This is a genomic window from Flavobacterium sp. MMLR14_040 (genome assembly GCF_033657265.1).
Classification (GTDB): Bacteria; Bacteroidota; Bacteroidia; order Flavobacteriales; family Flavobacteriaceae; genus Flavobacterium.
Genome location: NZ_JAWVWO010000023.1, coordinates 1 through 57671 on the forward strand (window position 1 = coordinate 1; position 57671 = coordinate 57671).

Sequence of the window (57671 nt, forward strand, 5' to 3'; positions counted from 1 at the left end):
CATTTTAAACGCTGTAAGAAATAAAATAATCCATCGGGTTTTTGCGGTAATAAAAAACCAAATCCCTTATCAAAAAGATTTGGTTTTATCATAGAAATCGAAATGACAAACTAAACGAAAACATTCTTACGAAATGATTGCCCTAGCCCCGATAGGAGTGGAAATCCTTTTATGTAATGAAATGGAGTAAAAGATTGAAACGGATAGCGGGATTAGCTCCTGAAAAAAAAGATTTGTTTTATTATAAAAATCGAAATGAACAAAATCTTTACGGCAGAAAATAATTGAATTAATTTACGAATTAAGCCAGTTCTTGAAATTATTAATTTCTTTTTTACTTAAAATAATCGGTTCAGTATCAGGAACTGCCAGATCAAGAAGCAATTCAATTTTTTGACTGGAATGTTTTACAATTTCCTGAATATGATGCCTGTTGATGATATATTTTCTATTTATTTTAAAAAATAATTTCTGATCAAGACTATTAATCAGGTCTTTAAGATTGCTATTGTATAAATAGCTGTTTCCAGAATTGGTATGAATAAAAAGATGTTTTCCGGTAGCAAAAAAATAGGGAATTGCAGTATCATTTATTGAAATGAGTTTATCTCTGTGATTTACTAAAAAATGATGCTGAATGCTGCTTTGATTTTCAATCTCTACCAAAGATTCAAGAATGGGGTTGGGATTGAAAGTTTCCTTAATGTTTTTGTATTTTGAAAGCGCTTCTAGTAATTCTTCTTCTTCATAAGGTTTTAGAAGATAATCGATTGTAAAATGTTTGAAAACTTTTACGGCATAAGAATCATAAGCGGTAATAAAAATAACTGGACATGAAATGGTTGCTTCTTCAAAAATATCAAGACTTTTTCCGTCTCCCAAATGAATATCCATAAACGCAAGATCGACTATTTTTTCTTTAAAAAAAGCTACAGCATCTTTTACAGATTTTAAAATTGTTACTTCACTTATGGTGATAATTTGTTGTTGTTCCAGAATTGATTTCAGATAATTTGAAGCCAGATGTTCATCTTCAATGATGGCAATTTTCATTTTCCTTTTTTTTTGCAAAGGTAAAAAAAAGCTCCGTTAAAAACGGAGCTTAATTTCAATCTACAAGTTTGGATTATTTAAACGTGCATTTTGGGGGAATGGCAACGTATAACGCGGATCATTTTGGATTAATGTGTAATCTTTATCAATTACTGTGTGCATGATTGATTTTTGAGTTGTTCTTCTCAAATCAAACCAGCGGTGTCCTTCTGCAGCAAACTCACGCTGTCTTTCCTGAGCTATAAATTCAAGAAGTTCTGTTTGAGTCATTGCATCAATTTCGATACTAAGTTGGTTGAAACCTGTTGCATTGTATCTGTTTTTGATGAAAGTGACCAAAGTAGTTTTTGCCGGAGTTAAATCATTTAACTGAGCTGACGCTTCTGCTTTTGTCAAATATAATTCAGATGCTCTGAAAGAACATTTTTGAGCAAGTTCTCCACCTTTTCTAAATACAAAATCGCCTCCCATTTTTTGGAAATATACTCCAAAACGTAAATCATTTGCCTGATCAAAAGCATCTAATAAATCTGAAGAAACATAACCAGACCCTTTTAAGTTATTGTTAAAAACATCTTCAAGTGCTAATATTGATTCTGCACCATCATAGCTTGTTGTTAAAACAGGAGTAGTATTTAAATTAACTAAAGCATTTTTGTATGTTAGCGCATTGTTTGCAGCTTCTAGAGCTTTTGCCCATTCTTTTTGGTATAAGAAAATACGAGATTCCAATGCATAAATAGCTGCTTTAGAAAAACGATAGTTCAAACCTTTAGTCTGAGTGTCTTTAGTAAGCAATCTTTTAGCTTCTTCCTTATCATCAAGAATTTGCTCGTACACTTTAGCAACACTTTCCGGAGTATAAGCTTGCTCTAAATCTACTTTTAAAGCTAATGGAACACCTTTGTCAGTGCCTGCAGTAGCAGCATTGTAAGGTTTAGCAAATAAGTTTAATAAGTCGAAATACGAATAAGCTCTTAAAGCATATGCTTCTCCAATTAATTGATCTTTATCTGCAGAGGCTTCAAGTTTACCTGTTGCATCATTAATAATAACATTTGCATAAAAAATGGTATTGTAAAGAGCATCGTATTGAAAACTTGTTGTAATCTTATCAGGGTTTGTGTCATTCCATGCATAAATGTCTCTGAAATAAGCGAAATCCTGACTATATTGGTCTAAAATCATTTCATCACCTCTTAATGTAGTAAGTGATTTATGTTTAGGAAAAGCTTCGTATCCTCTTGTAAGTACACTTCTGTAATCTGTTAATGTTTCCGGTATTACTCTGCCAACAGGCTGTACGTCCAGATAATCATCACAGCTTACTGTAGTAGCAGCTGCGATGAAAAAGAATGCATATTTTAATATATTTTTCATTTTAAATCAGTTTAAAAAGTTAAATTACATCCTATAGATAATGATCTAGGAATTGGTTGTGCATAGATATTTCCGTAAGTTTCAGGATCAAAGTATCCTTTGTAATCAGAACTTACAACAAATAAGTTTCTTCCCTCAATACTAAATCTGATGTCTTCCATGAAAACACTATTAGTAGCTTTCTTTGGTAAAGAATATCCTAAACGAATACTGCTTAATCTCATGTAACTCATCTCTTTTACCCATGTGTCAAGTAAAGCATATGAGTCTACTGTATTTGCAGTAGCATACCAGTCGTAAGCCATCCATGAATCACCTGTTCCAGAATTTTTACCCACTATACCAGGTAGGTTTGAGCTGGTATTTGTAGCTGAATGTGCATTTAAAATTTGAGTAGAATAGTTTTGTCCACGATCTACTTCAGTTCCACTATAAGGAGGTCTTTCTACTACAGTTTGTTTAATATTAAAAGTAGTAGCAATGGTTAGGTCAAAGTTATGTACTTTAAATGTGTTGATAAAACCTCCTGTAAATTTAGGGTCACGATCTCCTACGTAGGTAAATAGGTCACGTGTTTCTGTTGCTGTTAAGCGCGATTGCGATATTTCTCCAGGAAAAAGATCTACATAAGGGTCATAAAGGGCAAAAAAGGTGTTTGTATTTACGGTTTCTCCATTTTTATTAATAAATAATGGGTATCCATTTTCATCAATTCCTGCTGTTTTTAGGGCGAATACAGCATTCACAGGATGTCCTTCTCGTGAAGGCGTATACGTATTTTCTCTAATTTGAATACGGTCTACATTACTCTTGTTGTGAGAGAAATTAATGTTTGTAGTCCATGAGAAATTAGGACGTTCGATATTTTTTGTTGTTAATGCAATCTCATAACCTTTATTAGACACTTGTGCCCAGTTTAAATTAGAGAATTCAAAACCATTTTCGATAGGAAGAGATTGTAAACCAATCAAATCGCTACTTTTTCTTCCGTAAACATCAGTTACAACACTTACACGGTTGTTAAACAAACCAAGATCAAAACCAAAGTTGGTGTTGGTTGTTTTTTCCCATCTCAATTTATCATTTGGCGGAGACGAGATAAAAATAGTTGGCTCATTTTGTCCAGGTAATAACACTACATTTTTATATTCTCCAACTACATAAGGAGAGGTATTTTTGTCGATATTTCCTTGTAAACCATAAGAAGCACGTAATCTTAAAGTAGATAAAAGTGTACTTTCTTTTAAGAAATCTTCTTCAGATACTAACCAAGAACCAGAAATAGCCCATAATGGTAAGTATTTGTATTTAGGGTCTACACCAAATAAATCCGATCCGTCGTAACGTACACTACCAAAAGCAGTATATTTTCTGTTGTAAGTATAAGATGCTGTAGCAAAGAATGAAGCAAATGCATTTTCATTCTCTGTTTTTTGATATGTTCTGTAGTCAGCCTGGTTTGCAATACTTTCGTTAGGGAAAACGATTTGCTTAGTCGTTAAATTTGTTGGGTTATATCCAAAACCTTTAGTTGCTATAGAAGTATTGTAATTTCTTCTTAATTCGCTACCGGCCATTACTTCAACCTCGTGTTTTTGGTTGAAAACAGCACTGTAGTTTAACATTGTTTTCCAGTTGTACTGAAAAAAGTCAGTATTTGAATTTTGAATAATTCCACCTTCAGGAAGGAAATAAGTAGCTACTCCGCCACTAAATCTTCTTGTTTTTTCTCTTTCTTTTCTGGTGTAATACGTTTCTTTATCTGCAAATTTTTCAGAAGCATTATTGTCAAATTGAAGACCTACCTGAGTAGTTGCTTTGAAGTTTTTAGTAATGTTATAATCAATATCAAGTATCGCTTTTATAGCTCTGTTTTTTAATTCGTAAGATGTATTTTCTCTCTCTTCAAGGAAGTTAAAAGGAACATATACAGAATTATTTCCATATCCTGCAATATCCTTATCGTAGTTATAACTTCCATCAGCATTTCTAGGCGTTAAATAAGGGTTTACAGTTCTTGAATAATTTCCAGGATTTGTAAAACCATCTGTATCTGTTACATAAGATTTTGTGGTACTTTGTGAACCAAAAATACTAATACCAACACGTAATTTATCGCTTACTTCAAAATTGTTTTTTAAGGTAAGGTTATATCTGTTGAATCCAGTTCCAATTGTAGTTCCTTCTTCGTCATAAGCTCCAAGAGAGAAGTAGTAATCAGATTTTTCTCCACCACCAGATAAACTCAAACCGTATTGTGTATTTACTGCATCCTGATACAATAAGTTACCCCAATTTGTATTGTTGTTTCTTAATGCATTGATAGAATTTTGAGAATCTGTACTTAAAGCTGAAAAACCTCCTGCTCTGTAAGCTCCTAATTCATTAGCACCATTTAAAATACGGGAAACTTCTCCGCCAGTATCTCTGTAAGTTAAATTTGGATCAGCAGCCATTCCTAATTCAAAATCAACTTTTTGAGATGAGTTCATCAAGTTCAATTTAGAAAAATCCGGTCTTTGTGTAAGGAAAGTATTCGTAGTAAAGTTTACTCTCATATTTCCTTTTCTACCTTTTTTAGTAGTAACAACGATAACACCGTTTGCAGCTCTTGCTCCGTAAATAGCAGTTGCAGAAGCATCTTTTAAGATCGTGATATCTTTAATATCCTCAGGGTTTAATCCTGCGATAGAAAAGTTAGTCAACTGATCGATGTTGTCTTTATCGTAGTTTTGCGGAACATCATTTCCTTCTAAAGGCAAACCATCTAAAACCCATAATGGATCTTGTGGTCCTGAAAGCGAAGCTGTACCACGAATTCTCACTTTTGCGATAGTACCAGGAGCACCTGTATTTTGAGTAACGGCAACACCCGTAACCTGACCAATCAATAATTGATCAATACTGGCAACACCCGCTTGCTGGATGTCGATCATGTTAGCCTTACTAATAGCAGAAGTTAATTTTCTGGTTTCGATTTTTTGGTAACCTGTAACCACAACCTCTTTTAATTCGGCAGTTTCAGATTTCAAACTAACATTGTAGTTTTTTTGATTTGTAACTTCAAGTGATGTAGACTCATATCCAATATAAGTTACCCTTAAAAACTTTACGTTACCGTTTATTTGTAGTGAAAATGTACCATCAAAGTCAGTAACGGTACCAAGGCTTGAACTTTGAATTACACCTTTTTGTTGTGTGCTGTTTGAAATAGAAGCATTTTCTACAAAGACAGATACACCATATAGGGGCATACCATCTTTTGAATCAGTTACTTTTCCTTTAATAGTTCTGGTTTCCTGGGCATACCCGGACAGGGCAAGGAGAAAACTCAGCATGTAAAATAGATTTTTCATTCTGAAATTTGGGTTTGGTTAAAAATTTATAATGTGTTGTTTAATGCTCTTTCTATGCGTTGAATCAAATCGAAATAATGGTTTTTAGTTTCCTGATTTCCGATATTTCTTTTTGATTTTAATAATTGTAAAACCTGATTCAATTCTCCTTTTTTATCAGAAGTAACTTCCGAAACTCTTTTCATGGCAGACTGATTAATATTGCGTGCCATTTTAGAATTATCTAAATAATCACACAATTGCGGCATGTTTAGGCTTTCGTGAATTGCGATACTTTTTTTAGGTTCGGTTTTTTCAAAAAGTTTGTTTGTTGATACAATTAAAACATCAACATAATTTTTCTGAGTCAAACGCTCTAAAATCGTAAGTGATTTATTCTGAATTGTCGAAGCAAAAATATTCTGGCGTAATGTTTTAAATAATTGCGTTACCGTAAATACATTCTCTTTGGTTTCGTTACGCTGAAACAATTCGTTTTCAGTAATTCGAAGCAAACGATCGTCGCTCAACATGCTATACATAATTCCGTATTGAAGTTCTCTTGCCAAAGTATAAGGTGTATACTCATAAGGCCCAACCGGAGTATCTTTTAAAGGATTCGTTTTGTCTAAAATTGGATTAAAAAACAACCATTGAGGAAGCGTAATAGTGTTTTTTAATAAATAAGCCACAGCTCTTTTTTGTATGTCAGCCGGAACTGCAACATAACTCGCTTTATTATCACCGTGAACTGTAGTATTTAAATAAATTCCGCCAAGATTGCTTAAAACATGGTAGTTGTACAAATTCCACTGACCAATTGCGCCAATATATAGGTTACCTGTTCCAAAATAAGATTCGTCTTTATCATACGTCCAGTCCAGAATATTGCTTACCACTCTTTTCAAGTTTTTCAGTCCGTATTCTCCGGCTTTCATGGCATCATTTCCTAAATCTTCAGATTGAGAACGCGGATCAATTGTAGCGTCGGCGCTTTGCTGTTCTCCATAAAAATAAATAGGATCATTTTGATGTTTCGTAATCAAAGCGTTTAAAGCGGTATGTTCTTCATTTTCGTTAGCATACCATCTGTAGCCCCATTCGATAGCGTATTTATCATACTCACCAATTTTTGGCGTAATCGCTTCTACATGATCTTCTGGCTGCGCGATATAATTGTATCGGGCATAATCCATAATAGAAGGAGCAGTACCGCCCATTTTTGCCGTAAAATCTGGAGATCGAAGCGATTCTACATTATAAGCAAATGAAGCGCCCATGTTATGTCTCAAACCAAAAGTGTGTCCAACCTCATGAGACGAAACAAAACGAATTGCTTCTCCCATATGTTCATCACTAAATTTGTTTCCTCTCGCTTTTGGGTCAATTGCACCGGTTTGTATGCGCATCCAGCTATGAAGTGACGTCATCACATTATGCCACCAGATAATGTCTGATTCGATAATTTCGCCACTTCTTGGATCAACAACCGCTGGTCCCATTGCATTTGACTTTTGCGAAGCGACATACGTAATAACAGAATAACGAACATCGTCGATGTCAAAATCTGTATCTTCATCTGTAGGTTCTTTTGCGATAACGGCATTTTTAAATCCCGCTTTTTCAAACGCGATTTGCCAGTCACGAACCCCTTCGATGATATAGGAGCGCCATTGTTTAGGTGTCGATGGATCGATGTAGTAAACAATGGGTTTCTTAGGCTCTACTAATTCGCCATTTTTATATTTTTCAAGGTCTTCTTTTTTAGGTTCTAATCTCCAGCGTGTTATCAATTCTTTTTCACGCATTTCCTGCTGATCATCACTAAAATACCAGTGTTTTTCAGAGAAATAACCAACACGTTTGTCTGCAAAACGAGGGTGCATCGGAGTTTTATCTAATAATATAATATTACTCGTAACGCCCAGAGTAACCGAAATGGCAATGCCGTCTTCGAAAACCGAAGTGCTAAGCTGAGATTTAACAACTATATTTTTTGGAAAAGTTTTCACACTTTCTATATACGAAAGCTCCGATTTTAGAGATCCGCTAAGACCAATATTGCTTAAAACATCATTGAAACTCTTTTGTTTTCCGTCAAAAACTTTATTTGCTTTGATTACAATCGAAGTAGAGTCGTTGTTTTTTGTTTCAATATCAAAAACCTCTATAATTGATTCAGAAAAATTAGCATTCACAGAAGCCGTTATAGCGTCTCCCGTTGGTGATGAAACATTAGGCACAGATGATTTTACCCAAACCTTTTTTGCAACTAGATCTTTATGAAAAGTAATAATTTTGTTTTCGTAGTTCATTCCTCTGTTAAGCCCTCGCTCGTTAATCGTCATAGGAACGCTTGAAATTTTATTAACCACCAAAAATTCTCTTTGAAACAAAGAATCATTGATTTCTAAATATAAATCTGTTTTTACCTGAATGGTATTAAACAAACCTTTTTTGAATGTACCTTGTTTGATAAGATCATCGTATTTTTTCCCTTTTGAAGTTTTAAGAGAATCTGCAGCTTGTTCAGTTTTGTCTTTGTCTTTTTTATTCTTTTTTTGAGAAACCATTGTTCCTGTACTTAATAGCAAAGCTACCAAAGCAACGTTTTTTAGGTTCGTCAATAATGCCTTTTCCCTCATAATGAAAGTTAAGTTTAGGTTAATTTTTGCCGAAATTATTTTATAAATAATGTTAAAAAAAACAAAATGGAGTGAATGGCTTTTTTTTGGGAGTGAATGTTTTCTTTTTAGCCAATAAGCGGTAAAATGCAAGTAAATTTCCCGTCTTTTTTGTAGGCCTGAAAATCATTTTTAGAGTAATAATTATAGATGCTTTCTAAATATTTGTGACCAAATTTAGACTCTTGGCCAAAGCTTTGTTTCTCATTCACGTTATTAGTTATAATAACCTCGTTTGCTCTTATTTCAATAGTGATTTTTAGAGGACTTTCATCAGAAGCAATATTATGTTTTATGGCATTTTCAATTACAATCTGAAAAGCCAGATAAGGAACTTTTTTTGATAAAACGCTTTCATCATCAATAATGTCCACTTCAAAAACAAACTCATCTTTAAAGCGGGTTTGCTGTAAAAAAATGTATTTTTCTATGAAAAGAAGTTCTTCCTGCAGCGTTACAATATTCTGAACCGGAGGATTAATAAGGTAACGGTAAATTTTAGAAAGATTCAAAGTAAACTTACGTGCTACGGCCGTATCACCGTCAATTAGCATATAAAGTGAATTGAGCGAATTGAATAAAAAGTGTGGATTAATTTGTTCTTTCAGCTGTTGTAGCTGAATGAGTGCTTTTTCTTTATTTATTTTTTCATTTTCTAAAAGAAGCTTGTTTTTTTCTTTTGAAAGAATAGCTTTTTCCTTAAATGTTTTTTTATTGAAAATAGTAAAAAGATAGAAAAAAAGAATCAGTATCGAAGTTGTAATTACATATATCAGCGAAGCATATTTTTTTACAGCATCAACATCTTCGCTTCCAATATCTTTTGGAGAGTTAACGCTCACATACCAATTCGTGTTTTTTACATTAAGACGTTTAGTATATCGTACAATGTCTAATTTTAAATATTCTGAAAGTGCAATTTTTTTACCATAAAACTCATCATTAATAAAAGTAGTATCTGCCGGAGTCATATTAGTAATCCTAAAAACATTCTTTTCTAAAAGTTTTACTTCCGGATGATAAAGAACTGTTCCGTTTTTATCAAAAACAAAAGCATAATTAGGCAGGTTTTTATTGATATTAGCAAAATATGATTGCAGCGATTTTAGATCGACATCATAACCATATCGAACAATTGTGCCTTTATCTGAAATTGATTTAAAGTAAATTCTCCAAAAAAAGTTTTCATTATCCTTAACAATAGTATTTGATTGATTTTTGGAATTATTTTTACCAATAAAATCTTTTATAGCTGCATCAAGATTGGAACTGCTTTTAGAGGTAGTAAATTTGATTTTGGCATCGTTAATCTGAAACCAATTGTTTTTAATCAAACTGTCATTGGCATGAAGCGTACTTAAAACCTCCAAATGATCAGCAAGATTTTCAGAATTACTGATCTTAATAATATGGTCTAGCTCTTTTTGAGTATCCAGAAAACGTGAAAATTCCTGTTGTACAACTTCCTGTCTTTTCAAAAAGTTTCGTTTTGTACTTTCTGTATTTGTTTTTTCGGTGATTTGAGTAATTAAATTACTTAACACATAAAGAGAAAGTAGCGTAAGGGCAATAAAAATAATTCCTAAAATGAAAAAGTTTCGGCCTGAAGAGATATTTTTTAAAGTGAATTTCAAAGATGTTTTTAAATAAAGGAATACTAATTGTGGATTTTTTTGCCGGGCAAATATAGTATTTTCTTTTATATCGTTTTGATTTTTAATACGGATGTTGCTGATTATCAGTTTGACAGAATTTTACTCCTTATTTTTAAAATCAAACTTTAGATTTTAATCGGCTTAAAGTTTCCTGCGAAATATTAATATACGAAGCCACAATTTTATTTGGAAGTCGTTTTACAATAGTTGGGTTTACTTTTAATAATTGGCTGTATCTTTCCAATGCATCCATAGTGGTAAAAGACATCAGTCTGTTGGTATTGTTAACATAAGCTTTTTCGAGATAAACACAATAGAAAGTGCGCCATTGCGGAATAGTTTCCATCAAATAATTAAAATCTTCATGACTGATACATAAAAGCTCTGATTTTTCGACCACCTGAATATATTCTGCTGAAGGAGATTTTGTTATAAAACTAACCAAAGCCGTGGCCAGCTGATTTTCAAAAGCAATATATCGCGTAACATCTTTTCCTTCTTCATTAATAAAAAAAATCCTCAAACAGCCTTTGCCAACAAAAAAACTCTGCTGGCTGGTTTGTCCCTGAGAAAGTAAAAAATCATTCTTTTTATGTTTTAAAGGTTTAAAATAAGAAAGAATGATATTTAAATCTTCATCTGTAATCTCGATATTTTTTTTGATGTAATGACCAAGCTGTTCGTATATCATAAATTTAAATGTAGTCTCTAACAAATTTACGATAATAGGCAATATCCCCGATCGATAAAACTATTAAATCATGTTTTTCGGCAAAACTAATTATTTTGTCCAGTTTTGCCATGCTTCCGTCCTCATTCATCAATTCACACAAAACAGCCTGAGGTTTTAAACCCGCTAATTTCATTAAATCGACACTTCCTTCCGTATGTCCGTTTCTTTCCAGAACACCGTTATTCTTTGCACGAAGCGGAAATATATGTCCCGGTCTTGATAAATCTGCAGGTTTTGCATTTTCGTGACAGGCTGTTTTAATTGTAGTAACTCTGTCTGCTGCAGAAACTCCGGTTGTTACGCCTTTTACGGCTTCGATAGTAATTGTAAATGGAGTCTGAAAACTGCTCGTATTTTCTTTTACCATATAAGGTAAATCCAGTTCATCTGCTTTTTCATTTGTGAGACAAAGGCAAACAATTCCGCTGCATTCCCGAATCATCAAAGCCATATCAGAAACATTTATATGTTCTGCCGAAAAAATCAAATCTCCTTCATTTTCCCTGTCTTCATCATCTGTGAGTAAAATACCTTTTCCATTTTGAAGATATTTTAAAGCATTTTCTACACGTTCATGACTGGTTAAACCAAATTTTTCTAACGGACTTACTAATATATCTATCATCTTGAAGTATTAATTTATAATGGACTTTGAAATTTTACCCCGCAAATCTAAAGTTGTTTAAGATGGAAAAGTTTGATGTAAGTCAATAAAATTAATGTTTCTATGTGTTTATATAATCGCACTAAAAGTTTTTTTTCATAAAGAATAAAAAAATAATAAATAAAAGAATGTTCATTCATTTATTGTTTTAACTTTGCTAAAAATAGTTGTCATGAGAATAAGAGATATTGATAAAGAAAATTTGGTCATTGAAAATGCAATCGACCAAATTGTACGAGATGGATTTCAGGGTTTTAGCATGAATAAATTAGCAAAAGCCTGTTCTATTTCTGTCGCCACTTTATATATCTATTACAAAGACAAAGATGATTTAATTCAGAAAATAGGCGGAAAAATGGCATTAAAGTTCTTTTCGGGAACTGTAAAAGATTTTTCGCCGGATATGTCCTTTGAAGAAGGTTTGTGGAAACAATGGGAAAACCGCGCCGACTTTACGATGAAATATCCAAAAGAAGTTGCATTTTTTGAAATAATTAAACATTCACCTCATGCAGAAACTATTTTAGATTCAATTAAAGAGTTTTCAGATTTCAGAGCTATTATGAAACAGTTTATCGACAACGGATTGAAAAATAAAGAGCTAATTCCGATGACATTTGAAGCTTTTTGGAGCATCGCTTATGGACCATTGTATACTTTACTGAATTTTCACACCGAAGGTAAAAGTATGGGAGGAAAACCATTTGTGTTGACCAAAGAAATAATGAGAGAATCTTTTCAGGCCACTATTAAAGCACTAAAACCATGAAAAATTATGGAAACAGATTTACACAAAATACACATTTTTAAAACAAACATTGATAAAATATATCCGGATTGTGCTATCAATACCACATTGGGCAATCACAAGGATATTCAGCAATGGAGTGTCGATTGTGAAGATGTTGATCGTGTACTTCGCGTTGTTTCAGAAACGCTGCAGCCAGAAGTAATTATCGGCATCATCAATGAACTTGGCCACGAGTGCCAGGAATTACCTTAATCAAAATATCACTATTCTTATATGGAAAAAAATACAACAGAAAGCTTTGCTTTTACTTCACATCAAAAAATAATTATTGCCATACTGGCACTTTTACAATTTACCGTCATACTCGATTTTATGGTGATTTCTCCTTTGGGAGATATCCTGATGAAAACATTGGATATGACAACTGCAAACTTTGGTTTTGCTGTTTCTGCGTACGCCTTTAGTGCCGGAATTTCGGGATTGCTTGCTGCAGGTTTTGCCGATAAGTTTGACAGAAAAAAACTCTTGATTTTCTTTTACACCGGTTTCATTATCGGAACTGTTTTTTGTGCCCTTTCTACAAGTTATTTAATGTTGCTGATGGCAAGAATCGTTACCGGACTTTTTGGCGGTGTTATTGGTTCGGTTTCATTGGCAATTGTAACCGATTTATTTGTTATTCAGCAAAGAGGGCGCGTCATGGGTTTTATTCAAATGGCATTTGCAACCAGTCAGATTTTGGGTATTCCGGTAGGATTATATTTTGCCAATAACTGGGGCTGGCATTCGGCATTTATTATGATTGCCGTTTTAGGAGTCCTTATTTTAATTGCCATAATTACACAAATGCAGCCGATAACCAAACACTTAGAATTGCAGTCAGAAAAAAATCCGTTTTTGCATCTTTGGCACACGTTAAGCAACAAACATTATCAGGTAGGATTTACAGCAATTGCCTTTCTTTCTGTTGGAGGTTTTATGCTACAGCCATTCGGAACCGCCTATTTGGTAAACAACATTCATATCAGTCATCTTCAATTGCCGATGGTGTTTTTCTTCACCGGACTTTCGGTACTTTTTATAATGCCTTTGATTGGGAAATTGAGTGATAAAGTAAGTAAGTTTAAATTGTTTGCGGCAGGATCTGTGATTTCTGTTATAATGATTTTAATTTACACCAATCTTGATCCAATTCCGTTATGGGAAATTGTAGTAATCAATATGATTCTTTTTATGGGAATTATGAGCCGAATGATTCCGGCGACAACGCTTAATACAGCAATTCCTGAAATGAAAGATCGCGGTGCTTATATGTCTATTACTTCCTCTTTGCAGCAAATTGCGGGCGGAATTGCAGCCGTTTGTGCCGGGTTTATTGTTCATCAGGAAACGAAAACTTCACCCTTAGAAAATTATGATATATTGGGTTATGTAATTGCAGTAGTTACATTAATGACAGTATTTTTAATGTGGAGAGTAAACCAATTGGCAAAATCAAAAGATAAAGCTTTGGAAACGCCGGTTATTATCGAATAAAATTTTAAAATACTTAAAATAAAAAAGCCTTGTAAACTTATGTTTACAGGGCTTTTTTATGCTTAATTTGTGTATATAATATTGAAAAAAAATAAGTCGTATTGTTTTGTTTTACAAATCTTTAAAGTGTGTTTTTGTTTTTGTTCGAATGTAAATTTGCATAATTAAATCCAGGTTTATATTTGAAATGAAATCAGGATAAATAAAAGTTCAGTTTACTTAGATTTTTATTAAATTTTAAAAATACATTTTATGAAAATATTTAATTTGATATTGTTCTTTACTGCAAGTTTTTTTGGCGGTCTAAAAGATAACAACAACATGTCGGATGCGGAGCTGGAAAGATTTAACAGTCAACTTAATGAAGTAAAAACAATGATAAATACAAAAGCAAGCTACAATACCAAAATTGCTTTTTTTGTTGACATGAAAATCAAATCAGGCAAAAACAGATTTTTTGTTTATGACTTGGTAAATGATAAAATTTTAGATCAGGGTTTGGTTGCAAATGGTTCTGGTTCTGAAACAAAAGTGAGGGGAGAATTGGTGTTTAGCAATGAAGCCAATTCAAATAGTAGTTCATTAGGAAAATACGTTGTAGGTAAATCTTACCACGGAAACTTTGGAAAATCATATCGATTATCCGGTCTGGACGAAACCAACAGCAATGCGCTAAAAAGAGCTATTGTTTTACACCCTTATTCTGCAGTTCCGGAAGAGGAACAAGATTATTACATATCAAACAGTCACGGTTGTCCAATGGTAAGTGAAAACTTCTTTAAAAGACTTGAAAAAATCATTGACAACTCAAAATCAAATATTATTTTGAGCGTTTATTACTAATAATTCGTAATGGTCAAAATAACCTTATAAAAAAAATAATTATTTGCTAAATGCCTATATTTACTAATGATTCTTCTGATTTAGTTGAATAAAAAAATGATTTATTCAAAAAAATAATTACAAAATCGTTTTAGTAATTGTTTTTGCCTATATTTGTTATATCGTTAATATGCTTACAAAACCACAACCTACTGAATGAAAAAGATTACTATTAAGGATATTGCTACAGAAGCCGAAGTATCCATATCTACGGTTTCTTTTGTCATTAATGGGAAGGGAGAGAAAATGGGAATTAGCGGTGCTGTTATTAAAAAAGTACAAGAGGTAGCAGAAAGGCTTAACTATAGACCAAGCATGATAGCGACCAGCCTTAGAACCGGAAAAACGCGATCTATTGGTTTAATTGTTGAAGATATTTCCAATCAGTTCTTTGCTGATTTGGCCAGAGTAATTGAAGATGAAGCTAAAAATATCGATTACAGAGTTTTTTATTGCAGTACAGGTGATGATGATGAACGTTCACAAGAATTAATACACAGTCTTTTGCAGGCAAACGTAGATGGTTTTATTATAACTCCCACAAAAAATCTGGAGGAAAGTGTTGAGCTTCTTATTAAATTGAAGAAACCGGTAGTTTTAATAGACAGGTATTTTCCGGGACAAAGAGTAAGCCATGTTGCAATGGATAATTACGAAGCATCATATTCAGCTACTAAATTCTTGATTAAGAAAGGTTGTAAGAATATTGCAGTTGTTAATAATACCTCTGAAATGATTCAGATGTCATTGAGGGAAGATGGTTGCAGAGACGCGTTAAAAGAAGTGGGGATTTATAAAGATTCGCTTGTTCTTCACATGGAATATCATAGCTATGAACAAAATAGAATTGCAGCTGTGGTAGAATTTTTTCAGAAGAATAAAGAAATTGATGCCGTTATATTTCTGACAAATTACATGGGACTTACAGGTTTGCAAGCTTTTAAAGATATGGGAATCAAGATTCCGCAGGATATTTCGGTTGTTAGTTTTGACGATCATGACAGTTTTAAATTACATACGCCAACCATTACAGTGATTGAACAGCCAATAAAAGAAATTGCTGTTAAATCGATACAATTGTTGATGAGTCAAATGACGGATATGGAAGCTTATAAAGTAGAAAAGAGCCTTAAAAAAGGAAAATTAATTATAAGAGAATCGGTTTAAAAACCATCTTAAAATAGAAAAAATAAGAGCAAAGTGATTTGTTTTTTTTTAATTGTTTTTACTAAATCGTTTTAGTAAAATTTTAGTTGAGTAAAATAAATAATCCGCAATACAGTTATATCTACTTTGCTATATCGATTGCGTGAAACATAGAAAACCTATGTCGCTATAAACCAATAGTATTCGATGTGTGGAGACCACTGAATACCATATAGAATGGAGTTCAAATTTTTATTAATTATTAAAACAAGCAGATTAAACAAACAAAACAAAATCAAAACGAAAATTAAACCAAAAAATGCTTATGAAACGAATATTGGCAATGTTAGCGATGGTGTTGTTGAGCAGCTTAGGAGCTGTAGCACAAAACCGCTTAATAACAGGCATAGTAGCAGATGGAGACAACAAGGGAATTGTTGCTGCATCAATCGAAGTTCAGGGAAAACCTTTTAGTGCAATTACAGACGCTGAAGGCCGATTTAGAATGAACGTTCCGGAAGGTAAAGTTACCTTAAATGTATCTTCTATGGGTTTTGCATCAAAATCAGTAGTACTTCAGGAGAATGAAACCAGAATTTCAGTTGTATTGCTAGAAAATACACAGGAATTAAAAGATGTTGTCGTAACTTCATTTGGGGTTAAAAAACAGCGAAAAAGTCTAGGATACGCAGTTGGAGAACTAAAAGGAGATGACCTCACAAAAAATAAAGAAATCAATTTAGGGAATGCACTTCAGGGAAAAATTGCCGGAGTAAACGTTTCGGCGCCGGTGTCAGGGCCATCCGGATCAAGCCGTGTTGTTATTCGTGGTGCAACTTCTGCTTCGGGACTGAACCAACCCTTGTATGTTGTCGATGGTATTCCCATAGATAATACGCAACAAGGAAATGCCGGACTGTATGGTGGTGCAGATAAAGGTGATGGTATGTCATCTTTCAATCCGGATGATATCGCTTCGATGTCGGTATTAAAAGGTAGTGCCGCTTCTGCACTTTACGGATACAGAGGATCAAACGGTGTTATTTTGATCACAACCAAAAAAGGAAAAAGCGGAACAGGAATTGGCGTAGATTTCAGCACAAATTCTACGTTTAATACACCGGCAAGTCTTTTAAGATGGCAGGATCAATACGGTGCGGGACAGCCTGTAAATGGCGTTGCAACCAGATTTACAAGTTTGCAGGAACTTAGAGATAACTACTATTTTGCCTGGGGAGATAAATACGACGGAACACCTTCTGTATCAATCGACGGAACAACCAGACCTTACCAGGCTTATGGTCAGGATAATGTGGAGAATTTCTACAGAACCGGATATTCGTTCAGTAATACACTTGCTATTTCTGGTGGAAATGAAACAACAAATTTCAGATTGTCTTTCGGAAATACAAAAGACGAATCTATTTTGCCGGGAACCCGATTTGGAAGAAACAACGTGTCTTTGAGTTTAAATTCGGCACCAAATAAAAGAATTAGTATTGAAACTAACGCCCAATATATTGCTGAAAAAAGTCATAACCGACCTTATTTGAATGATGCCCCAAAAAATCCTTCTTTTCCGGTTACTTTTATGACTCCTGGAACAGACATCAGATGGATCAGCAATGCGTATGACGAAAACGGTGGCGAAGCAGATTATTTTGCTACAAATGTTTACCAAACAAATCCTTATTTTGCAACACAAGAAACCTTAAACGAAGATCTTAGAAAACGTTTCATAGGTTCGGCAAAAGTAAATTATAACATTACAGATAAAATTTACGCGAAAGCCGTAATTGGTATCGATGATATCAATTATGAATTTACCGAAATTGAACCAACAGGAATTAATTACGCTCCTGGAGGATCACTTAACGATCAAATCCAAACCAGATCAGAAGTAAATGCTTCCGGATATTTAGGTTACAAAGGTGATATTGCTAAAAACCTTTCATTAGATGCTTTTATAGGTGCAAACCGTCAGCATAACAGAATGAGCGGTATTAAAATGACTGGAAATAATTTTATTGTTCCATTCAAATATTTTTATGCCAATACACAGCCTGTAAGAACTGAAAAATTATTTTCTGAAAGCGAAGTAAATTCTCTTTTTTACTCTGCCGATTTAGGATATAAAGATTTCCTTTTTGTCAATTTAACAGGTCGCGAAGATTGGTTTTCAACTTTAGATCCCTCAAATAACAGTACTTTTTATCCATCTGTAAGTACGAGTTTTATTTATTCGGAGGTAGTAAAATTACCGGAATGGATGACATACGGAAAAATTAGAGCAGGTTGGGGTAACGTAGGAGGTGCATTGCCAGATGCTTATGCATTAGCATTAACCTACAATACGCCAGACGGACAAACAGATTCGCAAGGTCAGCCAATTTTGGGTGTTAATGGAGATACAGTTCCAAACAAATACCTGAAACCTTATAATGTAAGTACAATTGAATTTGGTTTTGAAAATACTTTTTTCAATAACAGATTAAGTACAGATTTGACTTTTTACCAAAAAAGAACCACAAACGATATTGCCGATGCTGATATTTCGAAAACATCTGGTTACAGAACTACAAAAATCAACGTGGGTGAAATTTTGAATAAAGGGGTTGAATTTGCCATCAATATGAAAGCCGTAAAAACACCAAATTTTAGCTGGAGTGTGGGTTATAATTTTGCTTATAATGATAGTGAAGTAGTGAATCTTTCAGATAAAATTACAACGAAATTATTAGACGATAACAGAGATGCAAGAGCTTCTGTAGTTCTTGAAAAAGGACAGCCTTTTGGTGTGATCAAAGCCTATGATTATTTAAGAGATGCAAACGGAAATATTGTTCTTGACCCATCGGGTAAATTCTTAAGAGGGAATTTAATCATTGCAGGACAAGGTGTTGCGCCAATGTCAATGGGACTTTCAAATGATTTCTCTTATAAAAATTTCACACTTTCTGTATTTGTAGATGCTAAATTTGGAGGCGAAATTTACTCTGCAACCAACCAGTTAGGAACACGTTACGGATTATCTGAAACTACGCTTCCGGGTCGTGAAGGTGGCGTTGCGGTATCAGGAACCGATACAAACGGAAACCCGGTAAATACAACACTTTCTGCATTCGATTATTGGAGAAGTTATAGTGATGTAACATCAAATTTTGTTTATGATGCTGATTTTGTGAAATTAAGAGCGATTTCTTTTGCTTATAATTTTCCAAAAGAATATTTGTCAAAAACACCATTTCAGTCGATCAGTTTAGCATTTTCTGCTCATAATTTATGGACAATTTATGATAAAGTGCCAAACATTGATCCGGAAACAAACTATAACAATAGTAATGCTCAGGGACTTGAAAGAGCTTCTATGCCTTTGACAAGAAATTATGGTCTAACCCTTAATGTCAAATTCTAATATTAAAAAAGATGAAAAATAAATTTATAAAAATATTTGGTATCGCGATTGTTAGTGCTTTGACATTAGCATCTTGCGACAAAGGATTCGAAGAAATGAATACAAATCCAAATGCATTAACAGATCCGGCTGTAAAATCGATGTTTACGCTGGCGGAAATTTATGTAGACGGGCAGGATTTTTCGAATACCAGAGGTAATAATATTTATGCCGCACAAATCGTACAGCAATTTTCTTCATTAGGTGGTTCGGGTTCAAAATACACCTATTCTTCAGAATATTCTGGAGCGCTATTTGGTGAAACGTACGGGAAAGGTTTGAATCAGATTTTCCAGTTAATGTCGGTTCTGCCGGATACACCAGAAAATTCAAACATGATCCAGGCATGCCGCATTATGAAAGTTTTTCTGTTCCAAAAATTGACAGATACTTATGGTGAGGTTCCTTATTTTGATGCGGGAAAAGGATATAACGGAAATGTTTTTTCTCCAAAATATGACACACAGGAAGCCATTTACAACGATCTTTTAAAAGAACTGGATGAAGCAGGAGACGCATTAGATGCCAGTAAACCGTTTGTGGGTGCTGCCGATTTGTATTACCAAAGTGATGTGGCAAGATGGAAAAAACTAGCCAATTCCTTAATGTTAAGAGTCGCCATTCGTTTGACTAAAGTAAATCCTGCAAAATCAAAGGAATTTGTAGAAAAAGCAGTTGCAAAGGGCGTTTTTACTTCAAATGATGACAGTCTTGTTTTAAAACATGATGCAGGTCCACAGGGTGTTAGAACAAATCCAATTACATCTGCATGGGTTACAAATGATTTAAATGGAGGAGAATCGAACATCAAATTCAGTAAAACATTTATCGATTTATTGAAAAACACAAACGATCCGCGTTTAAGAATTTATGCAAAGTTAGAAGCAACCGGAGACAATAATCCCGCAAATCAACAAGGTTTGCCAAACGATGCAGAAGAATTTCCGGGCGGAGATAAAAAGCTTTTTTCAGATCCCAATACTTCAACTGTATTGCGTTTAGATGCACCAACATTAATTATGTCGTATGCAGAAGTTCAGTATATACTGGCGGAAGCAGCAGTAAGAGGCTGGAACGTAGGCGGAAGCGCACAGCAATATTATGAAAACGGAGTAAAAGCTGCGATGGATGTTTTGAAAATTTTTGGCGATAAAGTACCTGCTGTTACAAGCACAGAATACAATACATACATTACCACTTATCCGTTTAAAACTGCCGGAACTGAGGCTGAAAAAATGGAGCAGATTATTACTCAAAAATGGATTTTATTGCTTTTCAATGGTTTTGAAGCTTTTTCAGAATACAGAAGAACGGGATATCCTGTTTTAGTTCCAGTGAATGATCCAACGGGAGAAACCAACGGAACAATCCCAAGAAGATTAATTTACGATCAGTCTGAATTGTTAACAAACGCAGAAAATTATAAAGAAGCCATCTCACGTCAGGGTCTGGATTTAATGACAACCCGAGTTTGGTGGGACAAACAATAGTTTAAATTAGTCAGTTAGTTGAGTTTTTGACTTAAGCCGGGTAGGATTACCTGTACCTCGCCCGGCTTATTTTTTTTTGAAGGTTCTAAGATTCTAAGTTTTAAAGGTTCAGAGGAACAAAGGTTCAAAGTGACAAAGCTTTGCGAACTTTGCGTAAATCTTTGCGCTCTTTGCGGTTAAATTTTATGTTCAAAAGGAAGAAAAAATTGCACTTTGTAGTAAATTTATCTTCAAAGATTTTCAGAAAAAATCAGCCTAAATCCGTCTCATCCGCGTTCTATTATCACATGCAGTAAAAAATAAAAAATGAAATTTATAAAAAACCTTTATTGGATAATATCTGTTTGTATTGCGAATTTATCATTTGTAGTCAATGCCCAAAGTATTGATTTAAAAGAAAATTGGCAATACAGAGAAATAAAAACCGATACATGGTTTCCTGCAACTGTTCCCGGAGAAATCCACACTGATTTACTGAACAATAAGATAATTCCGGACCCATTTTACAGAGACAACGAAAAAAAATTACAATGGATTGAAAAGAAAGATTGGGAATACAAAACTACTTTTCAAGTCAATTCATCTATACTAAAAAAGAAAAATACAGAGTTAGTTTTTGATGGTTTAGATACCTACGCAACAGTTTACTTAAACAACCAATTGGTTTTAAAAGCAGATAATATGTTTCGCCAATGGCGAGTAGATGTAAAGAAGGTTTTAAAATCAGGAAATAATGATTTAGTTGTTGTTTTCAAATCGGCACAAAATGTAGTCGATTCACTGGCAAAAAAAGATTTACCCTTTATAATTCCGGATAATCCGCGAGCTTATGTTCGCAAAGCACAATACCATTTTGGGTGGGATTGGGGACCTAAATTCACCACATGCGGAATATGGAAAACGCCGCGTTTAGAAGCTTACGATGAAAAATCCCTGGAGAAACCATATGTTCTAAACCGTAAAATAGAATTAATACAACAGCCGGACAGTCTTGGTAAATCATTTTATTTTAAGATAGATGATAAACCGGTTTATATGAAAGGTGCCAATTATATTCCCTCAGATGCTTTTCTTTCGAGAATGAACAAAAAAGAATACGAGAAAGTAATTGCTCTCGCCAAAGATGCCAATATGAATATGCTTCGTGTTTGGGGTGGTGGAATTTATGAAGACGATTATTTTTATGACTTATGTGATCAATACGGAATCAATGTCTGGCAGGACTTTATGTTTGCCGGAACAATGGTACCGGGCGACAAAGCTTTTTTTGATAATGTAAAAGAAGAAGTTCAATATCAGGTAAAACGCCTGCGACATCATCCAAGCATCGTTTTATGGTGCGGAAACAACGAAAGCGACGAGGCTTTTAAAAGTTGGGGCTGGCAAAAAAGTATGAAAATGTCCAAACAAGATTCAACCCGTTTGTGGCATGATTACGTACGATTGTTTCACGACAGTATTCCGAAATGGGTAAAAGAAGTCGACGGAAAAAGACCTTACATTAGTTCTTCACCTTTATTTCATTGGTCAAAAGAAAAAAGCATTACCCAGGGCGACAGTCATTATTGGGGAACATGGTGGGGTTTGCAGGATATTGAAATTACAGAGAAAAAAACAGGCCGTTTTGTAAGCGAATACGGAATGGAGGCAATGACGAATTATTCTTCAATAGAAAAATTCACCTTGCCAGAAGACCGATATTTATATTCAGATATTCTGGAAGCGCATCAAAAAGCAGGAAAAGGATTTATGAAATTAGAGTCTTACCTGAATCGCTATTTCATCAGTTCAGAAAAAATAAAAAAGATGTCTGTAGAAGATTATACCTATCTTACACAATGTCTGCAATATTTTGCCTTAAAAAATATCATCGGAATCCATCGTTCAAAAGCACCCTACAATATGGGAACTTTAGTCTGGCAGCTTAACGATTGCTGGCCCGTAGCAAGCTGGAGCATAACCGATTATTACGATCGACAACCCAAAGCGGCGTGGTACGCTATGAAAGAAGCCTACCGAGATGATAAAACGCTGGAAATTGATTTAATACGCCCAATAGATTTAAAACTCGAAGATCCGAAAATAACCTATAAAATAAAAGGAAATAAAGTAACTTTAAAAGCTGTGAAACCAGCAAAATACGTATATGTTTCCATAGAAGGATATACCGGAAAATGGAGCGATAATTACATAGATTTGAAAGAAGGAGAAGAAAAAATAATTTCTTTTGAAGGGAAAATAGATAAGCCGGTTTTAAAAGTCTATTCGCTTTTTGAGGTTTTGAAAAAGTATAATTAAAAGGTTCAAAGTAGCAAAGGTTCAGAGGTTCAAAGGCAAAAAAAATGCGAACCTTGCGTAAATCCTTTGCGAACCTTGCGGTTAAATTATGGTCAAAGATTTTAAAAAAAATCCGCCAAAATCTGTGTCATCCGCGTTCCATCACACAAAGTAAATAAAAAAATAAAATAATGATTTTAAAATGTAAGCCCATTGTTTTCTCGATAATTATACTATTTAATTTATCTGCAATTTCACAGCAAAAGAAAGCAAAAGAAAAGAACACCGATTACACACAATATGTAAATCCGTTAATAGGTTCAGCAGGTCACGGTCATGTATTTGTTGGCGCTAATGTTCCTTTTGGAGCCGTTCAGTTGGGGCCGATAAATATTTTTGAAGGCTGGGATTGGTGCAGTGGTTACAACTATGCCAGTAATACTATTTTAGGTTTTACGCACACGCATTTAAGCGGAACGGGAATTGGAGATTTAAACGATATTCTGTTACTTCCTGTTTCAGGTAAAGTGCCGCTTTTTAAAGGCACAAAAGAAGATATGGTAAACGGTTACGGTTCTTATTTTTCTCATGAAAATGAAATCAGCAAACCGGGTTATTATAGCGTTTTATTAGATAAATATAAAATCAAGGCAGAACTAACGGCTAGTGAAAGAGTTGGTTTTCATAAATATACTTTTAATTCGGCTACAGATTCTCATGTTTTATTAGATCTTGCCGATGGCGTAGGATGGGATAAACCCGTGAAAACTTTCATTAAAAAAATAAACGACAAGACAATTGTGGGCTTTCGTTTCTCTTCGGGATGGGCTGTAGATCAGCGTGTTTATTTTGCAATCGAATTCTCTGAATCAATTGCAAACATGACATTGTATGATGATAAAACTGCTGTTACAGGAAGCGAAGGCGAAGGTTTAAAAATGAAAGCAGTTTTAGATTTTACGACTTTAAAAAACAAACAGGTTTTAGTAAAAGTTGGAATTTCCCCGGTAAGTTATGAGAATGCATTAGCAAACATAAAAACCGAAATTCCGAATTGGGATTTTGACAAAATAGTCAAAGAAGCGACTTCAAAATGGAACAATGAATTAAGCAAAATTCAGATCAAAGCGAATGATAAAACCTTGAAGGTTTTTTATACTTCATTGTATCACACGGCATTTGCACCTTCTATTTTTAATGATGCAAACGGAGATTACAGAGGAACAGACAAAAAAGTTTACGAAAAAGCCAATTTTACCAACTACACGACTTTCTCGCTTTGGGATACTTACAGAGGTTTACATCCCTTGTATACCATTACACAGCCTGACAAAATCAATGATATTGTAAAATCATTTTTGGCGATTTACGAACAGCAGGGAAGATTACCCGTTTGGCATTTAATGGGCAATGAAACCAACACCATGAACGGAAATCATTCCATAGCAGTAATTGTAGATGCCTATTTAAAAGGCTACAGAGATTATGATACTAACTTAGCCTACGAAGCCATCAAAAAAACGGCCATGCAAACCCGCGATGGAATGGATTATGTTCAAAAATTAGAATATATTCCTGCGGATAAAATGCTGGAATCTGTTGGAAACGCTTTAGAATATGCCATTGATGATTACTGCGTGGCGCAAATGGCAAAAGCTTTGAACAAAACTGAGGATTATACCTATTTTACAAAAAGAGCCAATTTGTACAAATTGTATTTTGATAAAGAAACCACTTTCATGCGCGGAAAATTAACCGATGGAAATTGGCGAACACCTTTTAACCCGCTTTCATCAGCGCATCGAAAAGATGATTATGTAGAAGGAAATGCGTGGCAATATACCTGGCTGGTTCCTCAGGATCCTTATGGTTTAATTGATTTGTTTGGAGGCGAAACCAAGTTTTTAGAAAAACTAGACCAATTATTTCTGATCACAGATAAAGTAGAAGGTGAAGAAGTTTCTCCGGATATCAGTGGTTTAATCGGACAATATGCACAAGGAAACGAGCCAAATCATCATATTCCGTATTTGTATGCATACGCGGGCCAGCCTTGGAAAACTGCAAAACTAATTCGCGAAATTGACGATAAATTTTATTCCACAAAACCAGATGGATTATGCGGAAATGAAGATTTAGGGCAAATGTCGGCCTGGTATGTTTTATCGGCAATGGGATTTTATTCTGTTAATCCCGCAAATGGAATTTATGTTTTGGGAAGTCCATTGGTGAACGAAGCCACAATTCATCACAAAAAAGGCCTTTCATTTACATTGAAAGCAATCGATAATAGTGCCACAAACATCTTTATTCAAAAAGCAGAATACAACGGAAAACCGTATACAAAATCATACATCACACACGAGATGATTGCAAACGGAGGAGAATTGAAATTATTTATGGGAAGCAAACCTTCGGCAACTTTTGGAGTAAAAAAGGAAGACAGGCCTTTTTAGTTTTCAGTCACAGTTTTCAGTTTCCTGTAAGGTTTTCAAAACCTTGTAGGTATCATTTAAGTTCTGGATTACGTAAGCTTTGTCAAAGTTTAAAACTTTGACAAAGCTTTGCAAGTCGACAATCACATTTTACAACAAAGACCTAACGGGTTTTAAAAACGGGTTAGGATAATTATACAGAAGATGAAAATAACGCATTTGATTTTTTTGGGATTAATACAGTGTTTTGCAGCAAATGCACAGTTAGATCCCGTAGAATATGTAAACCCATTAATGGGAACACAATCGCTGCATAGTCTTTCAAATGGAAATACTTATCCCGCAATTTGCAGGCCTTGGGGAATGAATTTCTGGACGCCGCAAACCGGTAAAATGGGAGACGGATGGGCGTATACTTACACTGCCGAAAAAATTAGAGGATTCAAGCAAACGCATCAGCCTTCGCCGTGGATGAATGATTACGGACAATTTTCGATTATGCCCGTTACGGGAAAAATAGTTTTTGACGAAACAGAAAGAGCAAGCTGGTTCAGCCATAAAGCTGAGGTTTCAAAACCATATTACTACAGCGTTTACCTTGCTGATTATGATGTGACAACAGAAATTACGGCAACGGAAAGAGCGGCACATTTTCAAATTACATTTCCGGAAAACGAAAAATCTTCGATAGTTGTTGATGCTTTTGATAAAGCATCTTACATCAAAATAATTCCATCAGAAAATAAAATTATAGGTTATACAACACGCAACAGCGGCGGTGTTCCAACAAATTTTAGAAACTATTTTGTTTTGGTATTTGATAAACCTTTTACATCTAATTATACCTGGCATGATAAAATTTTAGAAAAAGATAAATTAGAAAAAACCAATGTTCATGTAGGCGCAATAGTCACCTTTAAAACCCAAAAAGGAGAAATAATAAATGTAAGAACGGCTTCATCTTTTATTAGCCCGGAACAAGCCGAATTGAATTTGAAGAACGAATTAGGCACATCATCATTTCAGGAAACCTTAGAAAATTCTAAAAAAGAATGGAATACTGTTTTGAGTAAAGTGAAAGCAGAAGGCGGAAGTGAAGAACAGCTAAAAACATTTTATTCGTGTTTATATCGTGCAACTTGTTTTCCTCAAAAACAATATGAAATCGATTCTAATGGCGATATTATTCATTACAGTCCGTACAATGGCAAAGTTTTACCGGGTTATATGTATGCAGGAACAGGATTTTGGGATACTTTTCGTGCTCTTTATCCATTGCTAAATCTTGTTTATCCTTCGATAAATAAGGAAATGCAGGAAGGTTTGATTAATAATTATAACGAAGGCGGATTTTTGCCGGAATGGTCAAGTCCCGGTTTTAGAAATGTGATGGTTGGAAATAATTCTGCTTCAGTAGTTTCTGATGCTTATATGAAAGGATTGCGAGGTTATGATATCAATAAATTGTATGAAGCCTTAATTCACGGAGCCAACAACGAAGGACCAATGGATGCTGTGGGCAGAAAAGGAGTTTCGTATTATAATACATTAGGCTACGTTCCTTATAATGTAAAAATCAATGAAAATGCTGCCAGAACGCTTGAATATGCTTATGATGATTTTGCTATCTGGAAATTGGCAAAAGCCTTAGATCGCCCAAACAAAGAGATTAAATTATTCGAAAAAAGAATGATGAATTATAAAAATCTCTACAATCCGGCAATTGGATTAATGAGCGGAAGAAATCTGGACGGAAGTTTTCCGGTCAATTTTAATCCGCTAAAATGGGGAGATGCTTTTACAGAAGGAAATGCATGGCATTATAGCTGGAGCGTTTTTCATGACATACAGGGTTTGATTGATTTAATGGGCGGAGAGAAAAATTTCACGGCAAAATTGGATGTTGTTTTTACAACACCTCCGGTTTTTGATGACAGTTATTACGGCTCTGTAATTCATGAAATTCGCGAAATGCAGATCATGAATATGGGACAATATGCGCACGGAAATCAGCCCATTCAGCATATGATTTATCTGTATAATTATGCTGGAGAACCCTGGAAAACACAATATTGGTCGAGAGAAGTAATGAATCGTTTATACAAACCAACACCGGACGGATATTGTGGTGATGAAGATAACGGACAAACTTCGGCCTGGTATATTTTCTCTGCAATGGGATTTTATCCGGTTTGCCCGGCAACAGAAGAGTATGTTTTGGGAGCGCCTTTGTTTAAAAAAGTAACCTTACAATTAGAAAATGGAAAACAGTTTATTATCAACGCTCCCGATAATTCTGAAATTAACAGATATGTCGAAGAGTTGGAATGGGGCAATAAAAACTATTCTAATAATTACATCAACCATTTTGATGTATTAGAAGGCGGCGAATTAAATTTCGATATGACAAGTTCACCTAATTTAAAGAGAGGAACTTCAGCAAAAAACTATCCTTATTCTTATTCAAATTCAAAATAATAGTATGCACTCACGTAGAAAATTTATAAAAAATACAGGCATTTTTTCTGCCGGATTATTGGCGCTTCAAACCGATGTTTTTGCACTTCCGTCAGATACTTTCAATTTTGCACTTAAAGATTTTATCAGCAAAAGGCCTCCATTGGCCGAAAGGAAATTTACTAGCGAAGCTGTAGAAAAAGCAATTGTGCGCATCAAAAAACAAATTGCCAATCCGGAACTTGCGTGGCTGTTCGAAAATTGTTTTCCAAACACCCTAGACACCACGGTTGATTTTGAAATTATTGATGGAAAACCCGACACTTATGTCATTACCGGCGATATCGATGCGATGTGGCTTCGTGATAGTACCGCTCAGATCTGGCCTTACATTCCGTTTGTAAAAGAAGATAAAAAACTGGCAGAATTGGTAAAAGGCGTAATCAATCGTCAGGCAAAATGTATTTTATTAGATCCTTATGCCAATGCCTTTTATAAAGATTTTACAAAAGAAAGTGAATGGAAAAATGATTTAACCAAAATGCAGCCCGGTATTCACGAGCGCAAATGGGAAATAGACAGTTTATGTTACCCAATTCGTCTGGCACATGGCTATTGGAAGGAAACGGGAGACATAAGTTTGTTTGATAATAAATGGAAAGAAGCCATGCTTTTGGTATTACAAACATTTAAGGAACAACAACGCTGGACAGACAAAGGTCCGTACAGTTTTCAAAGAACAACGGCATGGGCAACAGACGGTGTGCCTCTTGGTGGATACGGATATCCTGTAAAACCTTGTGGACTAATTGTTTCGACTTTTAGACCAAGTGACGACAGTACTTTATTTGGCTATTTAATTCCGAGTAATATGTTTGCGATCGAAGTACTTGGATATCTGATCGAAATTTTCTCTTTGCCAGCCTTAAAAGATGATAGTTTGGTTGCTAAAGCCAAAGAACTAAGAGCTCAGGTTCAAAAAGGATTAGAAGAAAACGGAATCATCGATCATCCAAAATTTGGAAAAATAATTGCTTTTGAAGTAAACGGATACGGCAGTTTTCATATGATGGATGATGCCAATGTTCCTTCGTTATTGTCATTGCCGTATTTAGGTGCGATCGAACCGGATAATCAGCTTTATTTAAATACACGAAAAGTAGTGCTTTCAGAAAATAATCCATTTTTCTATAAAGGAAAAGCAGGAGAAGGAATTGGAGGTCCGCATACAGGAGTTGATACGATTTGGCCCATGAGTATTGTTTTAAGGGCGATTACAAGTGTTGATGAAAAAGAAATCAAAATGTGTATCAGTAACCTGATCAAAACCAATGCAGATACTGGTTTTATGCACGAATCATTTCATAAAGATGATGTTACCAAATTTACCCGAAAATGGTTTGCTTGGGCAAATACACTTTTTGGAGAAATGATTGTTCATACGAGCATCAAATATCCTCAGATTTTAAAAGATAAAAGTATTTAAAATTAAAATTTAAGAATTACACCATTAAGAAATTAAGAAAAGTTAAGCCCAGTTGCTTAATTTTTCTTAATGCCTTAATGGTTCAAAAATAAAAAAGCATGGATGAAAATTACGCTGTAGGAATAGATATTGGAGGAACACATATTACCGCTGCGGTTATCAATATTTTAGATATGAAAGTGATTGACTTTTCACTGCATAAAGAATGTTTCGATTCAAATATGCCGGTGGGAAAAGTGATGGCTGTCTGGAAAAAAGCAATTGAAATTTCGATCGAAAATTCGAAAATAGAAAACATAAAAGGTCTGGCGATTTGTATGCCAGGTCCGTTTGATTATGAAAGCGGAATTTGCCATATCAAAGACCAATCAAAATACGAACATTTTTACGGTTTAAATGTGCGTGATTTACTTCACGAAACACTAAATCTTTCAAGTGATTTTCCGATTCTTTTTGAAAATGATGCCGTTTGTTTTGGCAAAGGCGAAGTATTTAAAAATGCAGAGAACCTTTCAAAAAAAGTAATGGCAGTAACGCTGGGAACCGGACTCGGTGCTTGTTTTATTGATAAAGGAGTTTCGATTTCTACCGGGGAATCAGTTCCTCAGGATGGAGAGATATGGAATCTTCCTTATAAAAACGGAATTGCCGAAGATTACGTTTCAGTTCGCGGACTTTTAAATAATTATAAATCGTTAACCGGTAAAAATCTTAATAACGGCTTAGAACTTTTTAATTTGGGTGTGGCCGAAGATAAAATTGCCATCCAGGTTTTTGAAGAAATGGGAGAGGACTTGGCTGTGGTTGTGATTTCATGGTTAGAAAAATTTGGTGCAGAATGTTTTATCATTGGCGGAAAAATTGCAAATGCCAGTGAGTTTTTCCTGGATTCCTTCAACAGAAAATTAAAAGAAAATGGTGTTGAAATGACGGTTTCTATTTCTACAGATAATGAAATTGCTGCTTTATTGGGGGCTGCGAGTTTATTGTTAAGGCGCGATTAGATTATGCCAATTTCTCTTGTTTGTCAGGGTTACAATCAAAATTCAAAGAAAGATCTCTTGTTTGGGTGCTGTCAAAAGACTTCCGCCGACATACACCATAGCTTCCGCCTTCTTTCTCGCGAATGGTCTGTTTAAAGGGTTTCGAAAGCAATTCATCAATCACATACATGATTTGAAATCTCCACTAAATATTCAAACTCATTTTTTATTTCTTTTTCTGTTTCCAACAAGTAATCATTAGAAAATGGTGCGCCACAATCTTCACTATCGAGTTGGTAAATCAATTTTTGATCTAAAAAATAATATCTGTTTACTGTTATTTCTGCTTTATTAAAATCGAATACTTCGGTATCGTTATTACTTTTCATGGCAATAGAATCATAATACATGGGGCGATTGTATTGGTAGTATTTGTCAAAAACAAAAGATAATTTTTGATTTTCTAAATGGTAAACTGTTAGTTTTTGAAAAGTTTCACTCAAATAATGCGTGGTGATTTTTTCCAGTTTCCCGTTTTTGTAATAAAATTTCGCTTCTCCGCCTTCTGCAGTTTCCCACAAACTTTTGGTTTTTATGGTCCAGTTCTTTATGGAATTGATTCGTTTGGAATTTTTTAAAACCGGATTTAATTGCTTTTTTAAATCTTCGTTTAAATAAATCGTGTCTTTTTTAAAATTTTCAACCGCGTGATTTGTACTTCTAAAAACCGAATGACAGCTTAGATTATAAATCGTGAAAAGGCTAAAAATCAAATATAAAAATAAGTTTTTCATTTGCTGCAATATCAATTTATTATGCCAAAGGCTGAACGGCGTCGATTAGTTTGTGAATTTTAACCAAAATATGTTCTTCATATTCAAGCTCTTTTTGTTCACTTTTTTTTCCGGAACTGAAATTTTCGCTAATAAAATAACTTTTTACAAAATGACTTTTTTTGGCGCCTAGACTATAATGCCAGCTTCCCATGTACGAACTTACAAAAATTACAGCTTGGTCGAGTTTCATTATCTTTTTTTCTGTAAAAAACGGAATCTTTCTGTAAATGGCGTTTGTTCTGACATCAAAAGTATACCTAATTTTGGCTCTTATCATAATATCATATAGACTATGAAACACACCATAAACCAATAATGCAGCAATAGAATATCGCATTACTTCGCTTAGCATTTCACCCAATAAGGCTAATAGAATTCCCGCTGCAAAAATTCCTGCCAAAAACCACTGCGATAAGGTTTGCAGTGGTTTTACAGGCTGAAGAGAAAACCAATTTAGATTTTCTTCAATTCCGTATTTATCTCGAATGTTCATTGAGGCTCATTATTTCGTCAATTTCATTTACCAGATTTTGCATCGATCTTTTGGTAAAACCCTGTGCAATCATGGCTGCTTTTTCTTCTCCGTTTTTTAAATAATAGACATTCAAACAGGTATTTGTGGTAATTAAATATTGTGTAATGCGCACCAATTCAAAATTTAAAAAGTCTTTTAGCGGAATACGAACAACAGGATTTATTAATCCCACTTTTACCGTAATTTCATTTTTATCCAAATCGATGACAACATGTTTCATCCAGATCGAAATAAAACAAAGAACCGCCAAAATGCCAAAAATCCAAACCATGATCATTTCATTTATCCAAATACCCACAATGGCAAAAGCCGCCATACCGAAACTCACAATCAATCCAAAAACGTATTGCTTTTTCATGATATACTGGTTGCCGTTTTTTGTAAAATGTTTAAGTTCCATAAGTTTTATTCTATGTTGATGCCATCGATTACGAGTCCGCTGCAATTAAGAGATAAATAGGCACTCGAATAATCATTTGTAAACTGGTCTGTTAGTGCATCTAAAGTTGCCTTTTTAAATTCAATTTTTCGCGGAAGCGTTTTTCCTTGCGTATCAATCATCATAATTTGTCCGTCAAGTCCTTTTTTGTTTTTCGCGAAAGCAGTTAATAAATTAATATCATGTCGTTCTAAATCTATCGCGATATAATAATTTTTCTGAATAGAATCTTTGGCCGTAAGATTGGCCGATTTGCTATAGGAAACGCTTGAAGAACGAACCATCACCGTTATCGGTTTATTTCCGTCTTTGACAGTAAGTTCAATTTTTACGTGTTTATCATCAGGTTGTTGTCCGTATGCAATTCCCGTTAAAAAACAGAAGAAGAGTAGCATTAAAGAAAGGTTTTTCTTATTCATAATAGAATTCATTTTAAAATAATTTATTAAAACAAGATTACGTCATACACGAACCATTAACAATTGAGAATTGGTAAATGGATGCTTTTGGTTTTTGTTTGGTTCATTCTGAAATATATTGCGAATCCTGTAAGTTTTTTATTTCTTTTAAGATGTTGCGATTTAGAGTTTTATAAATTTAAAATCGCTGTAAAAATGTTTGTTAAACCAAACACAATTTGTATTTTGGCGGGATTAATGACTATTTATGCACCAAATTTCTACTAGTATTTTAGACAAAAACAAAAAATTAAAACTCCTTTTATCCCTTTTGTTTTCGTTTTTATGGGCAACATCAATTCAGGCACAAAATATTTCTGCAGTCGAAAAAATGGCTGCAAAAGGATATGCCAAACGTTTTTCTGATACTGTTGCCTGTCTTAAAATTCAGCAGCAGGCACTTCAATTGGCTATAAAAAATAAAAGCAAAGAAGATGAGATAATTTCATATGCCTACATGGCCATGACACAAAGGCGATTGCTGCATCTTAAAGATTTTTTGCATTATGCAGATACCGCTTATTTTTTGGCACAAAAAATTAAAAATGTAAGGGCCAAAGCACATGCCGCTGCCGCAATGGGATCTTTAAAATCTTATATTGATGATAAACCTCAGGCACTGAATTATTTGTTAGACTCTTATAAATTATTCTCGAAGATAAAGGCGCACGATCAATGTGCTAAAATTGCTTCGGATATTTCATATCTTTTTTCGCCTGCATCGCCAACAAAAGTCGAAAAGTATGCGCGCGAAGCCCTGAATCACGCCGAAAAATCGGGTGATCCCGAAAGCCAAATGTATGCCAGACTGGCTTTTGGAAGTTTTTTAACCGATAATATTGAAACAGAAGGAATAAAAGACTGGGAATCGACCTTGAATTTTTTTCAGGAAACAGTTTCCCTTGCCGAAAAAAATGAAGCTAAAATAGTCAGCAAAAGTAATATTGGAATAGCGTATATCAATCTGGCTGATCTTTATACAAAAGGACCTCAGCCTATTAATGAAAAAGCTTTTTTGCAAAATCTGGAAAAAGCTACTGTTATTGCCAAAAAATACAATGTCAAAATTATATACCGAAGCGCGATAGGTTTAAAAGGATTTTATTACACTCAAAAAGGGGATTATATTAAAGCCGAACTTTTATTTATTGACGGAATCAAGTATCAAAAAAGCCTTCCTTACACGGATAATTATCTTTTGGCCACTTTTTATGATTGTTTAAAAGATGTTTCAGTCAAGCGAAAAGATTTTGAAGCCTATTATGGTTACGATACATTATTTACAAAATACAATCAGTTAAAGTACAAAGAATCAACACAGTCAATGCTTCAAAATGCAGATGCAAGATATGAATCTTCAAAAAAAATGGAGCGTATCAAACAGCTTGAACTTGAAAATGAACTCGAACAGCAAAATAAATTATTAGGTTACGGCATTGCCGGCGTTTTGTTAATTGGACTCGTTTTTATGTTTCGTTCGTATCATTATCGCCAGCGCTATTATCAAAACCGCGAAGATTTTTTGCAGCAGGAACAAGCCAACAGCGAATTGAAAATGCAGTTAATGGAAAAAGAAACAATCGAAAATTTGTCGGCAAGATTATCTCTTGAACGGCGATTGCTGCGCTCGCAAATGGATCCGCATTTTATTTTTAATGCTTTGGGAAATATCCAAAGTATGATTCTTCAAAAAGATACTGTTCCCGCGGTTTCGTATCTTAATAAATTTGCAAAACTCACCAGACAGGTTTTGGAGCAATCCAGAAAAGAAACCATATCGCTGGAAGAAGAAATAAATACCTTAAAAAATTATATCGAATTACAGCAGCTCCGTTTAAATAATGGGTTTGATTATGTAATTGAATGTGCCGATGAAGTAGAAAAGGACATTTTAATTCCGCCATTATTGATTCAGCCTTTTATAGAAAATGCAGTCGAACACGGTTTAAAACCGCAGGATAATCATATAAAGGGACTGATCGAAATTTATTTCGAAATAGATGAAAACGGAAGCAATTTAATTTGCACCATTAAAGATAATGGAATAGGATTGGCGGCTTCCAGAAAACTGAAAATTAATGATGCGCATGAATCTCTTTCCACCACAATTACGGACGAAAGACTGGCGAAAATGAAAAAAGAGAATCCAAATGCCGGTTTTAAAGTCCTGGAACGTGATAATGTTACAGACGGGCAGGGGTGTATCGTAATTTTAAATATTCCGACATTATGATTTATAAAGCGATAATTATTGAAGACGAAAACAGGCTGAGAGAGGCCTTATCTATTATGCTAGAAATGGTGGCCGGCGATTTGGTTCAGATAATTGGTTATGCAGAAAGTGTTGACGAAGCCAAAAAAATGATCGACAGACTTAAACCTGATCTCGTTTTTATGGATATTATGCTTAAGGATGGCACTGGTTTTGAGGTGCTTCAGCAGCTTACTTTTCATTCGTTTCATCTCATTTTCACCACCGCTTATGAGCAGCATGCCGTAAATGCCTTTAAATACAGCGCCATAGATTATTTGCTAAAACCCATTGATCCGCAGGAATTAAAAATGGCAATCGACCGAATTGCAGTTTTAAAAGAAAGAGTTCTTGAAAACCAACAAATTAACGAGCTGCAAACCAATCTTTCTAAAACACCGGACAGGGTTGTATTGCCCACGCAGGAAGCGATGTATGTAGTAAAATTGGAGCAGATTATCAGGTGCGAAACTTCGGGTTCTTACACCACGTTTTTTCTTGTAGATGGCAGAAAAATTATGGTTTCCAAGCCTTTAAAAAATTATGAAGATATTTTGGTTCCGCCTTTATTTTTTCGCGTTCACCAATCACACCTGATCAATATAAACGCCATTTTAAGTTATTCGCGAGAAGGAATGATACACATGAACGACAAATCTGCTGTACCTGTTTCGAGAGGAAAAAAAGAGCAGTTTTTTAAATTAATGAAAGACGAATTGTAATGCTATAGCTCTTGACAGATTAAACATTCAAGTACCGCAAATACCAATTAAAAGCTACCAGTAACAAAGTGTTTGCTTGAAGTTTCTGGTGTTGTATTTATTTTTGACCCATACAAAATAAATATAACAATGGATAAAAAAACCTTATCAATCCTGAGCTACATCACCATTATTGGTTGGATTATAGCCTACGTAAAAAGCAAAGATTTAACCCCAAAAAGCGATTTGGTAACGTACCATCTTAAACAAGGCTTCGGCATTTTTCTGGTATCATTTGCTGTAAATATTGTGCTTTCTGTAATCGTATTTTCGGTTTCTTCACTTTATTTCTTGAATTACATTGGTTACGCCATTTTCATTTTATGGATTTTCGGAATCATAAATGCAGCCAACGAGCAAAAGAAACCTATTCCGGTTATTGGGAAGATTTTTGAGGATAAATTTGGGTTTATCAGCTAAATCAAATCTCCTTTTTTAGTTTTGGTTTTTAAATATTAAAGCCAAATCTGCTTCTTTTTTAACTTGTAGTTTTTATAATGAAGTAAAGTTTTTTGAAGGCAAAATCGCTGGAAATAATTTCGGAATTTAATTTGAGAATCATAAGAGAGATAATTTTATAATTGTCTCTTTTTTTTTATAAATATGCTAATTAATAAAAAAATAACATAAAAAAGCGAATCATTATTTCGTGTAAATAATTGATATTTAGCATTTTACTTGTTTTTAATCAAATTCTAATGTTATTCTAATGTTGCGCTTTCAATTAAGTTTTAACTTGCGCAACCACGAAAAAAAGGTAAGAAAATCACTTTAAATCAGGCTGATTTTTAAGCTTTAAAATGTAATTTAAAAGTAAATTTAGAAACACCAGATGCTGAACAAAATTAAAAATAGTCTTTTATGCAAATGCCTTCAGGTGTTGCTGATTGGGTATTTTTTAATGAGCAGCATGAACATGTCTAATACTCTTAGCGAAATCATTAAAGAAAATACCGAGCAGGATTCTATTAAGGGAATGACCTGCAATTTTCTAAAAAAGATTTTTAAATGTGACGGTATTACCGAAGAAAAAAATGATTTTGAATCTAAAGATGCAAAAACTGCTAAAGTAGCAAAAGGCATTCCTTCATTAGATTATTTAGTTCCTTTAAGTGCTTCATTGCCTGATTTATATATTAAAACAGGAACGAAAGGAAAAAATTATATAAACAACCCGATTTTTACTTTCGGTTTTCATGGCAAAATTCATTTGCCACCTCCTGAATTCATCGTATAAATACTCTCTTTTAAAAGGTTAGAAGCAATTCTAAAACCCTTTATATGGCATTTGCCGTATATATTATCTATCTATTAATCCTGTATTTATATATAAATTCATGACACCATTTAAACGTTTTATAAATTTACTAAAACTAGATAAACGCGACGTATATCAAATTATCTTTTATGCTGCTTTTGCCGGTTTAGTCAACCTTTCGCTGCCATTAGGAATTCAGGCTATTATAAATTTTATACAAAGCGGCCAGCTTAGTGTTTCCTGGATTGTACTTGTGTTTTTAGTTACAATCGGAGTTGGTTTTGGCGGTGTTCTCATTATTTTACAGCTTCGAATTGTGGAGAATTTGCAACAGCGAATTTTCGTGCGATCCTCATTTGAATTTGCTTACAGAATGCCTTTAATCAAATTTAAGGAAATGCATTCTGAATATGCTCCCGAAAAAGCAAACCGCTTTTTTGATACCTTGATGGTACAAAAAGGAACTGCAAAACTTTTATTAGACTTTTGTACTGCTTTTTTGCAAGTTGGTCTTGGTATTATATTATTGGTTTTATACCATTCTTTCTTTACGGTTATTGGACTTTTCTTTATCGCTATTTTATATATCATTTTTAAATTTTCATACAAAGACGGTCTTGAAACCAGTCTTAACGAATCGAAATTTAAATACAAAGTTGCGGCCTGGCTTCAGGAAATAGCGCGCAACCGCGAAAGCTTTCGCAAAAAAGTAAGTTTTGAATATGCTCTCGAAAGAAATGACAGTTACGTAAGTCAATACGTCAATTACCGCGAAAAACATTTTCAGGTAATGAAAAAACAATACATTCAGCTTACTATTTTTAAAGTAATAGTTACGGCTGCCCTGTTATCGATTGGTGGTTTTCTGGTAATTCACCATCAAATGAACATTGGGCAGTTTGTAGCTGCTGAAATTGTTATCGTGTTGCTAATCAATTCTGTAGAAAAAATAATCTTTGGTTTGGAATCTTTTTATGATGTGCTGACTTCTGTAGAAAAAATTGGTCAGGTAACGGATATGGAAATATCCTGTATTCCGAAAACAGCAGAAGTAACTGAAACAGGTATTACAATCGAAACCGAAAGTATTGCCTATAATTATCCGGGTTATAATAAAAAATCACTCAAAAATATTAATCTGAAAATCGCTCAGGGCGAAAAAATAGTATTAAGAGGAACAAACGGAGCCGGAAAAAGCACCTTATTACGTTTGCTTTCAGGATTATTAGAGCCTGAAAGCGGTGCAATGTACGTGACAGATAATTACATGAACCGTCTTGATGAAGATGCGTACAGAGCGCAGGCCGGAACCTTCCTGCAGGGCGATACACTTTTTGCCGGAACCATTAGAGAAAACATTCTTTTTGGAAATAAAGCAATTAATAATGATGATTTAAAATGGGCATTGGATAATGTTTGTCTGACGCCGTACATTAAAACTTTTCCAAACGGACTTGAAAATCAGATTCATCCGGGTGGTGGTGAACTTTCGGCATCCGATATTCAAAAAATATTGTTGGCGAGAAGCATTGTTCATAAACCAAATATATTATTTCTCGAAGATCCTGTTGATAAAATGGATGAACTGACTTCGGGTAAAATCATTGATTTTTTACTTTCTGAAGAAAATAACTGGACGGTAATTGTGACTTCTAAAAGTGATATTTGGATGGACAAATGTGACCGTATGATCACGATTGATGATGGAAAAATTATTAACGACATAAAGCTTTAATCATGCTCAATATATCTAAAGATAATAATATACTCATAACTCCGGGACAATACGCTTCTATTACCAGCGTTGCCCGCAGGCCACATTACAAAATTTTAAACAGGGTAATAGTTGGGTTTTTACTGTTTGCTGTTGCCTGTCTTTTTCTACCGTGGACACAAAATATTTCAGGAAGTGGTTCTGTTACAACTTTAAAACCAGATCAAAGACCTCAAACCGTCCATAATGCAATTGCCGGAAGAATCGAAAAATGGTACGTTCAGGAAGGTGATTATGTAAAAAAAGGAGATACGATTTTGTTTATTTCAGAAACCAAAGAAGATTATTTAGATCCAAATTTGGTTGGAAATACAAAGGATCAGGTGGATGCCAAAAAAATGGCAGTAGAATCATACGGTGATAAAGTAAACTCACTTGATGTTCAGGCACAGTCGCTTAATACAGAAAGAGAATTAAAATTACAACAGGCACAAAATAAAATAAGACAGGCGCACTTGAAAATTAAAAGTGACAGTATGGATCTTGAAGCGGTAAAAACGCAGTTAAGAATCGCTACGACTCAATTTAATCGTTCGACAGCACTTAATAAGGAAGGTTTAAAACCACTTACAGATGTCGAACAAAAAAGATTGAAACTGCAGGAATCTGAAGCGTATATTATTACACAGCAAAACAAACTTTTGAGCAGTAAAAACGAGCTAATCAATGCGAAAGTCGAAATAAACCGCATCAAAGCTGAATATTCTGAAAAAATATCAAAATCAAGAAGCGATAAGTTTACGGCCTTAAGCACGCAATATGATACAAAAGCTCAGGTAAACAAACTGCAGAATCAATATGTAAACTATAGTTTAAGAAACGGTATGTATTATATTACGGCTCCTCAAAGCGGGTACGTAAATCGTGCTTTACTGGCCGGTCTTGGCGAAACAATTAAAGAGGGAACTCCGGTTGTAAGTATTATGCCTTCAAGCTATGATATTGCTGTAGAAACTTATGTAGATCCTATCGATCTTCCGTTGGTGCATCGTGGCGCAAAAGTGCGTGTTTGGTTTGATGGATGGCCAAGAATTGTATTTTCTGGCTGGCCGGGATTGTCTTACGGAACTTTTGGAGGAAGAATTGTAGCGATTGAAAATTTTATAAGTGCGAACGGAAAGTACAGAGTACTTATTTCGCCGGATGGTAAAGATCAAAAATGGCCTAAAGAATTGAGTATTGGTGCCGGAGCGCAAAGTATCGCGTTATTAGAAACAGTTTCTGTATGGTATGAAATATGGCGTAACCTAAATGGTTTTCCGCCAAATTATTACAAGTCGGATGAAAAAGCAAATGGAAAGGAGAAAAAGTAAAATGAGAAATAATATAAAATTCTTTTCTCTTTTATTTTTCCTGTGCTTTGCAAAATTATATAGTCAGGATTTTAATAAAGAGGAATTAAGTTATAGCGAATTTTTAGGATACGTAAAAAAATACCATCCGCTGGTAAAACAAGCCAATCTTGAAGTAAGTAATGCACAGGCAAAACTTATGGTGGCGCGTGGTGGTTTTGATCCAAAAATTGAAGTAGATTATAATAAGAAAGAATTTAAAGGAACAGAATATTATTCGCTGTTAAACAGCAGTTTCAAAATTCCAACCTGGTATGGAATTGAAGTTAAAGCCGGATTTGATGATACAGACGGGCAATATTACAATCCGCAAAATCGTACACCAGAGGCAGGATTAACTTCTCTTGGAATTAGTGTTGCTCTGGGGCAGGGAATGTTCATCAATCAGCGTATGGCCGATGTAAGAGAAGGTAAACTACAAATAAAATTAAGCGATGCCGAACGAAAATTAAAGGCAATAGCCGTTTTATACAAAGCAAGTGAAGCTTATTTTGAATGGAGGAAAAGCTTTAACGAAGCTGAACTTTATAAAAGTTATCTGGGTTTTGCAAGTACCCGTTTTGAAGGAGTAAAAAAACTGATCGAACTTGGTGATTCTCCGGCAATTGATAGTGTCGAAGCTAAAATTACAGTGCGAAACAGGCAATTGAATGTTGAAAACGGAAACTTGAAATTGGCCAAAGCGAGACTTAATCTTTCAAATTATTTATGGATTGAAAATGTTCCGGTAGAATTGGAAGATCATGTAAAACCGGAACAAAATTTAATTGAAACTGTTGAAGAAACGCTAAAAACAGATGCGATGATGGTAAATGTTGAAACATTGGAATCGCATCCTAAAATACAAGCTTTAGAAACTAAATTATCGATGTTGGAAATCAACAGAAAACTGAAAGCAAATTCGCTTTTGCCAAAGGTCAATGTTGGTTACAATTATATTTCTGAACCTGTTTATTTTGATTCTTTTAATGCCGATGATTACAAGTTTAATATCGATTTCAGCATTCCGATTTTTTTGAGAAAAGAGCGCGGAAGCTTAAAACTCGCCAAACTAAAAATGCAGGATTTAAAGTTTGATATTGATCAGCAAAGACTCGAACTCAAAAACAAAATAAAAGCACAGCAAACTGAAATTACATCTTTAAAAAAGCAAAAAGAAGTTATTGACAGTCTGGTAAAAGATTATTTGACCATGCTAAACTCTGAGGAAAAATTATTTTCATTTGGCGAAAGCTCCATTTTCCTGATCAATTCGAGAGAAAATAATCTGGTGAGTGCAAAACTGTCTCAAATTGGTATTGAAAACCAGTTTTATATTTCAAATGCCGAGTTGTATAAGATATTGGCAAATCCGGATTGATTTATTTTTTAATAGTTAATTCAAGTTTGTCAGTTAATAATTGTAGTCCCTACGGGACAAAAAATGGCACAAATAAATTGATTTCTACCAATATGTAATCTCTCCGAGATATTTTTTATTACTCCGTTAGGAGTTAAATATTGGTAGGATTAACGAAAGGCACACCCTGAAAATACCCCGTAGGGATTATATATTTTTTACAACCAATTTATTTGTTAATAGCAACTTGAATTTGTTAATTTTTTAATTGAGGAACCTGTAAATTTTATTTGCAGGTTTTTTTATATAGCTCATTTATAGATGAAAATTTTAGATAACAAACCAATTAAAACGTTTACAATAGATTTTATCTATCAAAGTAGATTGATATAATATTCATAACACATACATCGTTTTTATTTTGTTTGTAAATTAGTATCATCGAAAAATATACAAAAACAAAAAAATAAAAAATTTGTAAATCATGGAAAATCAATCAAATGACATCAGTAAGTGCCCTTTTCATAATGGCAGTATGGATAATGCAGCTGCAACAGGCACAAAAAACCGTGACTGGTGGCCCAATCAGTTAAAGGTAAGTATCCTGCGACAGCATTCGCCACTTTCGGATCCTATGAATAAAGATTTCAATTATGCAGAAGCATTTAAAAGTCTTGATCTTGAAGCTGTAAAAAAAGATTTGCACGCACTTATGACAGATTCACAAGATTGGTGGCCGGCAGACTTTGCTCATTACGGAGGTTTATTCATTCGAATGGCATGGCATAGCGCGGGAACATATCGTGTACAGGATGGCCGCGGTGGTGCAGGTGCGGGGCAACAACGTTTTGCTCCTCTAAATAGTTGGCCGGATAACGTAAGCCTTGATAAAGCAAGAAGACTTTTATGGCCTATTAAACAAAAATACGGACAAAAGATTTCATGGGCTGATTTAATGATACTAACCGGAAATGTAGCTTTAGAATCTATGGGTTTTAAAACTTTCGGTTTTGCCGGAGGACGTGCTGATGTATGGGAACCGGATGAAGCAGTTTATTGGGGTTCAGAAACGACATGGCTTGGTGGAGATGAACGTTATAGTGATGGTTCTGAAGGTGTACCAAAGGAACATGGCGTTGTATCTTCTGATGATGATGCAGATGGTCATGTTCACTCCAGAAATTTAGAAAATCCTCTTGCTGCTGTACAAATGGGACTTATATATGTAAATCCTGAAGGTCCTGATGGAAATCCTGACCCGATCGCTGCAGCCAAAGATATCAGAGACACTTTTGGACGTATGGCGATGGATGATGTAGAAACCGTAGCATTAATTGCAGGAGGACATACATTTGGAAAAACCCACGGTGCAGCTTCTTCTGATCACGTAGGTAAAGAACCAGAAGCAGCAGGTCTTGAATTACAGGGATTTGGCTGGCAAAATAGTTTTGGTTCCGGAAAAGGTGCTGATGCAATTACAAGTGGATTAGAAGTTACGTGGACAAAAACGCCAACGCAATGGAGTAATAATTTCTTCGAAAATTTATTTGGTTTTGAGTGGGAACTTTCCAAAAGTCCTGCAGGAGCGCATCAATGGGTAGCAAAAAATGCCGAAGCGATTATTCCGGATGCTTTTGACAGTAGTAAAAGACATTTGCCAACAATGCTTACTACAGATTTATCATTAAGATTAGATCCTGCTTATGAAAAAATATCACGTCGTTTTCTTGAAAATCCGGATGAGTTTGCAGATGCTTTTGCACGCGCATGGTTTAAGCTAACACATAGAGATATGGGACCTCGCGAGCGTTATTTAGGACCAGAAGTTCCGCAGGAAGAATTGTTATGGCAAGATCCTATTCCGGAAGTAAATCATGCCTTGATAGATGAAAATGATGTAGCGCAATTAAAAGAAAAAATAGTAAGTACAGGATTAAGTATCTCTCAATTAGTAGCAACGGCATGGGCTTCGGCTTCTACATTTAGAGGTTCAGATAAACGTGGAGGTGCAAATGGTGCGCGTATAAGACTGGCTCCGCAAAAAGACTGGCAGGTAAATAATCCTGCACAACTTAAACAGGTTTTAGACAAACTTGAAGTTATTAAAACAGAATTTGATGTAGCGCAAGTAAACAAAAAAGTTTCACTAGCCGATTTAATCGTTTTGGCAGGTTGCGCCGGTGTTGAAAAAGCAACAGGAAATACAGTTAAAGTACCTTTTACGCCAGGTCGTATGGACGCATCTCAGGAACAAACAGATGTTGAGTCATTTGGATATTTAGAACCTAAAGCAGACGGTTTTAGAAATTACAGAAAAACAAGATCAACAGTTTCTACAGAAGAACTTCTTATTGATAAAGCAAATTTGTTAACACTTACACCACCAGAATTGACCGTGCTTTTAGGCGGGTTGCGCGTGTTGGACATTAATACAGATGGAAGCAAAAACGGCGTTTTCACGCATCGTCCGGGTCAGTTAACTAATGATTTCTTTATAAACTTGCTGGATATGAATACCCAGTGGAAAGCAGTATCAAATGATAAAGAACTTTATGCAGGAAACGATCGTAATACAGGTCAGCCAAAATGGATTGGAACTCGTGCAGATCTTGTTTTTGGATCTAATTCAGAATTAAGAGCAATAGCAGAAGTATACGCAAGTGCTGATGCACAAGCAAAATTTGTAAATGACTTTGTTGCAACATGGAGTAAAGTAATGAACTTAGACAGGTTTGATTTAGCAAAATAAATGTTGCTAAACATCAATGAAAAGAGGAGATTTATGTCTCCTCTTTTTGTTTTTATATTAAAAAACAACTTCTATTGTAGTTCCATTTCCTAGGTCGGATGTTATTTTTAATTTTCCTTGTAATGCATGGGTTCTGTCCTCAATATTTTTTAATCCAATACCATATTTTACTTTTTCGATATTAAATCCATTTCCGTTATCCCAAATCCTAATTGTAATTTTATCTCCGGTTTTCAATAACATTATATAACATCTTTCGGCATTCGAATATTTATTGATATTTTGCAAAGCCTCCTGAATAATCCGGTAAATATGTATTTTATTGATACTTGATACAGAAAACCAATCTATATATTTATCTACAGATACATCAAACTTTGTGTTAAACTGATTTTTTTGAGATTCAACAAGGTTTGTCACTATTTCAGGAAAACTCTTATCTTCAAAAAGCAGGTTTTGTGTTAAATTATGCGAAACTCTTCTTATTTCATTCTCTGTTTTTTCAAGTTCCTTAATCAATAGCTCTTTTTTATCTGTTTGAATTGAATCTAGTTGAATAAGATTGAATCGGGTTGTAAAAACACTATTTACAATGCCATCATGTAATTCCATTGCAATGCGATTTCGTTCTTCATTGCGGGCCAATTCTGTTTCAGATTGCTGCTGTAGCATTAACTGGTATATTTTTTCATTTGCTTCCTGTTGTTCTTTAATATAAAACAGTTCTTTATTTTTTGATTTCAAACGATATATTATAAAGAACACAAATGAAAAAAGAATTACAATCCCAAAACCAATAATAATATTGCGGTTTCTTTTAGATAAAATTTCATTTTTTTCTTCAACCTGATCTGTTTCAAAAGCAATTCTTGCAAATTGATTTTTTGTTATTCTTTCAACTTTTTGCAGGCTGTCGTCAATTTTTAAATACTGATTTGTATAAAAGGTTTTGTTTTTGAAGTCATTCTCCATCAACAATTTTAAAGACTGAATAGTTAATTCGTTAGATTTTATTTTTTGGGATAATTCAAATCCTTCCCTGATGTAATTTAACGCTTTTACGGTATCTTTTTTAAATAGAAAATAATGCCCAATATTAATTTTATTAGATATTATAATGGGTTTTATATCAAGACTATCGCTTACTCTTAACGATTCGCTCAACATTTTATATACATTCGTATAATTTCCTGTTTTCATTTGAGAATACCCAAGATTATCCAGCAGCATTGCATACGATTTTGGATAATTTTGTTTTAAATCCTTGATTTGTAAAGCAGTATTATATAATTGTATTGCTTTTTTATGGTTGTTTAGTTTTTCATAAATCCGTCCCATATTATTGCAGCAGGAAATTCTTGACTTAATAATTTTTTCCTTCGGATAATTTTCTTTTTCAAGCTGATTTAATTGCTTTAAAGCGAGATTGAAATATCTTAACGAATTGGAACAATCATTAACTTCATTTAATGAAATAGCCAACAAAACATAAGATTCATAGATTAATCGTGTGTTTGTAGTTTTCGAAAGAAGTCGTAAAGCGCTAATAGCTTCAATTTCGCTTTCAGAAAAAATTCCGGCATCAAATAGAATTCCGGCTTTATACAATTGCGTTCTTCCTGAATTTAAGGTGTCTTTTTTTATTTTGTAGAGTCTTTCAGACTGCGAATAATAACTAAAAGCACTGTCTAATTGTGATTTCTGTTCATAATAATCGCCTAAAAAATAGAGTGCTTTTGCAATATGAGTAGTATCATCTTGTTTTAGTCCAAGATTGTAAACTTTTTTAACAGCAGTTAGAAATTTTTCATACTGGCCAATATTGTAATACTTGCTGGCAACTTTAAAATACAGATTTCTGGTAACAGAATCATTTTCATATTTTGATAAATAATTATAAATAGTATCTACTATTTTTTCTTTATTTTCATTTTTAAATGTTTCTGAATCAGAGTCTTTTAAAGCTTCAATTACTGCTTTTTTAAATTTGCTCGAATGATTTTTTTTGTGGCATGCTATAATTAAAAAAAAAACCAACAAGAATATTTTAGATTTTATCTTCAATGTTTTCGGAAAAAGTTTATCCAAAAATAGAGATTAATAACCAGATAATTAAGAAATATTATCTGGTTATTTAAAAAAAACATTACCCTTGATTTTTATCTTTATCAGATATCTCAAGTAAATTTTCAGGAGTTGTACTGTGTATAGTGTCAATAATTACCGATGGCGAAATTTGGTCGTTTTTTATTAAATTTTCTGTTTTTCCCTCTTCCAAATTGTCAGTAGAGCAAGAAGAAATGACAATCATAGCCGCAATAGAGCCAATAGCAAATAATAGCTTTTTCATAAAAGTAATGAATTAAATAATTAGTAAATATTATCCTGGGGCACTCTTCCTTGCGGAATTACCTTTTTGAAAAGCCGGGAAGTGACAATTCTAATTATTGAAAATGACATTACTTAAAAGCAATTCTTTCCCCATCTTCAATAATTTGTGGTTTATTATAATGACAAATAAACAGGAAAAAAGAGTTTTCATTTTTAGTTTTGCCCATGCTTATAGTGACCCTGATGATTACGATAGTTTAAGCTATAATCAAAGTGGTGAAAAGGATGATTTGAAATAAGAAGAATAATTTTATTCGTTTTAGAGAGACGAAGCAGTGTCTTCTAAATATTTATTTTTCTGATTATAGAATCAACATTATCTTTGTAAGTAAGTGAAAAAGGGAGTATTTCGTTGTAATTTAGGTAGCATTTTGATTTGCTGAAATGTATTCTTGAAACATGATTAATGTTTACAATATAGCTTTTATGGATTCGTAGAAAGTAAAAGGGCAATGTGCTTTCAAAATGTTTTAAAGTTTTGTAGGCATTGACCGTTTTTCCGTTATCCATTTGAATATCAGTTGTGTTGTTGTCTGCTTTTAAATAAGTTACATTTTGCAGCGCCACAAAATGATAATCACTATAAGATTTAATACAAATACTTGTTGCGAGGTTTACAGGGTTTTTCTTTTCAAATTTAAACAACAATTTTCCTAAGTCATGCAACTGTAATGACTCTACGATATAGTCAGAAAATCCGGATTGTATTGCTTCAAACGCATAATTGGATGATGCCGCCAAAGCAACAAAATAGGGTAGAGATTCTACATATTGAAATAACTCTGTAATGGTTTTAAAAAGTACAGCTCGCTCTTCTGGTTTTGCAGGAATTTGTACAATTACCAATTGTGGTTTTAGTTTTATGATTTGGTTTATTGCCATTTGATTATCTTTGGCTACACCGGCACAAAAATAATTAGGAAAATTCTCAAAAAGTTCTAAGGTTTTTTTAGCATTGGAGGCATTGTCATCAATAATAAGAAAGGAAAACCGCATAAAATTAAACTAATAATAAGAAGCGCAATCTAGAAAAGTTTAAATTTTTACTGTTGCAGAAAAACTGCCTATTTTGTTAAAGTTAAATTTTAATTAATGAATATACTTGTAGTAGATGATCATCCAATGACTGTAGAAGGCTATATTAATGCACTTTCAGGGGATTCTTTTGCGTCAGATAAACCGCATTTCACAAAAGCCCATAATTGTAAAGAAGCTTATTTTGCTATTACCAAAAGTATCGCTGCAAAACAATCTTTTGATATCGCCATAGTTGATAAAGGATTGCCTGCTTATGAAGAAAAATCGATCTTTTCGGGCAGTAATTTAGTTTTGTACATTAAAGAAGTTATGCCAAACTGCAAAATCATTATGATCACGGCACATACCGAGATAATTATCGTTTATGATATTGCAAAAAAAGTCCGCCCGGAAGGTTTAATTATAAAAAATGATATCACTCCGGAAAAATTGCAGGAAGCAGTATCAGACGTAATGCAAGGCAAACAATATCAAAGCCTGACTGCAAAAAAATGCATCAATGAAATTTGGAAAAAAGAATTAATGGTAGAAGATTACAACCGTCAGATTATATTTTATTTATCCAAAGGTTTTAAAATAAAAGAACTTGATGGTGTTATTTGTTTGACAACAAGCGCCATTCAAAAACGTATTCTCCGTATGAAAAAAGTCTTTGACGTAACTGATGATTCGGGATTAGTGAAAGAAGCCATAAAACAGGGATTTATTTAAGTGTACTTCACGATTTTAACATATTTTACTTATAAATAACCTTCTTTGTTAAAGGTTGTTTGCGATATATCAACATTCCATTTCTTCTTTATATGTTTGGTAAGAGTTATTCAAAATTAACGACTACCAACGTGCACTTTGGATTAGTTTCTGAGATTTTAGATAGTTTTTCAACTATTTTATAATCATCAAAAAAACCTTAGATGAAAACAATAAGCCTAAAAAACGTTAAAAATGCATTGAACAGAGACGAAATGAGAATAATTTCCGGGGGGTCATTTTCTTGTTATTGTAATGGATCTTACAACTGTCAATCTGGATCAGTTTCAGATTGCGTTGGTAGATGCTAATCTGCTAAAATGCAATATTTGATGATTAAGGCTGATTAACTTCAGCCTTAATCTATTACAATCATATTCTAAGTTTAGAAAATTTTAATAAAGGACTCACTTTTATCAATACTAAAACCATTTGCAAACTATTGTAGTTTAGGAACTATTGCAGACGGAAAATATTCAATCAAAATTTGTTCAATAAATCAGTACCGAAATTTGAGAATAGCCGAAAAGATTGTTATATCAGTTTCGTGATATATTTAGGACATAAACATATACACGGGTAAACTTTTAAGACTTGTTTAAAAGACAAAAAGCCTGTAAACATTGAGTTTACAGGCTTTTTTGTGGAGTAGAAGACATTAAAATCGAACACTTAATTCCTATTTTGATGTTTATTGATAAGCTCTTTAAAAAGCCTTCAAGCCATTGTGAATAAAGACCTTTTAGCGAAATGAATACTTTATTTATGATGCTTTATCTTTCTACTTTTTTTATTTTTTTCTGTCAAAATTGATGTCTTTTTAGTTGAAAATATCCGTTAAAATTTAACTAAGGTGTTCGACAGTTGAACACCTTGAAACACATACTTCAGGGTAAGTTATTGTTTAGAAATAAATGCCAAGATAATTTTGCAGTCATACATTAAATTATGCTGAGAGAATGACATCATTTGAAATTAAATTACTCAGCTGGATGTTACTTTGAAAAGTTATATTTTACAGGATTAGATGCTCCTTTTTTTCTGTATTCTTCTGGAATTCTTTTTCGCATATATAACTCTTGTACATTATTTTCTGCTACTTCACCAATAAAACCATATCTTTTATTGGAATGGATTTCAAATTCAGGGAAATACTGTTTTCTAGCTAAATGCCATTTTAAAGGTTTAAAAACTCCAACTATAATTCCCTTTTCCAAAGCTAGGACATATTCAGCTTTTTGTGCTCTTTCGAGATCTAGTTTCCACGCAAATCTTACAGCATCGTAAATATCTCTATCATTTACAGTCCTGTTTATACTTATAAGGAGAACTTTATGCTCTAATTCTGCAATCTCTGCCTTATATCTGGTTAATATTTCATATGCATTCATCGGACCAATTTCACCACTGTAATGTCCGCCAACTTTATTTGTTGTTCCAGGAAATGCATCTATTAACGATGCTTCAACGTGAAATGCTGTTGAACTTTCCAAACCATGTCTAATGATGTGAATTACATCTAATCCGCACTTTGTAATATCTCTAATTCTTTGATACTTTAAATCAAAATCCTCCACACCTTCGTCTTCTGAAACGGAACATTTTAAATGTTCAAAAATTCTATTTCCTTGACCTTTGCCAATATAAAATGTTTCTCCATTTCTGGGGTCGATTAACCTATAAACATAATAATTTAACTCTTTGATGACTTCGGAAGGGAATTCTTTTATTTTGAAATTATTCATATTTTAAAATATATTATCCAATATTAGCTTTTACTACATTAATTTACCCAAGTTTTGCCCAGTAGTTTGAAACAAATATGCGAAACTATTTTTCTCTCTATTTCAATGTTAAGTTTTAAAGTTGTACATTTTTGAATAATCAAAATCTGGAATTTTATTTTCAATTTCAGCCAGTATTAACCTATTAGTATATCTTGCCATTCCTCTTCCATTAATTTGACTATTTTCATGTACTGAACTCACTATGTCCTTCAATTGATCTTATGTAAAATCTGCTAGATAGGGCTCTATAATCTGATGGAAATTAGAATCGGCAGTGTCATAAAAGTTACTTTTTGAAAAAATAGCAATGGCCAGATCAAGATATTGTAATTGCATATCAAAATCCTTATAAAGAACTTTTAATTTATCTTTAGTTTCTCTTGATAATGTAAATCCATTTCCTTCCCTTTATTAGCTGAATTATATATGTATTGAAATCAGAAATGGAATTGAATATAAACCAGCTTAAGAATTTATATTCTAAAGAATTTTTAATTTCATAATCTATATGTGCTTTATTTAACTCGCTCAAAGTTTTATAAACTTTTGGATTGTCAAAAAGAAAGTTGAAAAAGTATTTTGTACATATTCCGCGTAAAACACCGTCAAAATTGGACACTTCATTCTTTATGAATTTTAGTATTTCGGTTGAGTTCAATCCATAAATTATTTTAAGGGTTTGATAGTTTATTTCACGATTTAAATCGCAATCGTCATTTTCAAGTTTAAACGCAAGTTTCCAAATTTTCTTAAAAATGTCGTTTAAAGTTTCCTGTCGAAGATTTTTAAAATACTTAGCATTTAAAAATCTTTTTAAGTTCTTTTCTTCAGTGAAACGATCACGGTTATTTGATAAATCGTTTAAGAGTTCCGTGAAAATTTTAGTTGATAGTATAGGCGGTTTAGTTAATACGCCTTGTAACATATTTACAATATGAGATTTTACATTCTCTTTACTGGGCTTAAAAGAATTGAAGTTTGATTTAGTACAGGATGGGCAGATAAATGACGGTGTTTGTGTAATTGATTGATGTTTTCTACATCAGAAATTTCAAGTAATTTTGTTCTTTCAGCAATCATTTCTATTAATTTATTTTCCCAATCTGGAGATTTTGGATTTGCTTTTTGAAAACCTTCAATTTCTAAAAGAATTTTTTTTGCAACAGCGTCATTATATACATCACGTAATTCTTCTAGTTTGAATATAAGGTCACTTATGACAACAGAGCATTACTACTGAAGAGCGAAAACAATTGGTGTAATATGTTTGAATTACTTCTTGAAAATATTCTCTTGTTTTACTGCTAAATATATTTTCAACAAGATTTTCTATTGAATGTTCACTCATCTTTTTTTTTTGTGGCATTACTACAGGTAGTGTTATGTTAGTTTGTATATACTGTTAGATTAATCAGCTTATTGATTGCAATATTTGATTTTCTATTGTCAGCCACGTCGGGTGCGGATTAAATGTTGAAATTACCTTGTAAGCCTGCTTGTAAACGGTGTCAGTAATTTCTCTTCTGTCTGGTCGAAAGCAAAAAACCGAGTTAGTCGTTCTAACAAGTTTTAATCCCTCGCCATCAACTAGTACATAGTAGGTTGAGGTTGTGTATAGGCCCAAAATTCTTGTGGCGCGAGCCAGATTATCTCTAAATATATCTTCTAAAATAGGTTCGCTTTCTTTCAGTTTATTTTGTAAATATGTTTCAAAGTCATTGTGGTCTTTAAAAACAAGACGTTCAGCGAAATTCAAACAATCATCAACTGCTAAACCAAATATACCATATCTGTTGCTTTGATTTAGTCTTGTCGCAAAATCTCTGATATTATTTTGTACTTGATTTAATGTGTTTGGGTGTTTGCATTGAATATCGATTTCGCCATATTGTAGGTCTTCACCTATTGTGTCTTGAGGCAAATCAATTTGAATTTGGTTCTTAATTAATTGACTGGCAGAAAAGATTTCAAATTCAAAGTCTTTAAAGAAATGTTGCAAATTCGGGTCAGCATTTCCGTATTCATATTGTCCAGTGTTCATTGCTCTTAACTGAATTGTAAAATCAATATCTGAAAGCCATAATTTTTTTAAAGAATTCACAAGGGTATACAAAACTGTAATTGGTTTGATTTGTTCTTCTGTTACAACTTGCAAACTCAAATAAAGTTCACAGTCATTAATTAGTTTTTGAAGTCCTGTGTTAGCAATTAACTGAACCTGATTTTTCTTGATTGCGTATTTTAGAAAAGTCAAGTCTCCTTTTATTTGTGCAGCACTATAAATTTGTTCATACATAAATTATTTGTCTTTTTAATTTTTTTTAATGAGTAATGAGAGATGTTTTCAGTTTGACATAGTCTATCTTATTAGTCATCATCCCTGAAATATTCTTGCTGCTCTTCTGATGTAATTGAAAATGAATAATTGTGTGTGTCATTATAGATGAAATCATCAATAATCTCAATAGACTCAAGCCATCTTGAAATTCTATAACAGTCAATTTTATTTGAAAATGCCTGCTCGATATCAGATGGAAAACAATCTACACCTTGAGAAGTTTGAGATTTTCTAAAATGTTCGATTGTATGGTCAAGCAAGTTTGCTATAAAATAAGTGTCTCTGAAATAATCCACATTTTTTCCATCATCTTCATTTTTTGGAATTTTTCCAATCATTAGCTCATATTTGGTATCGGGTATTCCGTCAAATTGGAGATTTAAATTTATCAATTTGCCAATTGCATGTCCTAGGGTTTGATTGTCTCTAAAATATTTAAAAAAATATCTATAATAAACATTTTCGCATTTTTTTTCTTTTAACATGTCTGCTATGTCTTCCCAAAATTTTACCTCAAAGCTAAATGCATTATTGGGAATATGGTTCGTATTTATATCTCTTACAAATCCCTGTGTTACTGTATCTCTGCTCAAAGTAGTATATAAATAGTATTCTGATATTGATGGATTGAATTTTAATGCTTGATTAACTTCTGCAAGTAATTCTGTTAAGGTGAAAGCGCTATTTGTTGAGCGAACTTTACATTGAATACCGATCCAGTTGTTATTATCGAGTCTCCTACAGAAAACATCTATACCGTCTTGTTTTTGTCCAGGTCTTCCATGAACACTAACATTATTTAAATTAGTATCACATTTTAAAATATCTTTTGACAAGTCTTCTAGAATGGTGTCATTTTCAACCTTAGGTATTTGAATAAATCGTAAGTCCATTTTTTTTTTGTTTATATTTAGCAAAAGCCACTTGATCAATATTTCTTTGAGCAGCTTTAATTTTATTTAGGATTCATTTTGATTTTAAATAATGAATACAAGTTTATGTATTATGGTTCTCCATCCAAATATTTATTAAGCACAACTAATCATCTAAGAGACATTTGGAGAATTACAAATTTAAAATAGCCCAAAAACTAGTTATTTAAAGTAATTGTTACTAGCTGACAATTCATTCTTTTTTGAATGTTGTTCCAGTATTTAAATCCTTTTGAATTTGTTCTAATTGTTCAACGGTAAATCGCTGTTGCTCCATGTTATATAAATCTTGAAAAAGAAGATCGAAAGAGCTGTCAATATTATCTTGTTTTAACCAATAATCAAATTCAAATTCAGAAAGAACAAGTATTTCTGAAAAATGGGATAATATCTCTGGTGACTTTGATACTATTACATAAGTGTGATTTGAAGGAATATCATAGTTTAAGCTTTTTGTTTTCAAATGATCGATTCGTCGATTTACCTTCTTTTCCCATTCATTTTTCAGATATTCTAAGCGTTTTTCCATTGCTTGAAAATCGTGGAAATATACATCAAGTGGAATACTATGATTTTTTGCCTCAATTAATAAAAAATGATTGTTAGAGTTTTTTAATATTAAATCAATATCTCCAATTTGTTTTTTTCCATCGTACAACTCTCTTTCCCTTTCTACCTCAGAATAACCGTATTTGGCAGCTTTATCTGCAAGTTTATCTACAAAAAAATCTGAATCTCGCTTTTTATATTCTTCTTTATGTTCTCCCGCTTCTAGTAATGAATAATGTGAATTAATGAAAATTGAATCAAGTAATAATTCAGGACTCACTATTATTTGCTTGCCATAATCTAGTAATGGTTGTCGTGCGATTAGATTATATCTAAGTTGTTCGATATCGAATTCATCCAAATTAAAAGATAATCTTGAAAGAATATGCTCTATCTTAACTCCAAAATGGTCAAATAGATCTACCTTGTTTATTATCATTGCTTTACCAAAAGCTAAAATAGTTCCTAAAGCCTGTACATCTACTTTCCCATTTTCTAATTTTATTAATTCGTCCTGATTTAATTGAGCAATAACTTTATCCAGTATATAATTAATTAGTTGGATAAATTCATCTAACGAAATTTTAAATTCTAACTCGAAAATATCGCCAAAGGGTAAATAGTTTGCTTTAAATTTTTCTAGGAAATTATTCTTAGCTTTTAAATCATCTCGATCAAAGTCGTTGGCTCTATTAACTCTAAATGAATACTGAAAATATTTGTAAAGAGTTTCATCTTCTAAAATATTTGACATATCAATCCTAAAATAACGATCTCTTTCTCCTGAAACTTGGATGTCGCTAAATAATGTGATGAATGATAAATTTTCATATTTTGAGTTCATACTCAAAACTATATCATTCAATACGATAGGTATATTTGGATCTATTAGATTATTTTCATTAAATTCTCTCTTTGAGAATTTATGAAGAACTTGAATTAGATATTTATATGAATCAGTAAAATGATTTCTGTAAACAGATATAATTTTATCATCTTCATCTTTTTTATTTGGAGAAAAATTTAATAGACGAATTATATGGAGGTAGTGTAAAAAATAAAACAGCTCTCCCATACCGCAATTTTTAGATAACTCTAAAATTCTTAAAATATCTTTTTTTATTTCGAGCTTTAGTTTATCTAGAGCTTTTTCTTTATCGGTTTTTTCCATTGATAATAGTTTGGTTTCTAGAAATGGCATTTAATCGTTATACAAGCATTATAATTATTAATGTATAATGCTAAAAAGATTAACGAAACAACTCTCTAGGAGTTTGTAACAAATCTCTAAAAAACTTTTTTTTGTTTTACGGCTTTCCTTAATATTTATTAAAATAGTAGAATTAGACTAGTAAGTACTGTACAAATAAGATATTTATATGGGATATCATAATTAATTCTCATTTATCTCTAATTTAAGATTATACATTCTGTGGTAAACTAAAGAAGAATAAGCGTAATACTCCATAATTATGATAAAAAATCAAACAAAAATACTAAGGGCCGTTGCCTTTAAATATTCAATCCTTACTCAAATAAACATGCAAAAAATAGATTTCTGATTTAACAAATTCTACGTATAGATTAAGTTGATATTTTTGATTCCATCAATTAGAGCAATTACTTTATCTAAGGTTTCTTTATTTAGTAAATTGGAATTTTTAGAGTTTTCCAAGGATTTCAATAACATCAGTTCTTCCATAAACTATAATTTGATCTCCTTTTCCTGTATAGTTAAAACCACCATTATTGAGACTTATGTATTCTGTTTTTTGGGGAAAGTCTCGTTTTAAATTTATTAAAACATATTCTTTCTTTCCTAATTGTAAACGAATCTCGGGAGCCTTTTTTTATCTTCCTTTAATTCGGTTATATACAATTTCGTAGTTTCTCTTTGAATTTTTTTTTTGATTTCCAATGCATATAATTGTAGTAAAATATTTAGACTTAATTTATTTTCAAACTTACTTCTTAGATGATCCCGATGATTTTGAAGCCCCTGATGATTTTGAGGAACCATTTGACTGCGAAGCCCCACTTGAGTTATTGCTTCTTCCGTCACCAGATTTATTTCCTGTAGTTGACGGCCATCCTCCACCGTTGCCTTGTCCTGATTGACCTGTTTTATTTCCCATGAATTTATAGGTTAATTTGTACTGTGTTTTTTTAAATTTTTTATTGAATTGAATTTTTGATGATTTATTTTCTACTTGATTCGATAATTTTAATTTGTGTGATTAATGCGAAAGTGCTTTAGATTTGCCAATCTATACCAAGTTCTTTCAAGATTAATTTTGCAACTCTTTCAAAATTTGACCAATTACCACACATTTCGGGGCTTAATGATATTGTCAAAACTTCAACATTTGCATTGATCTTCTAATTTACTTGGCAATTCTAATTATAAATTCATCGCTAAATAATTGGAAATACCTGTTTCCATCGTAATAAGTAAAAAACTAATCTATACCAAATTAATAATCCATTTTTGGTCAGTGTTATATCAATTTTAAAAACTCTCCATCTTTTTTAACAATTTTAGATTTGACTGCTTTTTCGATGGACTGTAATATATGGTTTCGCATATCTTCTGTAACTCTTGCAAATCCAAAAAGTTTCGCAATTAAGATTACAGCATTATCTGCCTGAATAGCGATAGAACTTTCAACAACTTTAATGATTGCCAAGTTAGTCTCTTCATCAGAAATAAGATTTAATTTTTTTGAATTTGGACTAAGTAAACTTCTATCTCTTATTACTGGTAAATGATCTTCAAAATGCCAAAGAAAGTCATCCTTTTTTTTGATTAATCCAGTTCTTACAGCATAATTTACTGCATCTGTGATAGATGATCTAACACGACTTCCAATTTTTGAAATGCCATTTGCATCGGCAATTCGACGAGCCATTTCTTCAAAATGAACAGGACTTTCTACTTTGACGACTTCATGTATCCATGCTCCAAGTTTTCCGAGGGAATACGTATGGATTTCTTGATGGCAAACTTCAATAGGAAGAGAAGCTTTTATATAGGGAGGGATTGAATTATCAATTTCTTCAGGTTCTTCTCGGACAAGATTTTTTAAATCTTCCATTAATTCTTCCTCAAGTGCATCATTATGTTCAACTTGATTTTTAGCATTTTCGATAGTTTCTATTAAAAGTCTTAGCTCTCCGTTGGGATTGCGGAACCAATCAGTGCTCCATACATTAAATAATTTCCACCCCATGCTCTCAAGGACTACAGTTCTCAATCTATCTCGATCCCTAGCTGATTTTGCAGTTTCATAAGACTTTCCGTCGCAGCATATTCCAAGAATATATCTTCCAGGATTATCATTATCTACTATTGCCAAGTCAATATAAAATCCTGCAGAGCCGACTTTTTCTCTCACGATATAACCATTATCGCGAAGACTTTGAGCAATAATTTCCTCAAATGGCCGTGGTTTAGTTATTATTTCTTCCTTGTCGCTTTCGAATTTCCCATGCTGTGCATAATATAGAAAACTTTTTAATGCTCGAATACCAAATTTTGCATTTGGTCCAGGATTCATATCACTAGCTGTAATGTTTGTGAATACTTCACATCTGCTTTTTGCTCTTGTAATTAAAACATTTAGTCTTCGTTCACCACCTTCATTATTTAGAGGGCCAAAACTCATAGGTACTTTGCCGTCTTCAGTTCTTCCATAACCAATACTAATAAAAATGACATCTCGTTCATCTCCTT

At 33.4% G+C, this 57671-nt stretch carries 45 protein-coding genes (1 of these 45 running past the window's edge); 23 read left to right on the forward strand and 22 right to left on the reverse strand.

Going from position 1 to position 57671, the window contains the following annotated elements; all coding sequences use genetic code 11:
* Positions 1–294: 294 nt before the first annotated feature.
* From SD960_RS20715 to ribB, 7 genes are all read right to left on the reverse strand, one after another.
* Entirely contained in the window at positions 295–1053 is a 759-nt protein-coding gene (locus SD960_RS20715) for a LytTR family DNA-binding domain-containing protein (protein ID WP_318805771.1), read from the reverse strand.
* Positions 1054–1113: 60 nt separating this feature from the next.
* Positions 1114–2433: a RagB/SusD family nutrient uptake outer membrane protein gene (locus tag SD960_RS20720; RefSeq protein ID WP_318805772.1), complete on the reverse strand. Its 1320-nt coding sequence runs from the start codon at positions 2431–2433 to the stop codon at positions 1114–1116.
* 11 nt (positions 2434–2444) lie between these two features.
* A complete protein-coding gene (locus tag SD960_RS20725; RefSeq protein ID WP_318805773.1) occupies positions 2445–5789 on the reverse strand; it encodes a SusC/RagA family TonB-linked outer membrane protein in 3345 nt (1114 codons plus the stop codon).
* Positions 5790–5815: 26 nt separating this feature from the next.
* Positions 5816–8413 carry a zinc-dependent metalloprotease gene (locus tag SD960_RS20730; protein WP_318805774.1) on the reverse strand — a complete coding sequence of 866 codons (2598 nt, stop codon included), beginning with the start codon at positions 8411–8413 and terminating at the stop codon, positions 5816–5818.
* Positions 8414–8520: 107 nt separating this feature from the next.
* Entirely contained in the window at positions 8521–10086 is a 1566-nt protein-coding gene (locus SD960_RS20735; protein ID WP_318805775.1) for a histidine kinase, read from the reverse strand.
* Positions 10087–10225: 139 nt separating this feature from the next.
* Entirely contained in the window at positions 10226–10798 is a 573-nt protein-coding gene (locus SD960_RS20740) for a Crp/Fnr family transcriptional regulator (RefSeq protein WP_318805776.1), read from the reverse strand.
* A 4-nt stretch (positions 10799–10802) separates the two neighbouring features.
* Positions 10803–11465 (reverse strand): 3,4-dihydroxy-2-butanone-4-phosphate synthase, encoded by a 663-nt coding sequence (gene ribB, locus SD960_RS20745; RefSeq protein ID WP_318805777.1) that lies wholly within the window; start codon positions 11463–11465, stop codon positions 10803–10805.
* Between the two features lie 211 nt (positions 11466–11676).
* On the opposite strand from ribB, the gene SD960_RS20750 reads away from it, so the two are divergent.
* The 12 genes from SD960_RS20750 to SD960_RS20805 all read left to right on the forward strand — a co-directional run bounded on the left by SD960_RS20750 (position 11677) and on the right by SD960_RS20805 (position 30422).
* A complete protein-coding gene (locus SD960_RS20750; RefSeq protein WP_318805778.1) occupies positions 11677–12273 on the forward strand; it encodes a TetR/AcrR family transcriptional regulator in 597 nt (198 codons plus the stop codon).
* A gap of 6 nt (positions 12274–12279) precedes the next feature.
* Complete coding sequence (locus tag SD960_RS20755) at positions 12280–12507, forward strand: hypothetical protein (RefSeq protein ID WP_073395314.1); 228 nt, start codon at positions 12280–12282, stop codon at positions 12505–12507.
* Between the two features lie 21 nt (positions 12508–12528).
* A complete protein-coding gene (locus SD960_RS20760) occupies positions 12529–13791 on the forward strand; it encodes an MFS transporter (protein WP_073395313.1) in 1263 nt (420 codons plus the stop codon).
* A gap of 252 nt (positions 13792–14043) precedes the next feature.
* Entirely contained in the window at positions 14044–14634 is a 591-nt protein-coding gene (locus SD960_RS20765; RefSeq protein WP_318805779.1) for a murein L,D-transpeptidase catalytic domain-containing protein, read from the forward strand.
* A gap of 195 nt (positions 14635–14829) precedes the next feature.
* Complete coding sequence (locus SD960_RS20770) at positions 14830–15840, forward strand: LacI family DNA-binding transcriptional regulator (protein ID WP_318805780.1); 1011 nt, start codon at positions 14830–14832, stop codon at positions 15838–15840.
* A gap of 304 nt (positions 15841–16144) precedes the next feature.
* On the forward strand, positions 16145–19234 hold the full coding sequence (locus SD960_RS20775; protein WP_318805781.1) for a SusC/RagA family TonB-linked outer membrane protein: 3090 nt from the start codon (positions 16145–16147) through the stop codon (positions 19232–19234).
* An 11-nt stretch (positions 19235–19245) separates the two neighbouring features.
* Positions 19246–20763 (forward strand): SusD/RagB family nutrient-binding outer membrane lipoprotein, encoded by a 1518-nt coding sequence (locus SD960_RS20780; protein ID WP_318805782.1) that lies wholly within the window; start codon positions 19246–19248, stop codon positions 20761–20763.
* 306 nt (positions 20764–21069) lie between these two features.
* On the forward strand, positions 21070–23061 hold the full coding sequence (locus SD960_RS20785; protein ID WP_318805783.1) for a beta-mannosidase: 1992 nt from the start codon (positions 21070–21072) through the stop codon (positions 23059–23061).
* Positions 23062–23231: 170 nt separating this feature from the next.
* The gene (locus tag SD960_RS20790; RefSeq protein WP_318805784.1) at positions 23232–25496 is read left to right on the forward strand and encodes a GH92 family glycosyl hydrolase; all 2265 of its coding nucleotides are present in this window, start codon (positions 23232–23234) and stop codon (positions 25494–25496) included.
* A 183-nt stretch (positions 25497–25679) separates the two neighbouring features.
* Complete coding sequence (locus SD960_RS20795; RefSeq protein ID WP_318805785.1) at positions 25680–27953, forward strand: GH92 family glycosyl hydrolase; 2274 nt, start codon at positions 25680–25682, stop codon at positions 27951–27953.
* 4 nt (positions 27954–27957) lie between these two features.
* Positions 27958–29418, forward strand: a complete 1461-nt coding sequence (locus tag SD960_RS20800) for a glycoside hydrolase family 125 protein (RefSeq protein ID WP_318805786.1) — start codon at positions 27958–27960, stop codon at positions 29416–29418.
* Between the two features lie 98 nt (positions 29419–29516).
* Positions 29517–30422, forward strand: a complete 906-nt coding sequence (locus SD960_RS20805) for an ROK family protein (RefSeq protein WP_318805787.1) — start codon at positions 29517–29519, stop codon at positions 30420–30422.
* Positions 30423–30577: 155 nt separating this feature from the next.
* Here the strand turns inward: SD960_RS20805 and SD960_RS20810 are convergent, their stop codons facing one another.
* From SD960_RS20810 to SD960_RS20825, 4 genes are read right to left on the reverse strand one after another with little or no spacing between them, the layout of a single operon-like run.
* The gene (locus SD960_RS20810) at positions 30578–31195 is read right to left on the reverse strand and encodes a hypothetical protein (RefSeq protein WP_318805788.1); all 618 of its coding nucleotides are present in this window, start codon (positions 31193–31195) and stop codon (positions 30578–30580) included.
* 19 nt (positions 31196–31214) lie between these two features.
* The gene (locus SD960_RS20815) at positions 31215–31730 is read right to left on the reverse strand and encodes a hypothetical protein (RefSeq protein ID WP_318805789.1); all 516 of its coding nucleotides are present in this window, start codon (positions 31728–31730) and stop codon (positions 31215–31217) included.
* Positions 31714–32172 carry a hypothetical protein gene (locus SD960_RS20820; RefSeq protein ID WP_318805790.1) on the reverse strand — a complete coding sequence of 153 codons (459 nt, stop codon included), beginning with the start codon at positions 32170–32172 and terminating at the stop codon, positions 31714–31716. Before SD960_RS20820 ends, SD960_RS20815 begins: the two co-directional genes overlap by 17 nt.
* A gap of 5 nt (positions 32173–32177) precedes the next feature.
* Entirely contained in the window at positions 32178–32630 is a 453-nt protein-coding gene (locus SD960_RS20825; protein ID WP_318805791.1) for a hypothetical protein, read from the reverse strand.
* Between the two features lie 247 nt (positions 32631–32877).
* Here SD960_RS20825 and SD960_RS20830 point away from each other — a divergent pair, with 247 nt between their 5' ends.
* The 8 genes from SD960_RS20830 to katG all read left to right on the forward strand — a co-directional run bounded on the left by SD960_RS20830 (position 32878) and on the right by katG (position 44153).
* Positions 32878–34902: a sensor histidine kinase gene (locus SD960_RS20830; protein ID WP_318805792.1), complete on the forward strand. Its 2025-nt coding sequence runs from the start codon at positions 32878–32880 to the stop codon at positions 34900–34902.
* Complete coding sequence (locus tag SD960_RS20835; protein WP_318805793.1) at positions 34899–35642, forward strand: LytTR family DNA-binding domain-containing protein; 744 nt, start codon at positions 34899–34901, stop codon at positions 35640–35642. The genes SD960_RS20830 and SD960_RS20835 overlap by 4 nt, the downstream gene beginning before the upstream one ends.
* Positions 35643–35771: 129 nt before the next feature.
* The gene (locus tag SD960_RS20840; protein ID WP_115846653.1) at positions 35772–36101 is read left to right on the forward strand and encodes a DUF4870 domain-containing protein; all 330 of its coding nucleotides are present in this window, start codon (positions 35772–35774) and stop codon (positions 36099–36101) included.
* 496 nt (positions 36102–36597) lie between these two features.
* A complete protein-coding gene (locus SD960_RS20845) occupies positions 36598–36918 on the forward strand; it encodes a hypothetical protein (protein ID WP_318805794.1) in 321 nt (106 codons plus the stop codon).
* 100 nt (positions 36919–37018) lie between these two features.
* Entirely contained in the window at positions 37019–38674 is a 1656-nt protein-coding gene (locus SD960_RS20850; protein ID WP_318805795.1) for an ABC transporter ATP-binding protein, read from the forward strand.
* Positions 38675–38676: 2 nt separating this feature from the next.
* The gene (locus tag SD960_RS20855; protein WP_318805796.1) at positions 38677–40026 is read left to right on the forward strand and encodes an HlyD family secretion protein; all 1350 of its coding nucleotides are present in this window, start codon (positions 38677–38679) and stop codon (positions 40024–40026) included.
* A gap of 1 nt (position 40027) precedes the next feature.
* Positions 40028–41425, forward strand: a complete 1398-nt coding sequence (locus SD960_RS20860) for a TolC family protein (RefSeq protein WP_318805797.1) — start codon at positions 40028–40030, stop codon at positions 41423–41425.
* A gap of 463 nt (positions 41426–41888) precedes the next feature.
* Positions 41889–44153 carry a catalase/peroxidase HPI gene (gene katG, locus SD960_RS20865; RefSeq protein WP_318805798.1) on the forward strand — a complete coding sequence of 755 codons (2265 nt, stop codon included), beginning with the start codon at positions 41889–41891 and terminating at the stop codon, positions 44151–44153.
* Between the two features lie 57 nt (positions 44154–44210).
* On the opposite strand, the gene SD960_RS20870 is transcribed toward katG, so the two are convergent.
* Complete coding sequence (locus tag SD960_RS20870; protein ID WP_318805799.1) at positions 44211–46190, reverse strand: ATP-binding protein; 1980 nt, start codon at positions 46188–46190, stop codon at positions 44211–44213.
* Between the two features lie 109 nt (positions 46191–46299).
* On the reverse strand, positions 46300–46503 hold the full coding sequence (locus SD960_RS20875; RefSeq protein WP_318805800.1) for a hypothetical protein: 204 nt from the start codon (positions 46501–46503) through the stop codon (positions 46300–46302).
* A 103-nt stretch (positions 46504–46606) separates the two neighbouring features.
* Between SD960_RS20875 and SD960_RS20880 the strand changes: the two genes are divergently transcribed.
* A complete protein-coding gene (locus SD960_RS20880) occupies positions 46607–46783 on the forward strand; it encodes a hypothetical protein (protein ID WP_318805801.1) in 177 nt (58 codons plus the stop codon).
* A 43-nt stretch (positions 46784–46826) separates the two neighbouring features.
* On the opposite strand, the gene SD960_RS20885 is transcribed toward SD960_RS20880, so the two are convergent.
* On the reverse strand, positions 46827–47540 hold the full coding sequence (locus SD960_RS20885; RefSeq protein WP_318805802.1) for a LytTR family DNA-binding domain-containing protein: 714 nt from the start codon (positions 47538–47540) through the stop codon (positions 46827–46829).
* A gap of 96 nt (positions 47541–47636) precedes the next feature.
* Between SD960_RS20885 and SD960_RS20890 the strand changes: the two genes are divergently transcribed.
* Complete coding sequence (locus SD960_RS20890) at positions 47637–48293, forward strand: response regulator (protein ID WP_318805803.1); 657 nt, start codon at positions 47637–47639, stop codon at positions 48291–48293.
* Positions 48294–48496: 203 nt separating this feature from the next.
* Positions 48497–48643, forward strand: a complete 147-nt coding sequence (locus SD960_RS23720) for a TIGR04149 family rSAM-modified RiPP (protein WP_413230386.1) — start codon at positions 48497–48499, stop codon at positions 48641–48643.
* A gap of 684 nt (positions 48644–49327) precedes the next feature.
* Here SD960_RS23720 and SD960_RS20895 read toward each other — a convergent pair.
* The 8 genes from SD960_RS20895 to SD960_RS20930 form a co-directional block, all read right to left on the reverse strand.
* The gene (locus SD960_RS20895; RefSeq protein ID WP_318805804.1) at positions 49328–50077 is read right to left on the reverse strand and encodes an LEM-3-like GIY-YIG domain-containing protein; all 750 of its coding nucleotides are present in this window, start codon (positions 50075–50077) and stop codon (positions 49328–49330) included.
* A 412-nt stretch (positions 50078–50489) separates the two neighbouring features.
* Entirely contained in the window at positions 50490–51044 is a 555-nt protein-coding gene (locus tag SD960_RS20900) for a hypothetical protein (protein WP_318805805.1), read from the reverse strand.
* Between the two features lie 17 nt (positions 51045–51061).
* Entirely contained in the window at positions 51062–51199 is a 138-nt protein-coding gene (locus tag SD960_RS20905) for a hypothetical protein (RefSeq protein WP_318805806.1), read from the reverse strand.
* A gap of 331 nt (positions 51200–51530) precedes the next feature.
* The gene (locus tag SD960_RS20910; protein WP_318805807.1) at positions 51531–52415 is read right to left on the reverse strand and encodes a hypothetical protein; all 885 of its coding nucleotides are present in this window, start codon (positions 52413–52415) and stop codon (positions 51531–51533) included.
* 71 nt (positions 52416–52486) lie between these two features.
* Positions 52487–53350 carry a hypothetical protein gene (locus SD960_RS20915; protein WP_318805808.1) on the reverse strand — a complete coding sequence of 288 codons (864 nt, stop codon included), beginning with the start codon at positions 53348–53350 and terminating at the stop codon, positions 52487–52489.
* Between the two features lie 232 nt (positions 53351–53582).
* Entirely contained in the window at positions 53583–55109 is a 1527-nt protein-coding gene (locus SD960_RS20920; RefSeq protein ID WP_318805809.1) for a hypothetical protein, read from the reverse strand.
* A gap of 793 nt (positions 55110–55902) precedes the next feature.
* Positions 55903–56073, reverse strand: coding sequence for a hypothetical protein (locus SD960_RS20925; protein ID WP_318805810.1), 171 nt, complete (start codon positions 56071–56073; stop codon positions 55903–55905).
* Between the two features lie 363 nt (positions 56074–56436).
* Positions 56437–57671 carry the end of a DUF3320 domain-containing protein gene (locus SD960_RS20930; protein ID WP_318805811.1) on the reverse strand. Its footprint extends 3409 nt past the window's final position, so only the last 1235 of its 4644 coding nucleotides appear in the window; its start codon lies beyond the right edge, outside the window; it ends in the stop codon at positions 56437–56439.

What these genes read in the sequence shown, in the direction of transcription:
- SD960_RS20715 (WP_318805771.1), bottom strand. Translation starts at nt 1,053, where the DNA reads ATGAAAATTGCCATCATTGAAGATGAACATCTGGCTTCAAATTATCTG.
- SD960_RS20890 (WP_318805803.1), top strand. Translation starts at nt 47,637, where the DNA reads ATGAATATACTTGTAGTAGATGATCATCCAATGACTGTAGAAGGCTAT.
- SD960_RS20730 (WP_318805774.1), bottom strand. Translation starts at nt 8,413, where the DNA reads ATGAGGGAAAAGGCATTATTGACGAACCTAAAAAACGTTGCTTTGGTA.
- SD960_RS20885 (WP_318805802.1), bottom strand. Translation starts at nt 47,540, where the DNA reads ATGCGGTTTTCCTTTCTTATTATTGATGACAATGCCTCCAATGCTAAA.
- SD960_RS20800 (WP_318805786.1), top strand. Translation starts at nt 27,958, where the DNA reads ATGCACTCACGTAGAAAATTTATAAAAAATACAGGCATTTTTTCTGCC.
- SD960_RS20925 (WP_318805810.1), bottom strand. Translation starts at nt 56,073, where the DNA reads ATGGGAAATAAAACAGGTCAATCAGGACAAGGCAACGGTGGAGGATGG.
- SD960_RS20725 (WP_318805773.1), bottom strand. Translation starts at nt 5,789, where the DNA reads ATGAAAAATCTATTTTACATGCTGAGTTTTCTCCTTGCCCTGTCCGGG.
- SD960_RS20825 (WP_318805791.1), bottom strand. Translation starts at nt 32,630, where the DNA reads ATGAATAAGAAAAACCTTTCTTTAATGCTACTCTTCTTCTGTTTTTTA.
- SD960_RS20860 (WP_318805797.1), top strand. Translation starts at nt 40,028, where the DNA reads ATGAGAAATAATATAAAATTCTTTTCTCTTTTATTTTTCCTGTGCTTT.
- SD960_RS20770 (WP_318805780.1), top strand. Translation starts at nt 14,830, where the DNA reads ATGAAAAAGATTACTATTAAGGATATTGCTACAGAAGCCGAAGTATCC.
- SD960_RS20905 (WP_318805806.1), bottom strand. Translation starts at nt 51,199, where the DNA reads ATGATTGCTGAAAGAACAAAATTACTTGAAATTTCTGATGTAGAAAAC.
- SD960_RS20880 (WP_318805801.1), top strand. Translation starts at nt 46,607, where the DNA reads ATGACATTACTTAAAAGCAATTCTTTCCCCATCTTCAATAATTTGTGG.
- SD960_RS20750 (WP_318805778.1), top strand. Translation starts at nt 11,677, where the DNA reads ATGAGAATAAGAGATATTGATAAAGAAAATTTGGTCATTGAAAATGCA.
- SD960_RS20780 (WP_318805782.1), top strand. Translation starts at nt 19,246, where the DNA reads ATGAAAAATAAATTTATAAAAATATTTGGTATCGCGATTGTTAGTGCT.
- SD960_RS20840 (WP_115846653.1), top strand. Translation starts at nt 35,772, where the DNA reads ATGGATAAAAAAACCTTATCAATCCTGAGCTACATCACCATTATTGGT.
- katG (WP_318805798.1), top strand. Translation starts at nt 41,889, where the DNA reads ATGGAAAATCAATCAAATGACATCAGTAAGTGCCCTTTTCATAATGGC.
- SD960_RS20850 (WP_318805795.1), top strand. Translation starts at nt 37,019, where the DNA reads ATGACACCATTTAAACGTTTTATAAATTTACTAAAACTAGATAAACGC.
- SD960_RS20785 (WP_318805783.1), top strand. Translation starts at nt 21,070, where the DNA reads ATGAAATTTATAAAAAACCTTTATTGGATAATATCTGTTTGTATTGCG.
- SD960_RS20775 (WP_318805781.1), top strand. Translation starts at nt 16,145, where the DNA reads ATGAAACGAATATTGGCAATGTTAGCGATGGTGTTGTTGAGCAGCTTA.
- SD960_RS20720 (WP_318805772.1), bottom strand. Translation starts at nt 2,433, where the DNA reads ATGAAAAATATATTAAAATATGCATTCTTTTTCATCGCAGCTGCTACT.
- SD960_RS20910 (WP_318805807.1), bottom strand. Translation starts at nt 52,415, where the DNA reads ATGTATGAACAAATTTATAGTGCTGCACAAATAAAAGGAGACTTGACT.
- SD960_RS20855 (WP_318805796.1), top strand. Translation starts at nt 38,677, where the DNA reads ATGCTCAATATATCTAAAGATAATAATATACTCATAACTCCGGGACAA.
- SD960_RS20845 (WP_318805794.1), top strand. Translation starts at nt 36,598, where the DNA reads ATGTCTAATACTCTTAGCGAAATCATTAAAGAAAATACCGAGCAGGAT.
- SD960_RS20795 (WP_318805785.1), top strand. Translation starts at nt 25,680, where the DNA reads ATGAAAATAACGCATTTGATTTTTTTGGGATTAATACAGTGTTTTGCA.
- SD960_RS20915 (WP_318805808.1), bottom strand. Translation starts at nt 53,350, where the DNA reads ATGGACTTACGATTTATTCAAATACCTAAGGTTGAAAATGACACCATT.
- SD960_RS20815 (WP_318805789.1), bottom strand. Translation starts at nt 31,730, where the DNA reads ATGAACATTCGAGATAAATACGGAATTGAAGAAAATCTAAATTGGTTT.
- SD960_RS20740 (WP_318805776.1), bottom strand. Translation starts at nt 10,798, where the DNA reads ATGATATACGAACAGCTTGGTCATTACATCAAAAAAAATATCGAGATT.
- SD960_RS20920 (WP_318805809.1), bottom strand. Translation starts at nt 55,109, where the DNA reads ATGGAAAAAACCGATAAAGAAAAAGCTCTAGATAAACTAAAGCTCGAA.
- SD960_RS23720 (WP_413230386.1), top strand. Translation starts at nt 48,497, where the DNA reads ATGAAAACAATAAGCCTAAAAAACGTTAAAAATGCATTGAACAGAGAC.
- SD960_RS20760 (WP_073395313.1), top strand. Translation starts at nt 12,529, where the DNA reads ATGGAAAAAAATACAACAGAAAGCTTTGCTTTTACTTCACATCAAAAA.
- SD960_RS20810 (WP_318805788.1), bottom strand. Translation starts at nt 31,195, where the DNA reads ATGAAAAACTTATTTTTATATTTGATTTTTAGCCTTTTCACGATTTAT.
- SD960_RS20830 (WP_318805792.1), top strand. Translation starts at nt 32,878, where the DNA reads ATGCACCAAATTTCTACTAGTATTTTAGACAAAAACAAAAAATTAAAA.
- ribB (WP_318805777.1), bottom strand. Translation starts at nt 11,465, where the DNA reads ATGATAGATATATTAGTAAGTCCGTTAGAAAAATTTGGTTTAACCAGT.
- SD960_RS20765 (WP_318805779.1), top strand. Translation starts at nt 14,044, where the DNA reads ATGAAAATATTTAATTTGATATTGTTCTTTACTGCAAGTTTTTTTGGC.
- SD960_RS20820 (WP_318805790.1), bottom strand. Translation starts at nt 32,172, where the DNA reads ATGGAACTTAAACATTTTACAAAAAACGGCAACCAGTATATCATGAAA.
- SD960_RS20900 (WP_318805805.1), bottom strand. Translation starts at nt 51,044, where the DNA reads ATGTTACAAGGCGTATTAACTAAACCGCCTATACTATCAACTAAAATT.
- SD960_RS20835 (WP_318805793.1), top strand. Translation starts at nt 34,899, where the DNA reads ATGATTTATAAAGCGATAATTATTGAAGACGAAAACAGGCTGAGAGAG.
- SD960_RS20895 (WP_318805804.1), bottom strand. Translation starts at nt 50,077, where the DNA reads ATGAATAATTTCAAAATAAAAGAATTCCCTTCCGAAGTCATCAAAGAG.
- SD960_RS20790 (WP_318805784.1), top strand. Translation starts at nt 23,232, where the DNA reads ATGATTTTAAAATGTAAGCCCATTGTTTTCTCGATAATTATACTATTT.
- SD960_RS20755 (WP_073395314.1), top strand. Translation starts at nt 12,280, where the DNA reads ATGGAAACAGATTTACACAAAATACACATTTTTAAAACAAACATTGAT.
- SD960_RS20875 (WP_318805800.1), bottom strand. Translation starts at nt 46,503, where the DNA reads ATGAAAAAGCTATTATTTGCTATTGGCTCTATTGCGGCTATGATTGTC.
- SD960_RS20805 (WP_318805787.1), top strand. Translation starts at nt 29,517, where the DNA reads ATGGATGAAAATTACGCTGTAGGAATAGATATTGGAGGAACACATATT.